Source organism: Veillonella parvula (assembly GCF_048309325.1).
GTDB lineage: Bacteria > Bacillota > Negativicutes > Veillonellales > Veillonellaceae > Veillonella > Veillonella parvula_T.
The window spans coordinates 1-57671 of the sequence record NZ_DBFBTX010000007.1 but is presented as its reverse complement, the minus strand read 5'-3'; the positions used below and the strand labels follow the sequence as shown (position 1 = coordinate 57671).

The following is a 57671-nucleotide window of genomic DNA, read 5'->3' as shown; positions in this document are numbered from 1 at the left end:
AAGGCTGATGAAATGATTCCTGCCGTTGGACAAGGGGCGCTCGCTATTGAGTGTCGCGCCGACGATGCGGAGATGCTTGATATGTTGGCTCCTATCAACGATGAAGCAACGCGCTATGCCGTTGAAGGGGAACGCAGTTTCTTGCGTCAACTAAACGGTGGTTGCCAAGTGCCAATGGGCGTGCATGGTACTATCAATAAAGGGCAATTAACCTTGAAAGCCATGATTGCATCCCTCGATGGAAAAACTGTGTACGAAGGGGAAATCTCTGGCCCTGCTAAAAAGGGAGAAATCCTTGGAAAAAACCTTGCAAAAGCTTTATACGAAGAAGGGGGCAAACGCATTGTGGATGCTCTCATAGAGGAAGGAATTATAAAATGACAGGTATGGTATATCTAATTGGTGCGGGCCCTGGCGATGTTAAACTTATCACTGTAAAAGGTCGTGAATGCATCGAAAAGGCAGATGTAATTGTATATGATTATTTAGCAGATGCTCATCTGTTAGAATGGGCACGTCCAGATGCTGAATTGATTTATGCTGGTAAGCAATGTAAAGATCACACAATGCATCAATGGGAAATCAATGAGCTTTTAGTACAAAAGGGTAAAGAAGGCAAAATTGTAGCGCGTTTAAAAGGCGGGGATCCGCTCGTATTTGGTCGTGGCGGTGAAGAAGCGATGGCTCTTGGTGAAGCCGGTGTACCATTTGAATTCGTGCCAGGCGTAACATCTCCTATCGCAGCGCCTGCTTATGCGGGTATTCCTGTAACACAACGCGCTATGGCTACATCCTTTGCGGTTGTAACAGGTCATGAGGATCCTACAAAAGCAGTATCTGGCATTCATTGGGAAGGCCTTGCTACGGCGGTAGATACACTTTGCTTTGTAATGGGCGTTGGCAACTTGCCTGTCATTGCAGAAAAGTTGATGGCTCATGGGCGAGCAGCCTCTACACCTGTAGCACTTGTTCGGTGGGGAACAAAAACAGTACAAGAGGTATTGGTTTCCACCCTTGAACATGTCGTTGAAGATGTAGCAAAGGCTAAATTGAAAGCACCAGCTATCATCGTAGTAGGTGATGTAGTCAACCTTCGTGAAAAATTACAATGGTTCGATAATAAACCTTTATTTGGCAAAACTGTTGTGGTCACACGCGCTCGCTCCCAAGCAAGTGCATTCCGCGAAAAATTAGCGGCTCAAGGCGCTAATGTAGTGGAAGCAGCAGCAATTAAAACATCTCCATTGGAATTGTTTGAGGAAGATAAACGTATCATCAATAATACAAAACAATACCAATGCATCGTATTCACATCTGGTGAAGGGGTTCGCTACTTCTTCGATGCTCTATATAAAGAAGGCAAAGATACACGTGCTTTAGGCAATTCTAAAGTAGCGGCTATCGGCTGTGCTACGGCTCGTGAACTCCATAAATATGGCATCGTACCAGATATCATTCCTGTAGATTACAAGGCAGAATCTGCTGTAGAGGCTCTTGAAGAAGAACTCAATGCAGGGGATTCCGTATTATTGATTCAACCAAAGGTAGCACGCGATGTGATTCCACGCTGCTTGCGTCATCGCAATATGGATGTAGATATTTTGCGTTTATACGAAACAACACAAGATACATCTCAACAAGAAGCATTAGTAACAGCGTTAACAGAAGGCACAGTAGATTATATTACCTTTACAAGTTCTTCCACTGTAACAAATACAATCCAATTATTGGGCGACAATGCACTAGAGCTATTAGGCAATACTAAAGTGGCTTGCATCGGTCCAATTACGGCTGCTACGGCTATGAGTGCAGGTCTTAAACCGGCTATCATTAGTGATGTATATACAACTGATGGCTTAGTAAACGCTATTGTAAAAGACATTTAGGAGGATTACATGTACGATTTAACATACCGTCCTCGCCGCTTGCGTATCAATCCAGAAATGCGAGATTTGGTACGCGAAACGACACTCGACGTAACTGATTTGATTTATCCATTATTTATCGTGCCTGGTGAAGGTATCAAAAAGGAAATCGACACATTGCCAGGTCAATATCACTTGTCTGTTGATGAGGCTGTGAAAGTAGCCCAAGAGGTATATAATCTTGGTATTCTTGGCGTAGAAATCTTCGGTATTCCTACATACAAGGATGAGCAAGGTTCCTCTGCGTGGGATATGTCCCAACCAGTACAACAAGCCATCAAAGCCATCCGTACAGCTGTACCAAACCTATTGGTTGTAGCTGATGTATGCTTGTGTCAATATACTACAACAGGGCATTGTGGCATGATTGATGACCATGAAATCTTGAACGACGAAACATTACCATTACTTTGTAAAGTTGCGGTAAGCCAAGCGGAAGCAGGTGCACATATGGTGGCTCCATCCGACATGATGGACGGCCGTGTAGGTGCTATTCGTGAAGCCCTTGATGCGGCAGGCTATACCAATGTATCCATTATGAGCTATGCGGCAAAATACGCATCTGCTTACTATGGTCCGTTCCGCGGTGCTGTTAATTCTGCGCCAAAATTTGGTGACCGTAAATCTTATCAAATGGATCCAGCCAATCGATTGGAAGCTTTCAGAGAAATCGAACTTGATATCGCTGAAGGTGCGGATATTATCATGATTAAACCGGCCTTGTCCTACTTGGACATCGTTCGTGAAACGCGTGACCGCTATGAATTGCCGGTTGCGGTATACAATGTATCTGGCGAATATGCGATGGTTAAATCCGCTGCAGCGGCTGGTCTTATCGACGAAGAACGCCTCGTTATGGAAACAATGCTTTCCATGAAGCGCGCTGGTGCTAAAATCATCATTACGTACCATGCCTTAGATATTGCTAAATGGTTACAACAATAAGGAGGAACTATGTTCCAACTCGGTAAATCTGAAAAGGCCTTTAACGAGGCTAAACGTTATATGCCTGGCGGCGTAAATAGTCCTGTTCGTTCCTATCGCAGCGTAGGATCCAACCCTCCGTTTATTAGCAGTGCCAGTGGTAGCCGTATTTATGACATCGATAATAACGAATACATCGACTATGTATTGAGCTGGGGCCCTATGATCTTGGGCCATGCGAACCCAGAGGTTATCGCGAGCCTACAAGAGGCTATTCCTCGCGGTACTAGCTATGGTGCGCCTACATTACTAGAAACAGAATTGGCTAAAAAGATACAAGCCTTCATGCCATCCATGGAGGTTATCCGCCTCGTAAACTCTGGTACAGAGGCTACCATGAGTGCCTTGCGCGTTGCTCGTGGCTATACTGGTCGTGATCGCATCGTGAAATTTGTAGGCTGTTACCATGGTCATAGCGATGCTCTCTTGGTAAAAGCTGGCTCTGGCCTTGCTACCTTTGGTGTACCAGATAGCCCTGGGGTTCCACAAGGCGTAGCAGAAAATACCATAACATTGCCATACAATGACTCTGATGCGGTTCGTAAATTATTCGACGATATGGGCGATACTATTGCGGCAATCATCGTTGAACCTGTAGCTGGTAACATGGGTTGTGTGCCTCCAGAACCAGGTTTCCTCGAAACCTTGCGTGAAGTAACTAAGGCTCACGGTGCTATACTGATTTTTGACGAAGTCATGTGTGGCTTCCGTGCTAGCAGCGGTGGGGCTCAAAAACGTTACAATATCAAACCGGACCTTACATGCCTTGGTAAAATCGTTGGTGGCGGCATGCCACTTGCTGTATTCGGTGGCTCTCGTGAGATTATGAACCAAATTGCTCCAGCTGGTCCTATTTACCAAGCTGGTACATTGAGTGGTAATCCTATTGCTGTTACTTCTGGTTTGGCAACACTTTCCATTCTGCAACGGGATCCAACGGTGTTTAAACAAGTAGAAGATACGACGATTGCCCTTTGCGAAGGCTTTGAAAGATTGGCGGCACAATACAATGTGCCTGTTGTTGTGCAACGAGTAGGCTCTATGTTCACCATCTTCTTTACTGACAAACCAGTTAAGAACTTTGATGATGCAGCATCTTGCAACGAAGAACAATTTAAAATGTTCTTCCACCATAACTTGAGTCATGGTATCTACTATGCGCCAAGTCCTTATGAAAGTAATTTCGTATCTATCTGCCATAAGAGCAGTGAAGTGGAACGCACATTAGCCGTTGCTGATGAAGCTTTCAAAAAAATCAGTGATACATTATTATAAGAAGTTATAGTTTGTAGTTGTTTATGTATCGATACAGGTGATGAACATGCAGTTTTACAAGAACTTAAAGCGTGCTCGCGTGCGCATGGGTAAAAGCCAAATCGAAGTAGCAAAGGCCGTAGGTATCAGTAATGCGGCGCTTTCAAATTACGAAACAGGGTATCGCGAACCAGATTTAGATACACTCTGTGCTCTGTCTCGATATTATGGATTGACCTTGGATGAGCTGTTGGATGTAAATGGAGAACAACACGAGCCCATCTATGATCTCAGTCCTGTATTAAAAAATAAATACATCGCCTATAAAGGTGAAGTATTCGAGTTGAAAGACTCACAAAAACGTGCGCTCTTGCGTGAGCTAGACAATCTATTTACTAAATTTGAGAAATCAAAAGTAGAAGATAAAGACAGCAAGCCAAAGACGTACAAACATGGGAACCCACATATCAATCGGGCTGGACTAGCTAGCAGTGCTGGTAGTCTGGCGGCACGACGGAATCTAAAATAAAAAGCACCATCTATTTAGGGACTAAACGAAACATAAGTCGTCCCTCGATAGATGGTGCTTTTTTTGCCGTATATAATAAAATATTCGTTGGTGGTATACATTAGTTTAACATATAATTGAATTATAGACGTGGAATAAATATTTACTAGTCTTACAGGAGAAAGCTATGATAGTAGTATTTGCAGGATTTTTAGCATTTTTATTTTGTCTGTATTTCATTAAAAATCCATACTTCACATTACAGCATATTAAAATTAAACGCTCAAAATCTTTGTTAATTTCAGAGCTGCTTTTAGGTGTGATAATTTTCTTATATATTATTTTTGCAGGATATTCTAGACTAGTGCGGTTTTTAATAGAATTGACATCTGTAATTCTGTTTTTATTAGAAATGTGGTTAAGAGTTCCTGCTATTGAATTGGATTGTAGTTTATCACCTGACGTGAAAGTAATGCTCATTAAAAAAGCTAAAAAAGATTTTTATTCTATATTGCCAATATTTTTTATAGCAACATGTATGTTTGTATTTAATTTCATCAAGATTTAAATAGATTTAATTTAATTGGAAAAGTGAAAATTAATAGGAGTACATATGAATATATACATTAATAAAATAAGAGATATATTAGTTGATTTAATGCCCAAGCATTGGTATAAAATTTATTTGTATTTTGAATGTTCTGAGTTAGGATCAACATCAGGTTGTTATTATATAAAAACGCCAGGTGGATCTATTATTCAATATGGTGAATTTATATATAATTTTTCTGATGAAAATAGCGAACGAATGAAACAGGGGATGTATGATATTTTAACGAATGTTAGATTATTACACGAAGCATCGATTGAGAAGTGGACTTGGGGAACAATGTATATTTCACGCGATGATTATGAGCCCCATTGTGAATTTCATAATGATCCTGTAACTGACGATTGCTGGCTCCAAAATAGATATAAGTGGGTATATAAAAACTTTGGTATTTTGGAAAATGAAGATGAATTTGATCCGAATGTATATAAAGAAATGCTAAAAGGTCCACGAGGTGTTTTATTATTGGAAGATATGGAGTCTCGTGTATTAGCAAAAAATTATACTGCCATTGATAAGGCGTTTAAGTTAAAGCATAAAAGCTTAGAATCAGAACTTGAAAAACATTATAATAAAGTGGCCAAAAGTATATACAAGTTAACGCCTCTAAATTGGCATCGTGCTAAATTACACTTTGATATGAATGTTAATAATCCCTTTGTAGAGCTTTGGGTTTATAAAACTGAGGATGACTCATGTATTACAAAGTATGTGGAAAATAATGATGAAGAGCCTGCTATTATTTCGGAAATTATGTATGATTTAAAAAATGAAGTTGTAGCGATGATTGAGACTTTTAAATTCTATAATCAAAACCCATTCTCTGGTTTAGTATATACATTAACCTCTAATGGTGAGGTATCTTTAGAGCTAACTTATGGAGATAAATAATTTTAAGTTCGTTGATGAAATTGATTGGATAAGCTTTCATGCAGATAGGAAAAAACTCAAAAAAATGGCTTGAGAGAATACTTCTTTCTTGTTTAATAGTAGTAGGTATTATTTTTGGCGGTTGGCTTTTCTTTGCTACAAACTTTATGCATCCATTTATCCACTATTTGGATCTGAGGGGAGGTATAATATATTACAAAGAGCCAACTAATATAATTGCTTCTAATGTTCTTGGTTTTGATGAAGTACGAGGGAAAATATATTATATAACTACAAATGGTATTGGTGTATATAATGAATTAAATAACGAACATGTATTTATATTACATAAAGAGCCATCTAATGAAATCAGAATAAATGACATTACTAATGTATATCCAGAATTTAGTCGTTTTTCTGATTCGGAACAGGAAGTTTGGAAAAGCAAATTTTATGCTGATTTTAGGCAAAGAATTCCTATAGAGGAGGGAAGTATCATTAGATTTCCATTCTTTTTTTCTTACGAAACCCGTGGAATTTATAATTTAGCTACAGGATCTAAATTATCGAAAATTGATACGTATAAAATTTCTAATAATATATTCTATAATGTTGATTTTGGAAGCATTACTAAGATAGATTTAGAAACTGGTATAGTATGGAAGTACTATTCTAATAACTTATTAAATTATAATTTTATTAATGAAACGGTTTCTAGTAAATCAAAAGAGTTTAGTATTAATGAATTAATCAAAGAACGAAATCATGATAAACAATTGAAAGATAAAATTATAGCTATAGATCATTATAGTCAATTTAGTAAAGAGGATAAGGAGGTTATAGAAGAATTATTTGTTAAGTTAGTCACTGCACGAGATAATATGAGCTTAAAACCAGAACATAAAATGAGGTTAGAAAACTATTTAGAGTGATTAACTTTTCAATGTATTCATACTTAGTTGGGGAGGCTGGCTAAAGAATATATATTATTTATTACTATAAATAAAAAGGGTTAATGATAAACCAGTAAATCGAAAGCTAAAATAAATTAGTGGACAGAGGTATAAATATGATCTATTTTAAAAATAAAAAAAGTTTAGATACATTTTTAATGGTCTTTATATTGGGCGCTGTTAAGGCATATAGACGAAATTATATTGATTTGACCATTCTAGAATATTACATATTTAGTATGTTAATTCGATTAATGTGTAGAAAAGCACATCTGTCCGATAAATTGTTAAATATTATTGGAGATGGGATGAGTTTAGAGGATGTTGATGAGTGGATGGCTCGTAGGATTCCTATACCACCATTAAATGATATGTTAGATGATATTGAATGCAGTAGTTGGATTGCTTTAATAGAACGGGAGTTAGAGGGTAATACTTTATCTGAAGCGTTAAAGATTTCTACACATGATGAAAAGAAGTTCGGTATCTATTTCTTTACCGATTATGTAGAGGAGATATTTTGGGCGTTGTTTTTGTTAGGATTGTATGAAGTCTTACAAAAACCTGAATTCATTTCTGAATCAATCTTAAGTTGTATTAAACAGACCTATTTGTCTGAAATATATACGTGTGAACGTATTCAGAATGAAGATTTTCAAGCATGTATTTCCAATTTACAGGAGATAGTTGATACTAATATATCCGGGCAATTAAGTAAAGAATTAATTACTATGAAAGCAAAATTAGCATCATTACAGGTATTATTACCATTTTATGATGTGAGTTTTGATAAGTTAAAAACAGACATTGATTTAAAAGCTACTAGAGGGATGTTCTGGCAAATTAAAGTTTTAGGGAAGTTTATAGACTTGGGATTATAGATTCTAAAAGATTATTAAGTTGGTTCTATACTTATGATTACTTTTAATTTTGGGATTAACCTTTATTAACTTCTATCCTTAAATAATATTTAGTGTTAAATGTTATAAGCTTATTTTAATGACATCTATACCTTTCATAAGGGACTGGTATAGGTGTCATTTTTATATTGAAAACTAATAAAAATCAGTATTGATTAAAATCTAAGTAGTTCTATTAAAATTACCAGAATTCTACGTTTTCATGAGTGTTTTATGATAAAATAAAAGGTATGAATACTTCAACAACTAGGTCTATTACCTATAATGGCGACAGAATTGAATATGAGTTAACCATCAAGCGTGTGAAGAACATGAATATGCGCATCACGAGGGATGGTGTGATCCATGTGTCGGCGAATGGGTATGTGCCGGATTATAGGGTGGACAAGTTTGTCATCGAGAATATGCCCTTCATTGAGCGGGCTCGTTACAAGATTGATGCATTGAATGCTAAGCGTGTCGATGCATTGCAGTATGTGAATGGTGAAAGCTTATCAATTCTCGGTATTCCCGTTACATTACGCCTAGTTGAGCAGGACGGAAAGCCTCATATCGGCTTTGACGGAAAAGCCATTCTTACCATGGTTGTACCTCGTGGTACGACCTTTGAAGCTAAACATAAATTAATGCAAAGTTATTGGCGTAATTTAGGGGAGAAGGTCTTTGTCCATTGGGCAAAGGTCGTGTATCAGCGCTTTCACAAGCAAGGTATTGATGTGCCTATGCCAATCATAAAACAGCAGCGAATGAAGAGTCGTTGGGGTTCTTGTACGCCTGCAAAGCAGCTCGTCAAGATGAACACCCGTTTGTTAGAGGGACCACAGGCGTATATTGAGTACGTCATGGTTCATGAGTTTGCTCATTTTAAATATTTAGACCATTCCAAGAACTTTCACAATCTCGTGGCACAGTTTTTGCCAGATTGGAAGGCTCGTAAGAAGTCATTGAACGTGTATTTTGCTCATCGCCCTTAAAGGAGGTGTACCATGCAGCCATTTGTACATTTACATAGTCATACAGAGTTTAGTTTGCTAGACGGCATCAGTCGTTTGCCTGACATGGTACGTCGTGCGAAGGAGTTAAATCAGCCGGCCCTTGCCATTACAGACCACGGCAATATGTACGCCGCCATTTATTTCTATAAAGAGTGTATGGCCCAAGGCATTAAGCCTATCATTGGTTGTGAAGTATATGTAACGGAAAATAGCCGATTCGATCGTCCAGAAGGTCGCAGCCGTGAAAGACTAAAACATCTTATCTTGTTGGCTGAGACCATGGAAGGGTATCGTAATCTCGTTAAAATCGTATCTAAAGCATCTACAGAAGGTATGTTGTATCGTCCTCGTGCAGATCGTGATTTATTGCGCCAATACAGCAAGGGTATAATTGCCCTTAGTGCTTGTATTCAAGGAGAAATCCCTCAGTATATCTTGCAAGATAATATGGAGGGCGCGAAGCGTTCCATCGAATGGTATATTGAGACGTACGGGAAAGACAATTTCTTCTTGGAAATCCAAAATCACGGGTTACCAGAAGAAGCAAAGGCACAAGAGGAGCTCATTAAGCTCAGCAAGGAATACGGTCTCGGCATCGTAGCGTCTAATGACTTCCACTATGTCTTAAAAGAGGATGCAGACGCTCAGGATATTAAGGTTTGTATTTCTACAGGCCGCCGCCGTGCCGAAGTGGACCGCTTAAAGTTCCCTAATGATGAGTTCTATCTAAAGTCTGGGGATGAGATGGCGCAGTTGTTCTCTCATATTCCTGGGGCCATTGAAAACACATTAAAAATTGCAGAGCGCTGTAACGTAGAATTCAACTTCGACGAACATCACTTGCCTCACTTTGATGTGCCAGAAGGGGAAACGTCTAAAACGTATTTACGTAAGGTTTGTGAACGAGAAATTCCACGCCTTTATGGTGAAACGTCTGAAGCGTTACAAAAACGTCTCGACTACGAGTTAGATGTTATTGGAACCATGGGCTTTGAAGATTACTTCCTCATCGTGTGGGATTATGTGCGGTATGCCCGTGAGCACGATATCTTAGTAGGACCAGGCCGTGGTTCTGCGGCAGGTTCTGTAGTAGCGTACCTTTTAGGTATTACAGGTCTTGATCCATTAAAATACGATTTGCTCTTTGAACGGTTCTTGAATCCTGAGCGGGTAAGCATGCCTGATATCGATATTGACTTCTGCTATGAAAAACGTGGTCAAGCCATTGAATATGTAACGCGAAAATACGGACAGGAGCGTGTATCCCAGATTATTACGTTCGGTACAGAGGCGGCTCGTGCCGTAATTCGTGACGTAGGTCGCGTGCTCGACTTACCTCTGGCTGAAGTGAACCGCATCGCTAAGATGATTCCCAACGAACTGGGGATTACCTTAGATAAGGCTCTACAAGGAAAAGAGTTAAAAGCTTTATACGAAGCCGATCCAAATGTAAAAGAGTTATTCGACTTTGGTAAAAAGCTAGAAGGGATAGCGCGAAATTCGTCCACGCATGCGGCGGGCGTCGTAATTTCTGCAGATCCTCTCGATGACCATGTACCTGTACAAAATGCCAACGATGAAGGCTTTGTAACGCAGTATGATAAGGATAATATCGAGGAATTGGGCCTCCTAAAAATGGACTTCTTGGGCCTCCGTACTTTGACGGTTATGGGGGATGCTTTAAAACTCATCAACGCGAACCGTGGTATTGACCTAGACTTAGACGCCATTCCGCTCGATGATGCGGCGGCTTGCGACCTCCTCACAAAGGGCGACACATCTGGTGTATTCCAGCTTGAGTCGGAAGGTATTACTAAGCTTGTAATGGATCTTAAGCCTGAGCATTTTGAGGACTTGATTCCGTTGGTAGCCTTGTATCGTCCAGGTCCATTAGGCTCTGGCATGGTGGCGGATTTTATCGATCGCCGTCATGGTAAAAAAGAGGTTACCTACTTACATCCCATATTGGAACCTATATTGAAAGATACCTTCGGGGTAATCTTATACCAAGAACAGGTTATGCAGATTGCCTCTGCCATGGGGGGATTCTCCCTTGGTCAAGCGGATTTGATGCGCCGCGCCATGGGCAAGAAAAAGGAATCTGTCTTAAAAGCACAGCGAGAGTCCTTTATTCAAGGCTCCATTAATAATGGTATAGAAGAATCCGTGGCGAACGAAGTATTCGACTTGCTCGTATACTTCGCAGGTTATGGCTTTAATAAATCACATAGTGCGGCGTATGCGTATATTGCGTACCAAACGGCGTATTTGAAAGCCCACTACTTCCCAGAATTTATGGCTGCAACCATGACTAGCTTCATGCAGAACATGCAGAAATTGACTTACTACATTAATGCCTGCAAGAAGCACAATGTTAAGGTGCTAGGCCCAGATATTAACTATTCTGAGCGTAGCTTTGCCGTACAAGATGACTCTATTCGTTTCGGCCTTGGCGGTATCAAGAATGTAGGGGATAATGCTATCGATCGCTTGATTCGGGAGCGCAATGAGCACGGTCTATATACGGATATCGTGGACTTCTGCAAACGGGTGGACAATAAGGTTGTTAATAAACGACTTCTTGAAAGTCTCATTCGCTGCGGCGCTATGGATGGCTTCAAGGAAAATCGTAACCAATTGTTGCATATGTATGAAAGCGCACAAGCCGTTGGTGCTAAAGAGCAAAAAGATGCCGCTATGGGTACCATGAATCTCTTTGGCGATATGGAAGAAACTGTCGATTTCATTCCTGTTCCTAATGTGGAGGATTTATCGGAAGACGATAAATTAAAGGATGAAAAGGAATATACTGGCTTTTACATTACGGGGCATCCATTGCAAGGATATGCGAAGGAGTTGGAAGGGCTCTTTGAATTAGGGGCTCTTGTAGAAAATCCAGAGCAATATGATGGTCAAACCATTACCTTTGGCGGTCTCATCGAAAATAAATCGGACCGCATGACAAAGCGCAATGAGGTTATGTCCATTCTTCGCATCGAAGATTATTCTGGTGCGGCTAACGTAGTAGCATTCCCTAAGGTCTTTAGTCAAAGTCAACAATTCCTTGCGGTCGATATGATCGTTAAGGTAAAAGGTCGGGTTGATGCGGATGAAAAGGGTGTGCAAATCATTGCAGATCGTATTACGCCATTAAAGGTAAACTATAGTCAGGCAAAACAGGTGGCAATCCATATTTATAGTCAATATGATACGCCAGAAAATAGTGAAGCCTTAAAACGCGTGTTGACTAGCACTGCTGGCTCCGTGCCAACGTCATTATATTTACACCGTCAACGAAAACGGATTAATCTGCCACCAAATATGTGCTTTGACCCTAGTGATGAATCCATTAGGGCTATTGAATCTATTCTAGGCGAGGGCTCCGTAGAGGTGCAATAACATATGTTGCGTGGAGCACAGATAGCTTTCACCAACATTGATATAATAAGAAATGAAAGATCCAATCTTGGAGGTGCTTTCATAGGAGGGATTATGAAACGTACAAAAATTGTATGTACTGTAGGTCCGGGAACGGATAAATTTGGTATCTTAGAAGATATGATGCGGGCGGGCATGAACGTAGCTCGTTTTAACTTCTCTCACGGATCCCATGAAGAGCAGGCAGAACGCATGCAAATGGTGCGCGATGCAGCGATGATTGTGAATAAATCAATCGCATTATTGCTCGACACAAAAGGCCCTGAGGTGCGTCTCGGTCTATTTAAAGAGGGCAAGGTATTCCTCGAAGCGGGTCAACAATTTACGTTGACTACAGATGATGTGGAAGGCACAAAAGAGCTTAGCTCCGTGAATCACAAAGGTCTTACAGGCGATGTGTCCGTAGGGGATAAAATCCTTTTGGCTGATGGGCTTGTAACACTTACCATCGATGCTATCGAAGGCAATAATATTGTTACAACTGTTCAAAACAGCGGAGAAATCGGCAACCGCAAGCGCGTAGCCGTACCAGGTGTAGCACTAAGCTTGCCACCCGTATCTGAACAGGATGAAGCGGACTTGCGCTTTGGCTGTCAACAAGGGGTAGACTTTGTGGCCGCATCCTTTATGCAACGTGGCAAAGACATTGTGGCTATTCGCCGCATTCTTGAGTCTGAGAAAAAAGACATCAAGATTATCGCGAAAATTGAAAATGCAGAAGGCGTTAAAAATATCGATGAAATCTTGGAAGTAGCTGACGGACTCATGGTTGCTCGTGGCGATCTCGGCGTAGAAATTCCTGCAGAAGAGGTGCCAGTACTTCAAAAGATGATGATTGAAAAATGTAATGACTTGGGGAAACCCGTTATTACGGCGACACAAATGCTCGAGTCTATGATTCAAAACCCACGTCCTACACGTGCGGAAGCAAGTGACGTAGCTAACGCCATTTTGGATGGTACTGATGCGATTATGTTGTCTGGTGAAACAGCCAATGGTTCCTATCCTGTAGAAGCTGTTGCGACCATGACTCGTATTGCAGAGGTAACGGAGAAGGCTGCTATTTACGATAGTTATAGTCGCGCTCGTGAGGATGAAGAAATGACTACCACAAGCGCTGTATGCTTGGCTAGCGTGCGCGTAGCTCAAAACCTCGGGGCCGCAGCTATTTTGACATGTACTGAATCTGGACACACCGCACTTAGTGTGGCTCGTCATCGCCCAGATTGTAAAATCATCGCTGTTACACCTCATGAGGAAACTATCCGTCGTATGCAATTATGTTGGGGTGTAGAGGCTATCAAGGGTCATGAAATCATTAACTCCGATGAAATGGTTAAGCAAGCCATTACTGGTGCTCTCGGCACTGGCGCCATCGAGTCTGGTGACCTCGTAGTTGTTACCGCTGGGGTACCATCTGGTGCAACAGGTACGACTAATATGATTCGCGTTCATATTGCAGGTCGAGTGCTCCTGTCTGGTAATGGTATTCTACGCAAATCCGTTACAGGTAATGTGTACATTGCTGCTAATCATAAGGGCAATTATGAAAGTTTCAAAGATGGTGATATCCTTGTGGTAGGCACAATGGAGCCTGAATTGATGGCTATTGCAAAACGAGCAGGTGGCATTATTGCCGTAGAAGATGGTTATACATCGGACAGCGCTATTGCGGGCATTACCTATGGTATTCCTGTTATCTTAGGCGCTAAAAATGCTCATGAAGTGCTTCTTGAAGGTCAAGAAGTGACTATCGATGGCGAACGTGGTAAGGTGTTTGCGGGCATTGCCAATGCTCGATAATCTCTATAAGTGATAATTAAATAAGGAGGGATAGTATGAATCCATATAATGTAACAGGACCTACTGCAGCTGAGGTTGCACAGGTTGAAAGTATCGTATCCCAACGATTAAAAGGCTCTTTTTTATGGATGGTTGTAGGCTTACTTACAACTATTGGTGTTGGCTTTGCTGCATTAGTGAATCCAAATTGGTTACGCTTTGCGTACCAAAATTTTAATATTATCTTATTAGTAGAGCTAGGTGTGGTATTCCTTTTTAGTGCTCGTGCATATTCTGCTAATGTAATGACGTTACGAGGTATGTTCTTCCTCTATAGTGCTTTGAATGGTCTCACATTGACCTTGGTATCATTGCGATACAATGTGTTTGATGTTGTTATTCCGGCGTTAATAGGTACGCTTGCTTTCTTCATTGGCTTTGCAGTGGTAGGGGCTACAACTAAACGTAATTTATCATCCCTTACACCATATGTGATGGCGGCATTGTTCGGCATGATCATCGTATCCTTGGTGATGATGGGGGCCCGCTTCTTTAACTGGACTGTACTCAGTGGCTTTAGTGATACTGTTAGTTTAGTTCTAGGTTATGTAGGTGTTGTAGTATTCTCTATCTTTACAGCTATCGATGTGAACCGCATTAAGAATAATGTGACACAAGTGGCGCTCATGGAGGATGAAACAATTTTAGACCGCATTGAAATCACAGGCGCTTTGAGCCTATACCTAGATTTCATTAACTTATTCTTATCCTTATTACGCATCTTTGGTAATAAGCGATAATAAAGGAGTTTGTATGGACGATAGAGAATGGCAAACCTTTGTTACTGTTGTCGATGAAGGCAATATTACAAGGGCTGCAGAAAAATTATTTTTATCGCAACCAGCGTTGAGTTATCGGTTGCGCCATATGGAAAAAGCCTTGGGCCATTCTCTGTTGTTGCGGACTGCTGAGGGGATTGCCCTCACGGCACAAGGCGAAATTTTCTATGATTACTGTAAGCGAATGATGCAAGAAGAAGAGGCTTTGGAGCACGCTATGAACTCCGCTTCTGGCAAGATTCAAGGGACCTTGAAAATCGCATCATCTATCAACTTTGCAGATTATGAACTACCGGCTTTATTGAGAGCTTTCCGCGAACAATATCCTGATGTTCATATCCAAGTGAAGACTGCTTTCAGCCATCAAGTGGTAAAAATGTTTAATACTGGTGACTGTATGGTCGCCTTTGCTCGTGGTGGCTATGACGTGTCTGGTAAGTCTGAACTGTTACTAGCAGAGCCATATTGTCTTGTATATAAAGAATTAGTGCCGCCTGAATCCTTAGTAAAGGTACCGTTCATTAAATACCAAACAGATGCATCGGTGGCAAATATTATTGAAACTTGGTGTGCAGAACATTTTGACGAGCCTCCAAGTGTGGCGATGGACGTAAATTCTATGAGTACGTGTCGTCACTTTGTGCGCGCAGGTCTAGGATGGTCTATCTTGACGTATATGGGACTTGGATCCTGTAAGGACAAAGATATCTATGTGAGTCCATTACGCAGTAAAAATGGTGAATATATCACCCGTGATACCAATATGGTGTACACAAAAGATTCGGAAAATTTAATCGTTGTTAAAACCTTTATTGAATATGTCCGTAATTATTACAAGGAACACACCGTTGTAGATAATAGTATACTTAGAGAATATAAGTCCTAGGAATTATCAATAGAGCATATCTATGAGGTTTTCTAACTGTTTATCCATGCTATTTCAGTATTGGACTTTTTCGATATAATAGATAATAATAAAGGTGTCTCGAAAGAGAAAGGCAGTACCATGTAAGTGCATGTATACACCCCTTTGGGGACGTATACATGCATTTTTTTCATTTGGAACTGTAAAACTATGCTCAAAATGCATAAAAAGTATGAATAGTAGATATAAAAGTTTTTATAACCCCTATAAAGGTAATCTATTATTCATATTTCTTTTAAACATTTATAATGAATATAGACTTAATCAATGTAATCGACGTCGCGAGCGATTATGTTGTTGAAGACTAGATGATTTTATGTATGCCTAAGTTAATTAAGAAAGGGAAAGACACACATGAAAGACAAATTATGGCGCATTGCCGTTATGGCTGCCATCGTCGCAATCGCTTGGTTTGGTGGCACACCAGAAGGCCTCAAACCACAAGTATGGCAATTATTTGGTATTTATTTAGCAACTATCGTGGGCTTGGTATTAAAACCATTCCCAGTTCCTATTACAGTATTATTAGGTGTTGCTACATCCTCTATTTTATTGAATAACACAAAAGATGTATTAACTGGCTACAGTAACACAGCATTATGGTTAATCTTCGCAGCTTTCGCATTATCCGTTGCGTTTGGTAAAACTGGTCTTGGTCACCGCATTGCATATCACTTGGTTCGCGCCTTTGGTAGCACTACACTTCGTCTTGGCTATGTAACTGCATTCCTTGATATGATCCTATCTCCAGCAACACCATCCAACACAGCTCGCGCGGCAGGTATCGTATATCCTATCAATTTGTCCATCGCTGAAGCTGTTGGTTCCTATCCTGGTGAAACTGCTAAAAAAGCTGGTGCTTACCTCTTGCAAAATGGTTACTTCGCAACAAAGGTCACATCCTTCTTCTTTGCTACTGCAATGGCGCCAAACTTATTAGCATTAGACTTTATCACTAAATTGACAGGTGTATCCTTGAACTGGGCGCAATGGGCGTTGGCTATGTTTGTACCTGGTTTCATCATGCTAATGTGTATCCCATTCATCGGTTATATGTATGAACGTCCTTCTGTAAAAGAAATCGACAACAAAAAAATTGCTGAGGATGGTTTGGCAGAATTAGGACCTATGAAAGCGTCAGAAAAAGGCCTTATTGCCATCGCACTTCTTGCAATCGTAGGTTGGGTTCTTCCTACTTTTGATATTAATATTAATGCTACTGCAGTGGCTATCGTAGCTATGCTTGCTACATTTGTATGTGGCATTATTAATTGGGATGACTTGCTCAAAACTAAAGCGGCTTGGAACACATTGATTTGGTTCGGTGGTATCTTGGGCTTATCCTCTGCATTAACTAAAGGTAAATTCTTCGAATGGTTGGCTAAATACTTAGAAGCTCATATGAACTTTGGCCTAGATCCATTCATGATGCTTATCCTTATTTCTGTGATCTCCGTTGCTGTTCGTTACTTCTTTGCATCTGGTACTGCATATATTTCTGCAATGTTACCAGTATTCTTGATTGTAGGTATCAATGCAGGTATCGATCCTACATTATTAGCTTTCATCTTAATTGGTACAAACTCCTATGGCGGTTCCGTAACTCACTATGGTGCGGCTCCTGGTCCAATCATTTTCTCTGCTGGTTACAATAATGTAAAAGACTGGTGGACAGTTGGTCTTATCTCCGCCGTTGTATGTTTAGTTTTGAACTACGTAATCGGTATCCCTTGGTGGAAAATCATTGGTTTCATGTAATCAGAAATCTTCACTATGGAGTGTTAGAATTTAATTATTAGTATTCAATATCTGTATAGACTCTCGCGACGAGTCTGTACAGATTTGGGTTTTATAAATGTTTCACAAGGAAAGGATGCAACATGGCACAATTAGTAAAAGCTGCACAAGCTGGCTTCGACGAAAAAAATGATGCATTAGTAACGGTTGAACCGATTGCTAGCGGTATCGAAATTGAATTAACATCCAAAGTTATCCGCCAATACGGCGACCAAATTAAATCCGTTATCTTGAATACAGTGAAAGAAGCTGGTTATGATGGCGTAAAAGTAATCGTACAAGATAAAAATGCTTGGGATTACACAATTAAAGCTCGCGTATTAGGTGCATTGGAAAGGGGGAGCAAAGCATAATGGCTAACGATAAAACATTCCCAGAAGTTAAAACAAACCCATTAACAGAGGCTGCTAAAAAACGTTTGTCTCGTTCCATGATGTTCGTACCAGGTAATACACCTAAAATGATTAACAGTGCAGATATTCACGGTGCTGACTCCATCATGATCGATATCGAAGATTCCGTGCCAATTACAGAAAAAGACACAGCTCGTCTTTTAACTGCAGAAGCATTGAAATCCCGTAAATTCCGTGCAGAAACAGTTGTTCGTATCAACCATCCTACACAAACTCCTTATGGCTATGACGATCTTGATGTCATCGTTCCAGCTAAACCTGATATGATTCGTTTACCTAAAACTGAAGATGTTTCTGAAGTTGAAATCGTAGCGAAGAAAATCGAAGAAGTAGAAAAAGCTAATGGCTGGCCAGAAGGTACAATCAACATTATCGTAGCTATCGAATCCGTTCGTGGCTTGTACAATGTTCGCGAAATCTGTCACGGTCCTCGCGTAGTTGCAATCGCTCTTGGCGCTGAAGACTACCGTGCTGACCTTCGTACAGGTAAACATAAACCAGCTGTTGAATTGTTGTTTGCTCGCCAAACAATTCTTCATGCAGCCCGCGAAGCAGGTATCCGCGTAATTGATACTGTATTCTCCGACGTGAAAGATCCACAAGGTTTCCGTGAAGAAGTAGAATTCATTAAAGCTTTGGGCTTTGATGGTAAATCTTGTATCCACCCAAGCCAAATTAAAATTGTTCATGAAGTATTCACTCCTGACGAAAAAGAAATCGCTCATTCCGTTAAAGTATTGAACAGCTATGCTGATGCATTGCGCAATAATAAAGGCGTAATCTCTGTAGATGGCAAAATGATCGATGGTCCTATCGTGGTACGTGCACAACGCGTTGTTGATAAAGCACGTGCAGCAGGCATTAAAGTTGAATTAGAGGAAGGAGCAGAATACGATGTTAAATAAAGTAGGTCGCGATATCCCAACAAATATCCCAGCACTAGAAGGTCGCGAAGTATATCAAGGTGAATTCGCAATCGAACCTAAAGTGAAACGTGCAGGTAAACCTGTACACATGAGCCGTGTTGGCACAAACAAAGTTCTTGCTTCTATCGACGAAGCAATCGAAAAAGCTGGCGTAAAAGATGGTATGACATTGTCCTTCCATCATCACTTGCGCAATGGCGACTATGTAATGAAAATGGTTATGGAACGCGTACAAGCTAAAGGCATTAAAGATATTACAATCGCATCTTCTTCCTTGTCTCCATGCCATGAGTTCTTAGTAGAAATGATTCAAGATGGTACTGTAACAGCTATCGAAACATCTGGCTTGCGCGATCGTCTTGGTAAATTCTTAACTCAAAACCCTGGCGTATTGAAACGTCCTGTAATCATTCGCTCCCACGGTGGCCGTGCTCGTGCTATCGAATCTGGTGAAGTTCATATCGACGTAGCTTTCATGGGCGCTCCTACAGCTGACCCACGTGGTAATGCTACTGGTCGTATGGGCAAATCCGCATGTGGTGCACTTGGCTATGCTAAAGTTGACTCCCACTATGCAGACACAACTGTTATCATCACTGATAACTTGGTTGACTATGTACACAACTATGCAATCCCTCAAACTGATGTAGATTATGTTGTTGAGGTTGAAAGCATTGGTGATCCAGAAGGTATCGCTTCTGGTGCGGTAGGTTTCACTAAAAACCCTATCCAAATTAAAATTGCTGAATTAGCTGGTGAATTCCTTGACCAAGCTGGCATCATTAAAGATGGCTTCGTATTCCAATTGGGCGCTGGTGGTGCTCCATTGACTGTAGCGAAATTCATTGCTGAAAAACTTCGCAAACGCGGTGAAGTAGGTGGCTTCGCTATCGGTGGTGCTACTGGTATCTTGACTGGTATGCTTGAAGAAGGCTTAATCCGTGCCATTTACGATACTCAAACATTCGATACTACTGCAGCAGCATCTTTGGATAAAAACCCTGCACACATCGAAATGTCTGCTTCCATGTACGCTAACCCATGGACTGACTGCACTACAAACTACCTAGACGTAGTATTCCTTGGTGCTACTGAAATCGACCTTGATTTCAACGTAAACGTAATGACTGACTCCAACGGTGTATTGATGGGCGCTTCCGGCGGTCACTCCGATACAGCAGCAGGTGCTAAATGCACAGTTATTACTTGTCCATTGATCCGCGGCCGCTTACCAATGATCCGTGATAAAGTAGCTACTGTAATTACACCAGGCTCCTCCGTTGACGTACTTGTTACTGAATACGGTATCGCAATCAACCCAGCTCGTACTGATTTGATTGAACGTTTCAAAGATAGCAACTTGCCTATCTTCACAATTGAAGAATTACAACAATTAGCATTTGACTTAGTTGGTAAACCACAAGATATCCCTGTATCTGACAAAGATGAAGACATCGTGGCAATCGTTGAATACCGCGATGGCTCCATTCTTGACGTGGTTCGTAAACCTCTATAATTAAGTAGTGCTGAGAGTTCGAGGGAAACCGTAACAGGTAGGCCATCGGCTCATCATCCTATGCTGATTAGATAATATAAAGACCCTCTCCATAGTTCTCGGACTTATGGAGAGGGTCTTTTTGTAGTTATAAATGATTTAGTGTTAATTTTAGATACAGGGTCAAAACTTAATGAGATAAAAATGGTACATAGATATAGTTATACTTTTACTATAAGAAGATTGGAGATCTTTAGGAGGTAGTTTCTATGTATCGTTGTATTGCCAATTTAGAGATTGACCTAGAGGGGCTAAGTGAGTTTTATAGTGATGTAAGCGAATATGAAACACTAAATATGTACCAAATAATATCTGCTTGGTTACAGGATGATTTAGATGGACCTAATCCTGAAAAAACGGTGTTCGGTGTATCAGAATATGCTTTAGATTGGATGTCTGTGCTACCAGGGGACACTTCCTATCGTAACCTATTTGATATGGGAAATTGCAAACTTGGTAATCATTCTGAAAGTATTGATTATTTATATGCGCGATTTCTACAAACCTTGGAGAATAATAAGACGTTTGAACTTGAGTATGAGTCATTATCTTTAGATTATATAATCGTGATGCCACAGTATATCGATATTACGCTAACATGTAGTAGAAATATAGATTATTTATTATTTATGAAACAGTGGTTACGTAATTGTAATACTTATAAACATCTGATATACTATAAAGTGAAAGATATATTTTACATTATGTTTTAATTTAGGAGAGCGTGTATGACTCAAGTATTTAAACAAGATTTAACAGATGATTCTGTTCGCCCTGGCGGTTTGTTTTTCGTTGAGTTATTAATGCCAAAGCAGTGTGATATGCCTAATCGAGATACAATGGTAGAGGTATTCACAAAGCATTTAGGTCCTGTTGATTGCTTTAGTTATGGCGTTGAATCTGCTGGTTTTGCACCTCAGAATTATAAGGTTCATTACGAGGATAACGATGCAGATATTTCACCAACCTTGATGGTGACGAATTGTGAAAAAATCGACAAACCTGTACTAGATGATTTTACACGTAGTCAGGTTTGGGATTGTCCAAATGTAGATGACTTGCTAGATGAGTGCCAATATAGAGTATTTGCTACAGACATGTTAGCTTCGGGTTTAGAACCTAAAGAACGAGCTGATATGCTCGTGAAATATGTAGATGCGTTGTTAGAGTTATATCCATCCTGTAAGGCCGTTGTCTTTGGTCCATCTCGTAAGTTCTTAAGTCGAGAAACCATTGAAAATCATCCTGATAAAGCTGTAACACGTTTTATTTATTATGCCGTAAATGTGCGATATTTTAGCATTCAAGGCACAGATGACATGATGGTTGATACGATAGGTATGAACACCTTATTCTACCCTGATTTGCAGTATCACTTTCACGGTATGAACCCCGATGAAATTGTAAATCATGCGTATAGTGTATTGTATTATATCTTTGAGCACGATAATCCTATTGATGACGGGCAAACGATTGCAGGCTTAGAAAATGGAGATATGAATCCAGATATTAAATGGGCGGTTCAGTATGAGGACTCCTTAATTCAACCTGTTCGAACTGTTATAGATATTAATATGGGAGAATATGCATCGGGTACTCGTTAGTTGTTAATCGATGAAAGGTGTGAGCATTATGAGTAATCAACGTATTTTTGACATGGAACTTGTGAAAGTTGAAAGTTTGGAGAAAGCTGTTAGGACTCCATTTTATCAAACTGATTCCACAGGTGGCTCAGTATGGGTTATTAAACCTGGGCAAACCTTACCAAAGCATTACCATCATAACTCTGATGATATATGGGTTATATTGCAAGGTAAGGGGGTATTTTATCCAACGCCTGATACAGAGGTGCCTTTTACAAAGGGACAAGTTATAGTATCTAAAAAGGGTGAATGTCATGGCGCAAAAAATACTGGGACAGAAGATGTTATCTTTGTAAGTATCGTTGCTCCTGTGCCTGCTGATTATGATCCTGTTAGTACAAATTAATATGAAAGCACTTTATAGTATTTTCTTATCTTGTGATAGAGATATATTTATACTATAAAGTGCTTTTTGTTTTATACAGTCATTCCTAGCGAATATACCTTTTCTATTTTATATGTCATTATTTTGGTTTTACTATTCCTATTTGTTATTTCTATACTCTATAAAATTCCATTGACAGAGGACGTTTGTTCTTTTAAGATGGTAAAGTATGTAATATTTTAATAAGCAGAAAGGAATTATATGAACTCATCTACACCAGAGCCTCAAAGTGGGGACATCAATTTCAAAGATTTTACGAAACGTCGTATGCTTCACGTAGTCTTACCATTGTTTATTGTTTCTATTATTGCCTTCCTGGATCGCGTTAACATTGCCTATGCAGGCTTGACTATGAAGGAGAATTTACCATGGTTGACGCCAGAAGTATTTGGTATGGGGGCAGGCATTTTCTTTATTGGTTATGTTTTGTTTGAAGTGCCTGCATCTTTAATTGCAGCTCGTTGTAATGCTATGCATTGGGTGGCGCGTATCATGTTTAGCTGGGGTCTCGTATGTATTCTTATGACGACGATGACCACTGAGTTGGAATTTTATGTTTATCGATTTTTACTTGGCCTATGTGAGGCTTCTTTATATCCTGTAGTTTATTCATTACTCATTCCAAATTGGTTCTTGCCAAAGGAGCGCGCGAAGGCAATCTCCTTGATGTTGACGTCTTTATTGTTCTCTAACATCATTGGTGGGCCATTGGCAGGTATTTTGTTGGATACAACTTTCTTTGGTCTACATGGTTGGCGTACACTCTTTATCGTTGAAGCCATTCCTGCCGTGATCTTTGCGTTTATTTTCGCATTCTGGATGAAAGAGCGTCCTGAACATGCATCTTGGGTAACTGATGCAGAAAAGGTATATATTAAAGCTGAACTTGAAAAGGAAGAGCAACAAAAGCAAGCCATAAAGAAATATACTACTTGGCAAGCGTTAAAAGACCCAAAAGTATTGCGTTTAGCGTTAATCTATTTCTTGTGGGTTATTGGTTTCTGGGGCTTTAGTTTCTGGATGCCTCAAGTTCTTAAAAGCTTATCTGGATGGCCACCAAGTGTGGTAGCGTGGTCTATTGCTATTCCAATGACAGCAGCCTTACTTGTACAAATATACTGTGGTTACTCTTCTGAAAAGCGCAATGAAAAACGTTGGCATGTTGCTACTACATTGTTCATTGGTACTATTGGTTTCTTAGCAACACCACACAGTCCATCTCCAGAAGTTAGCTTATTCTTTATATGCTTAACTGCAGTAGGTGTTTACGGTGGTATGGGTGTATGGTGGACCATGCCAACAACCTTCTTATCTGGCGCTGCTGCAGCGGGGGCGATGGGACTCATTAACTCTTCAGGTAACATGGGGGGCTGGGTAGGTCCTTATATGCTTGGATTCATCAATGGTCACACAGGTAGCTTTGCTTATGGTTACTATGTAATGGGGGCTTGTATGTTCCTTGCTGGTTTATTAATTTTGACACTTCCAAAATCTATGGAGCATAAAGAGGATTAAGTAGAGCTATATTATAGATAACTAGATTATAGACAACTTAATAGGAAAATATTTAACGAATGCTTCAATGGTGTGATTTTGGGTACTATTCAATTTTATGTTACAATTTACAAAATAGTATTATTTAAACTTGAGGAGGCAGAATATTGAAAGAGTGTAGACCTAAGTTTGATGAAATTACATCGTTTGATGAATTTAAAAAATATTATTGGTATCGTGATGAACTTTCACAAATATGTAAATCATTAGGATTAGAATATAGGGGAATAAAACAAGAACTCAATCATATTATTGAGCAGTACTTTAAAGGCAATTTAATTAAAAAATCATCAATAAAAAATAGAAAAAAACAAGTGGAAAATATTACTCTAGATACACCATTACTTGAATGTAATTTTTCTTTTAATACGAAGTTTAGAGAATATTTTTCTGATTTAACAGGTGTTTCACGATTTAAATTTAATGCTGATATGGCTACTGCTTGGAGAAAAGTAAAAAGTGAAAAAAATATTAGCTTTACCATTGGAGATTTGCTGAAAGTATATTATGGTGAATCAGATTATGCAAAGTATGACAATTCGGCTTGTCAATGGAATCAATTTTTTAAGGATTTTTGTGCAGACGAATGTAGTGGCAACTATTCGAATAAATTAAAAGTAGCATCTATTATTTGGAAAGAAGTTAGAGATTCAAAACATGAAAAAATTTATTCAAATGATCTTTTAACTGAATATGCATATAAATTAGAAGCGTATCGCAAGTAGAAGTAACTTGTCATTGCAGAGACGTATGGGAAAACTAGTAATTAAATCTATAATAGAATAATGATAAAAGCACCTTATATCCTATGAAAAGAGTCATTTGTGATGACTTTTGTAGGTATATAAGGTGCTTTTATTTATTCTTGATTTCTTTATTGAGTTTATTTTGTTACATCAGGCACTTTCCCAGGATTCATATCGAGATTTAGATCTGTGGATTTGAATGGGTGTGGGTTTGCCTCTGGTGGTTGTACTTTGAGTTCTGGATGTAACCATTGTAATTGTTTTAGTTCCCAGTCGTACTTGGCACCGTCATTTTGTAGTTGACGAATATCTTTTAGGATTTCGTCTAGTTGGTCGCTATGCTTATTAGCCATCCCTTCAAGAATGTAAAGACGACCTGCTACACTGTCGATGGTAGAGCCATCGTGGTCTTCATCGACACGCCATTGTAATTCAGAGATTTGTATTTGCTGGAATATGATAACGATAACCAGCACAATGATAACGCCCCACATGGGAGCTTCTTTAGCTTTCAAAAGGGCTCGCAATTTAGATGCGAGCCCAGATGGTTTGTTCATTATTGACGATCCTCGAGTTGTAATCCAGGTAATGGTAATTTGGAGTTTACGAAGTCTAACCACAAGCGAGAAGCGTGGGAGAGGTAATGACCCTTTTTCCAAATTACATAAAGGGTATGAATAATTTCAGGTACGAGAGGTCTTACGACAACCTTAGAACCAACCTCCGTATTTTCACCTACCTCAGGGCAGAGGCGAGATGGTAATAATGCGATAGCAAGGTTTGCACTAACCGTTTGTAACATGAGATCACGTTGGCTCGTTTCAAACACGATATGCGGTTGGAAGCCGGTGTGTTTACAAGCTTTGATGATTTCATCATGTAAGTTGAAATCGTCTTTATGCAATACAAAAGATTCATCGGCTAGCATTTCTAAGCGAATTTCTTTTTCTTTTGCCAAAGGGCTAGATTTTGGAATGATAACGGATAGTGGGTCACTTGTAAGGTAGAAAGATTCAAATTCTTTAGGGTTTGGTTTAGTACAGATGATGCCAATATCAATTAAACCTTCCTGAACGCTGATCTCAACCTTTTTAGAACCTTGTTCGTAGAGTTCCAATTCGATTTGTGGATATACTTTTTTAAATTCACCTAATAACTGGGCAAAAATGGGAGCATCAGTAATTGGTGGAATACCAATTCTGATGGAACCTTGTTCCAAACGAAATTCGTTTTCAAAATCAGTTTTTAGATGTTCAAACATAAACACAACGCGTTTAGCGTGGGTTAAGAAGATGGTACCCCCATCAGTAAGTTCTACAGATTTAGCATTACGCATGAAGAGAACAACACCAAGTTCGTCTTCTAAAGCTTTAATTGTACGGCTGATTGCAGATTGGGAGATGTGTAAATTCCTTGCAGCCTTACTAAAGCTTTTTTGATCAGCTACTTCAACGAAGTATTTCAAATGATGAAAATCCATAATTAACCCCCTAAAAATAAAACTTGGTTATAGGACGTGACCTAACTAAATGAGAATAGTTATTACTGTAATGCAATTAGCTATTACTTTATGTAAAGCATGGATAGCAATATTGGCAAAGCGACAGTCACTGTATGTGTTGCGTTGATAGGGCCCAGCACGTTATAATTAGCATATAGGGCTATATCAAGTTATGATATTAGGAATTATGGTTGTGCCCATCACAAAAAAGTATGCTCACACATAATGCCATATTATATATAACATATATATTATTGCATTATTTTTTCATGTGCGCAAGTTTGTAATGGTTGTTATTCCTAAACATAATGATAGATTAAGCAAGTGTTCTATTTTTGCTAAATGCTTAAGGAGGCAATAATCACATGAGTCGTAAATTTAAAACTATGGACGGCAACCAAGCGGCTGCTCACGTTTCTTATGGTTTTACAGAAGTTGCTGCGATTTATCCAATCACTCCATCTTCTCCAATGCCAGAACACATTGATGAATGGGCTGCATCTGGTCGAAAAAACATCTTCGGCAACACTGTTCAAGTTGTAGAAATGCAATCTGAAGCAGGTGCTGCTGCTGCAACCCATGGTTCTTTACAAGCTGGTGCATTAACAACAACTTTCACATCTTCCCAAGGTTTGTTATTGATGCTTCCTAACTTATATAAAGTAGCAGGTGAATTACTTCCAGGTGTATTCCAAGTAGCTGCTCGTGCATTGGCTGCACATGCTTTGGCTATCTTTGGTGACCACCAAGACGTAATGGCTGCTCGTGCAGCTGGCTGTGCTATGTTAGCTGAATCCTCTGTACAAGAAGTAATGGACTTGTCCGCTGTAGCTCACTTGACAGCTATTAAAACTCGCGTGCCTTTCATCAACTTCTTTGATGGTTTCCGTACATCCCACGAAATTCAAAAAATTCAAATCTGGGACTATGAAGATTTAAAACCATTGGTTGACATGGATGCTGTTAAAGCTTTCCGTAAAAATGCTTTAAATCCAGATGCTCCTGTAACTCGTGGTACTGCAGAAAACCCTGACGTTTACTTCCAACATCGTGAAGCATCCAACAAATTCTACTTGAACGTTCCTGACGTTGTAGAACACTACATGAACGAAGTTAACAAATTGGCAGGTACTAACTACCAATTGTTCAACTACCATGGTGCTCCTGATGCTACTGACGTTGTTGTAACTATGGGTTCTTCCGCTCAAGTTGTAGAATCCACTGTGGATTACCTCAACAAATTGGGTCGCAAAGTTGGTTTTATCAACGTTCATTTGTTCCGCCCATTCGCAACAGATCGTTTGTTGAAAGCTCTTCCTAAAACTGTAGAACGCATTGCAGTTCTTGACCGTACTAAAGAACCAGGTGCTTTGGCTGAACCATTGTTCTTAGACGTACAAGCAGCTGTAGTTGACGGTGGCCGTAATGTAAAAGTTATCGCTGGTCGTTATGGTTTGAGCTCCAAAGACGTTATCCCTGCAGACATCGTTGCTGTATTCGATAATTTAGCTGCTGAAAATGGTAAGAAATTCTTCACATTGGGTATCAATGATGATGTTACATTCTTGTCCTTAGATCGTGCTGAAGGCGTAGAAGTTGAAACTCCTGGTTTGACTGAATGTAAATTCTGGGGCTTTGGTTCTGACGGTACAGTAGGTGCGAATAAATCCGCTATCAAAATCATTGGTGACCACACTGATATGTATGCTCAAGCATACTTTGACTACGACTCCAAAAAATCTGGTGGCGTAACAATGTCTCACCTTCGTTTTGGTAAAAACCCAATCAACTTGCCTTACTTGATTACTGAACCTCAATTCGTAGCATGTCACCGTCAATCTTATGTACATGAATACGACTTGATTCGCGGCATCAAAAAAGGCGGTACATTCTTATTGAACTGTACTTGGTCTCCTGAAGAATTGGATGAACATTTACCTGCTAAATTACGTCGTCAAATCGCAGAAAAAGAATTGAACTTCTACATCATCAATGCTGCGAAAATCGCTTCCGAAATCGGTTTGGGCGGTCGTATCAACATGGTAACGCAAGCTGCATTCTTCAAATTGACTGAAATCATCCCTGTAGATGATGCTGTTAAATACCTTAAAGAATCCGTAGTAACTTCTTACGGTAAAAAAGGTCAAAATATCGTTGACATGAACAATGCTGCTATCGATCAAGGTGTTAACGCTTTGGTAAAAGTAGATGTTCCTGCTAGCTGGAAAGACGCAGTAGATGATGGCAATCATGCAGTTAAACCTGGTTGCGAATCTTGCCCATCCTTCGTTCAAAATATTGCACAACCAATCAATGCACAAGCTGGTTATGATCTTCCTGTATCCAAATTCTCTGGCTATGAAGATGGTACATTACCTGCTGGTACTGCTAAATTCGAAAAACGCGGTCCTGCATTGTTCGTTCCAAAATGGTTGCCTGAAAACTGTATTCAATGTAACCAATGTTCCTTCGTATGTCCTCATGCTACAATTCGCCCAATTTTGGCAACTGAAGCAGAAGTGGCTGCGGCTCCAGAACATTTCGATACAATCCCTGCATTGGGCGCTAAAGACCTTCAATTCCGTATCGCTGTATCCCCATTAGATTGCTTGGGTTGCGGTAACTGTGTTGATATCTGTCCAGCTCCTAAAGGCAAAGCTATCGTGATGACATCCATCGATACTGAAATCGAACAAGCTGAAGCTTGGAACTATGGTGTTAACCTTCCTGTAAAAGAAAACCCTATGAAGAAGGAAACTGTTAAAGGTTCCCAATTTGAACAACCATTGTTCGAATTCTCCGGTGCTTGCGCAGGTTGTGGTGAAACTCCTTACGCTAAATTGTTAACTCAATTGTTCGGTGACCGTATGATGATTGCCAATGCAACTGGTTGTTCCTCCATCTGGGGTGCTTCCATGCCTGCATCTCCATACACAACTAACCAACAAGGTCATGGTCCTTCTTGGGCAAACTCCTTGTTCGAAGATAATGCTGAGTATGGTTATGGTATGTACATCGGTGTTAAGAAAATCCGCCAACAATTAGTAGAATTGGCTGCTAAAGCAGTTGAAACTGCTACTGGCGAATTGAAAGACGCTTTAGAACAATGGATTGAATTTGCTAACCTTGGTGCAGCTACTCGTCAACGTTCCGAACGTTTAGTAGCAGCTATCGAAGCTGAAGGCGCTACAACTCCTGAATTGAAAGAAATTCTTGAGAAAAAACAATTCTTGATCAAACGTTCTCACTGGATCTTCGGTGGTGACGGCTGGGCATACGACATCGGCTTCGGCGGTGTTGACCATGTATTAGCTTCTGGCGAAGACGTAAACATCTTCGTATTCGATACTGAAGTATACTCCAACACTGGTGGTCAAGCATCTAAATCCACTAACGTAGCAGCAGTTGCTCAATTCGCAGCTTCTGGTAAACGTACTAAGAAGAAAGACCTTGGCATGATGGCTATGTCTTATGGTTATGTATACGTAGCACAAGTAGCTATGGGTGCAGACAAAAACCAATTGATGAAAGCTGTTACAGAAGCTGAAGCATATCCAGGTCCATCCTTGATCATCGCTTACAGCCCATGTATCAACCATGGTATCAAAGCTGGTATGGGTAAAGCTCAAGAAGAACAACGTAAAGCAGTTGCAGCTGGTTACTGGGATCTTTACAGATACAACCCTCAACTTAAAGAAGAAGGTAAAAATCCATTCTCCTTGGATTCCAAAGAACCAACTGAAAGCTTCCAAGACTTCCTTAAAGGTGAAGTACGTTACGCTTCCTTGGCTAAAGCAGCTCCAGACGTTGCAGAAGAATTATTCGCTAAAACTGAAAAAGACGCTAAAGAACGTCGCTTAAGCTATGTTCGCTTGCAAAAAGGTTTTGAAGACGTAAAATAATTCGTTATTTAACGACTGAGAACTATATGAGGCACCCTTTCGAGGGTGCCTCTTTTGTATGTAAATTTAGTTTTCTAAATATCATATTAAGTATCTTCCATAAATCAGTTATAGTGCTGGTTACTATTGTATTACTTACGTATTAACTGCTAAAAAAATAGGTAATATACTAGGAATTTGGTATAATGATAAGGAGTCATGCATAATTTTAGCAATACATATTTGGGATAATTCTAATATTAAATATAGAGGTACATATGGCTAAGGATAATACACAAATGACAACGGAAGACATGCAACAAACGATATATAAAGAGTTAGGCTATAAATCCTATCCATTTCCTTTTACGACGCCGGCCTATTTAGAAGCGTATGGCGCTCTTGTAGGGCTAAATACTCCACCTGCGAAGACCGCTCGCGTTCTTGAACTAGGTGCTACTTATGGCGGTAATATTATTTCTCAAGCCGTATTTAATCCAGAGGCGACCTTTGTAGGTATTGAGCTTTCACAAGACCAAGTAGAGAAGGGCAATCAAATCATCAGTGATGCCAAACTAGACAATGTATCCTTGATACAAGGGAACATCTTGAATTTTGAGGAATCTATGGGGACCTTCGATTACATTATTGCCCATGGATTCTACTCTTGGATTAGTGATGAAATGAAGGATAAATTGCTCAATATTATTTCTAATCATTTGGCGGATAATGGTATTGCCTATGTGTCGTACAATACGTATCCAGGCTGGCATACTATGGAAGAGGTTCGTCAGCTTATGCTATTTGCTAATCGTGATCAAGATAATTTGACTCATAAGGAAAAGGTATTGCGCGGGAAGACCGTAGGCAGTCTTGTAGGTGCTCAGATTCTTAACTATGATAATCTTAAAGAACGAAATAGTAAATTCCTTGGTGCATTGCGCTCTGTTATGCAAAAGGATGACTATTATGTAGGTCATGACCATTTAGAACCTCATAATGATCCATGCTATTTCTATCAATTCAATGATCATTTGAAAGCGCATGATCTTGCGTATGTATGCGATGCAGACCTTACACTATCTATGGTTCGTACCTATGATGAAAGTATTGCAGCTAAACTTGAGCAATTGGCACCTAATAGTCAAGTGGATCAAGAACAATATTTAGATTTTATACTAGATACGACATTCCGCAAGTCGATTATTTGTAAAGCTAGCGTTGCCAAAGATATCAACTTTGCTGTTGCAAATCCGGCTGAAGTGAATACAATTCCTGTACGTACTATTGTAAATAGCTTTGTTTTCCAAATTCTCTTTGATGAGGAAGCACTAGAAATGTTTGAAAATGTACTCGTAAGAGATACCTTCCAAGCGCTTATTAAAGATGGTGGTACGTTCAATATGATCGAGGCTCTAGCTATTTTAAAAGCAGCTCATGAGGCAGCTCATGCATCTGATGATGAATTAGAACCTGCTGTATGTAGCTTGTATCGTGCTGTAGTAGAGCATATGGTACGTGGTGGTATTCGCTTTTATAAAACATTCCCTGTAAAAGAAGAGTATATGGAGGGCTTATCTTATATACCTGCCCGTTTTACAAACTTTGTAAAAGCTATTGTTCATGGTGGCAGTGAATATATGTATGGAGCAGATATGTTCAATGATGCTATTGGTGATATTTCTGAAGAGGATTTATTATTTATGGAGTTGTTGAACAAACCAAAAGCGAAATCTACGGTAATTAAAAAGATTAAAGAGGCTCTCTTTAGTGCAGATCAGTCTCAAACTACAAAGCATCAAAATGCCATGGCTGAAGCTTTTTATAATGAATTAACAACGCGTATGGAACAATTAGGCTTTATTAGAAGTAAGAAAACAGGTAGTATTTCCTAAGTGATAGCTCCCTTTATTTGATTCTGTTGCTATGGGGCTGTATTATATTCTGCTGATTTTATAGCTAAAATAGAAACCCGTTACACTTATAACATATATATGTATTAAGTGTTAACGGGTTTTGTTTTATATAATTAAATTTACTTTTATTTTATATTTATTACTTTTAGTTATTTTATATTGCTGAAAAAGTATAGTAAATCGATAATTTTAATGAGGAAAAAATGAACCGTTCATGAAAGTATGGTATAATGTGTTTGGGTATTTTGTAAATATCATCCGATGTGTTGTGGATGATTCTATAAATTGTATTAGTTGATAAAGTTGTATTAATTGTATTATTTGTAAAAGGAGTCTTTTATGGCATCTAAAAAGGCAGTTCTAGTATACATACTAGAAATCCTGAAAGACGAAACAGATGCTAATCATACGTTATCTCAAGAGGAGATTCGCAGTATATTAGCCGAACGGTACGAGGTATCCGTCGATCGGAAAACCTTAGGCCGTCATTTAAATGATTTATATGAATCTGGAGATTTTGGTATTCAATGTGAAGAGTCTGCTGTGGGAGCAGATGGCACCATTCGACGTACTGATTTCTATATGATTCATACCTTTGAAGATTCTGAATTGCGGTTATTGATTGATGGTATATTGGCATCTCGCCATATTACTGCATCTCAACGTAAAGATTTAATCGGGCGTGTTGCAAAATTGGGGAGCTCCTATTTTAAGCCTCATGGTATTGATATTGAAAGTAATACGGAGTACCTTCATAGAAGCCAAGATTTATTTCTTAATATTGATCTCATAGAAGAAGCAATACAAAAGGGTAGAAAAATTTCGTTGGCCTATTGCCAACCAGATGTGGATAAGCGATTACACATTAATCTTGGGCCAGATCATAAGGAACGGAAGTATGTATTTAACCCATTCCAACTAGTAATGAATCGGGGACATTATTACTTGGTGGGGAATCACGAAAATTATGATGACATGTCTACATTACGTGTCGATCGAATTGCACATATTACGGTGCTAAATGAACGTAGAAAACCTTTACGGGAGATAAAGGGATACCAACAACAACATACCTTTAACGTGTCACAATACGTAAAGGAACATATTTATATGTTCGGCGGTGAATCTATTACTGTTACGTTTAAAGCTAAACGGTCCATCGTAAATCAAATTTTAGATTGGTTTGATGGCAATGTAGAGTTTACGAATATAACAGCCGATAATGTTGTATGTCGTGTACGTGTTAATCATGACGCCTTTAAATATTGGGCGCTCCAATATATGCAAAGTGTAAAAGTGCTTACTCCAGCCTCTTTAGTGACAGAGGTAAAAGCCGCAATTGAGGAAGGTTTACACCAATACTCATAAATAAAAAGCTAGTTGATCGATGAATCAACTAGCTTTTTTATATTTCCTTATAGAACATGCATTTTTTCTGCTTCTCTATAGTCTTTTAGAACCGGACGTGGAGGCAATTTACCCATGAGGCTCACAATATAGATTGCGATAGAAGAGAAGATGAAGCCTGGCACAATTTCGTATAGGCCAAAGAATCCAAATTGTTTCCAAATGAGTACTGTTAAACCACCTACAACAATACCAGCGATACAGCCGTGACGCGTCATGCGCTTCCAGAACAAAGAGAACAAGATGGCCGGACCGAAGGCTGCGCCGAAGCCTGCCCAAGCATAGGCTACCATTGTCAAAATATAGCTGTCTGGGTCCATTGCCATATAGATGGCAATCAATGCCACTAGAAGTACTACGATACGGCTTACTAATACAAGCTCTTTATCGCTTGCTTTTGGATGGATGATATTAGCATAGAAGTCATTAGAAATAGCAGAGGCTGTTACTAATAATTGAGCAGATGCGGTACTCATAATAGCGGCCAATACAGCAGACCAGATAAGGCCTGCTACAAATGGAGTAAAGAGCCGTTCAGTCATGATGAGAAATATTGTTTCCGCATCAGTGCCTACTAACTTATCTGGCAGCATGTAAACATGACCGATGAGACCTACTGCAATAGCTGCCATAAGGGATAAGATAACCCATACCATGGCGATGTTCGTAGATTTTTTAAGTTCTTTCGCATCAGAGATAGCCATGAAGCGCACTAAAATGTGTGGTTGACCGAAGTAGCCAAGACCCCAACCAAGAGAAGAAATTAGGCCGATAGCCCAAGTAAACCAATCAGACGGATTACCAAACAAGCTAAGTCCTTGTGGGAACTCATGTTGGATGAGCTGGAATGTTTCTATAAGGCCACCCATGTACATGGCTGCTGTAATTGGTACTGCCAAGATGGCAAAGAACATTAATGCGCCTTGAATACAGTCTGTCCAAGATACGGCGAGGAATCCGCCAAGGAAGGTATAGAATACGACGATACCAGCTGTGATAAAGAGGGATACGGTGTAATCAAGACCGAAGATAGTATTGAACAATTTGCCCCCTGCCACGAAGCCTGATGATGTATAAATCAAGAAGAAAATCAAGATAAATAAGGCGGAAATGACAGCTACCGAATGAGACTGATCGTGGAAACGATTCTTTAAATAATCCGGTAAGGTCAAACTGTCACTGGCTACCTCCGTATGGTTGCGCAGGCGTCTAGAAACGAATTTCCAGTTCGCCCATGTGCCTAATGTGAGGCCTACGGCAATCCACACACCAGAAATCCCCGTTGTATACGCTAGGCCCGGTACCCCCATAAGCATCCAACCACTCATATCTGATGCTTCCGCACTAAGTGCTGTAATCCATGGTCCTAATTGTCGGCCACCGAGGATGTAATCACCAATGCTGTTCGATTTACGATAATAGTAGACCCCGATATACATCATGAGCCCTAGATATAAGGCAAAGGCGATAATAATCATTAAGTTGTCTTGTGTCATGCCTATATAAGACCTCCTTAGGTTCTAGTTATATTCTATAGTATAGTAAATAATTTTTATTGTACCACATATTAGTACTTTAGAGGGTAAAAAATTAGTGATATCAATAAGATTCCTATATTAATTTAGGCTATATATTTTAGAGATACGCATTAGCTGATTACTTATGAAATCATATATTAATAAGCCCCATACCGAATGAAATATGATAAAATAAAAGAATGAAAAAACAATATTTCGTATTGAGTGTACGAAATATTTGTCAGTAGTAATCGAAATTAATACTTATATTTCTGGAACGTGAAAGGAGGACCCTATGGAACAACAGGTAGGCGGAAAACAAGATGTATCTAGACAACATCAAGTTGTGACGAAACAACAAGCATTGCGCATGTTGGAGACCTACTTTGGGTATACCTCCTTTAGACCAGCTCAAGAGGCTCCTATTGCATCCTTGTTGCGGAATGAAGATGTAATTGGAATCATGCCGACAGGGGCTGGGAAGTCTATCTGTTTCCAGATACCTGCGCTCTGTAAGGCGGGCTTGACTATTGTGTTTTCTCCTCTCATTTCTCTTATGAAAGACCAAGTGGATGGTCTTTTGGTGCAGAATATACCAGCAGCGCTCATCAATAGTACACTTACACAATCTGAGTTTAATAAGACCATGTACGAAGTACGCAGTGGTAAGATTAAACTCTTATATATTGCACCAGAGCGATTGAGTTCTAATTTTTTCTGTAATGTACTGCGAGCGTTACCGATTGCACAAGTCATTGTGGATGAGGCTCACTGTATCTCTGAGTGGGGTCATGACTTTAGACCATCTTATCGCCTTATCGGTGAGTGGCTCAATTCATTGCCAAAGAGACCTATCGTGGGGGCTTTCACAGCGACGGCGACGAAATATGTAGAAAACGATATAAAAAAATTATTAGGCCTAGATAAGGCTAATGTATACGTGACGGGTTTTGATCGGCCTAATTTATCCTTCTCTGTTATCCGCACACCAAAGCGGATGGATTACGTTGTCCACTATGTGCGTCAGCACGCTAATGAAAATGGTATTATCTACTGTGCAACGCGCAAGGATGTAGATCGTGTGTATGAAAATTTAACCCGTGCGGGAATCAAAGCTGGCCATTACCACGGGGGACTCAACGACGAGGTGCGCCGCGAAATGCAGAATGCCTACGCAGACGATAAATTGCAGGTTATGGTAGCGACGAATGCCTTTGGTATGGGCATTGATAAAAGTAATGTACGCTATGTGCTACATTATCAAATGCCGCGTAATATGGAATCCTACTATCAGGAGGCAGGACGAGCTGGCCGTGATGGGGCACCTGCTGAATGTATCTTGCTTTATAGTGGGCAGGATGTACAGGTTCATAAGTATTTGATTGAACAGTCTATCGAAACGCCGGAACGACAAAATGTGGAGCTACGTAAATTACAGTCTATGATTGATTACTGTTTCTGTAGTAATTGCTTGCGTAAATATATGCTTAATTACTTTGGTGAAAGTACCGTTTGGACAACTTGTGATAATTGTAGCTCTTGTAAGGGCTCTGCTGATAAGGTTAATGTTACGAAAGAAGCAAAGGCTATTTTCCGTGCCATCATGGGCACCGATGAGCGATATGGGGCATCAATGATAACCTCTATCGTCCGCGGAGAGCGAACGGATCGGATTATGCGTGCTGGTCATGATGCATTGCCAGTCTTTGGCTTATTGAGCAATGTAGATGAAAAATCTATTAAAGGGCTTATTCAACAGTTTGTGGCATCTGGTTACTTGCGCAGTTCGACTGGAAAATACCCTATATTATCCTTAACGGCTGGTGCAGAGGAAGTGCTAGCAGGTCATAAAGAGGTAGAGGAAATTAGACAATATGTGTCTGTGCCTTCTCGTACTAGTAAGTCTGCTGCCTCAGTGGTGCGAGGAAAATCCAGCTCTACATCGGGTGGCTTATTTGAACATTTACGTCAACATCGCAAACACTTGGCAGAAAAAGCGGGTCTTAGACCGTATCTTATCTTCCCTGACACAGTACTCATAGATTTGGCAAATTTACGACCTACAACATTAGGTGAGTTTGGCAATGTTAAAGGCGTAGGGGAAGCAAAATTAAAAAAATATGGACTTACCTTTTTACAGGCCATTGCAGAATATAAGGGATAATAAATTTTACTGTATATATGGTAGTACTGTATATTTTTTAGTATGATAGTACTATATATTTTAGTAAGATTATCAAGATATACATTAGTATTTTTGCTTATTATAAATAGATTTAGGGGGATAAATGAGCTTAGCAGATACACAATACCTCGGTATTATTGAAAATATTTTAGATCATGGCATTTATGGTCAAAATCGCACAGGCATTGCAACGTACAAATTGCCTCAACAAATCATGCAATTTGACTTGCAAGAGGAATTTCCAATTTTAACCACTAAATTTGTAGCTTTCAAAACAGCTGTAAAAGAATTATTGTGGATTTGGCAAATGCAGTCCAATGACGTGCGCAAATTGCAAGAAATGAATGTGCACGTATGGGATGAATGGATGCGTGAAGATGGTACTATTGGTAAAGCATACGGCTATCAAATTGCGAAGTACAAACAACTAGATAAGCTCATCAAAACGATTAAAGAAGATCCTGATAGCCGCCGAATGATTGTAACCCTTTGGAATATTGAAGATTTAGAGGATATGGCGTTGCAACCATGTGCGTATGAAACCTTATGGGATGTAGGGGATGGTTACTTGAACTGTATGCTCATCCAACGCAGTGGCGACATGGGGCTTGGCGTCCCATTTAACACGGCTCAATATGCGGCATTACAATGTATGATTGCTCAAGTAACCGGTCTAAAACCAGGTAAATTTACACATGTTATCAACAATGCTCACATCTATGAAAATCACGTAGATGCATTGCGTGAGCAATTAGCACGTCGTGAACAAGCGTTGCCTGCTCCAAAAATTATTGTGAATCCTGAGGTAAAAGACTTCTATGACTTCACACCAGAGGACATTACCTTAGATGGATATGAGCACCTTGGTAAATTATCCATGACTGTTGCTGTATAGCATTGTATTTATGACAATTGTTAAATAGCATAATATGTATGGCTATTGCTATATAGTATTGTGTTCATAGCCATTGCTAAATAGTATAATTTATGACTGTTGCCATATAGTATTAACTGAAAGAGGGCAGTATGTTAGCATTAATTGTAGCCGTAGCACATAATCGTGTAATCGGTAAAGATAATACTTTGATTTGGCATTTGCCAAATGATTTGAAATTCTTTAAGGAAAAAACAACAGGACATGTTATTATCATGGGCCGTAAGACCTTTGAAAGCTTACCGTTCTTGTTGCCCAATCGTGAGCATTGGGTAATTACTCGTGATAAAGGTTTTGATGCACCAGAAGGGGTTAAGATTTTCCATAACCCTGAGGCGGCTGCTGAAGCCGCACGTGCGCTTGATGCGGCCTACGTTATTGGTGGTGCTCAAGTATACGAGGCCTTTCTACCTTATGTAGATACTATGTATATTACTGAAGTAGACCACGAATTTGATGGGGATGCATTTTTCCCTGAATTCTCAGAGAATGCTTTCACCATCGAATCCGTTGTAGACGGCATTGTGAATGAAAAGAATCAATATCCTCATCGTTTTGTAACCTATCGCAGAAAGGCAGCTAAATGAGTGAAAGAATGTTTGCCCTTATTGGGAGTGAATTAAATGTTAAGCCAAAGCAGGTGCAAGCTGCCGTAGAATTGTTGGACGAAGGCAATACGGTGCCATTTATTGCGCGGTATCGTAAAGAGGTAACGGGCGAATTGCAAGATGAGCAATTGCGCACCATTGAAGAACGCATTAAATACTTGCGCAACTTAGAAACACGTCGCCAAGAAATCATTGCTTCTATTACAGAGCAAGAAAAGATGACAGACGAGTTGATGAAGTCTTTGGAAGCTGCTACAAAACTACAAGAGTTAGAAGACCTGTACTTGCCATATCGTCCAAAGAAACGTACGCGTGCTATGATTGCCCGTGAACGTGGTTTGGAACCATTGGCTGATATGATTATCAACGATACGGTTACCTCTGGAGATCCGTTAGAGATTGCAAAAGAATACATAACAGAAGAGGTTCCTACGCCAGAGGATGCCATACAAGGTGCTTCTGATATTGTGGCGGAAATCGTCAGTGATAGTGCAGACTTCCGGGCGTACTTGCGTAAGAAGATGTGGAATGAAGGCTTTATTCAAGCTGAATTGAGCGGTGAAGAGGAAGAACAACAACAATTCTTGCAATACGCTGAATATGCTGAGCCCGTACGTCAAATGCCGTCCCATCGTATTTTGGCGGTTAATCGCGGCGAAAAATTAGGTGCTTTAAAATTAGCTCTAACTGTACCAGGTGACACCTATGTTGCTTATATGTTACAAAAGTTAGAGAAAAATCCGAAGTCGATCTTCGCAGAGTATAAAGCGGCTGCTGTAGCTGATGCGTACAAACGTCTTATTTTCCCAGCTTTAGAGCGTGAAATTCGCAATGAATTGACGGAAAAAGCCGATGAGCAAGCTATCAAGGTATTTGGTGTAAATCTCAAAAATCTATTGTTACAACCACCATTGGCTGGACATGTTATCATGGGCCTTGACCCTGGTTACCGTACTGGCTGTAAAATGGCGATTATCGATCAACAAGGTAATGTGCTCGATTATGGTGCGTATTATTTAACAAATAGTGAAAAGCTTCGCAAGGAAGCTCAAAAGGTATTGGCTGATAAAATCCGTAAGTTTAAGGTTACTCTTTTATCTATCGGCAATGGTACTGCATCCTACGAAACAGAGCAATTTGCGTCTACTATGATTGAAGAGGAAAAATTAGATTGCCACTATATCATCACTAATGAAGCAGGCGCATCTGTATACTCTGCATCTAAATTAGCTATTGATGAGTTACCAGATTTAGATGTAACCATTCGAGGTGCTGTATCTATTGCACGCCGTGTGCAAGATCCATTGGCTGAATCTGTTAAAATCGATCCTAAATCTATTGGCGTAGGTCAATATCAACATGACGTAAACCAAAAACAATTGACTCATACTTTGGATCAAGTGGTTGAAACTGTAGTAAATCACGTTGGGGTAGAGCTAAATACTGCATCTTCAGCTATCTTGCAACATGTTGCAGGCATTTCTAGTGCGGTGGCTAAAAATATTGTTGCATACCGTCAAGAGAATGGTGTATTTAAAAGCCGTAAGGAATTGCTAAAAGTGCCTCGTTTAGGCCCTGCCGCCTTTACACAATGTGCTGGTTTCTTGCGCTTACAACATGGTAAAAACCCACTAGATAATACATCTGTTCACCCAGAGTCCTATGAATTGGCAGAGCGCATCATTGGTGAGTTAGGCTTTACCTTAAAAGACTTACAAGATAAAGCTCAATTAGAAGCGTTGCAAGTAAAATTACCTCTTGTAGATGCTGAGAAAATGGCTACTAAACTTGATGCGGGCGTGCCGACTGTTAGGGATATCTTAGCGGCTCTTGCAAAACCAGGTCGTGATCCTCGGGAAGATTTACCGGCTCCGCTTACTAGAAAGCACGTAGTGAGTCTAGAAGATATTAAAGTAGGCACCGTTGTAAAAGGCACCGTTCATAACGTAGTTGATTTCGGAGCTTTCGTAGACTTTGGGCTTAAAACGAATGGTTTATTACATCGCAGCGAGCTTTGCAACAGCCGTCAGCATCCATCTGATGTGCTTGCTGTAGGTGATATTATCGAAGCACAAATTATTTCTGTTGACGTAAAACGCAATCGCATCGGTTTGTCCGTAAAAGCATTGCAACCAGAAAAGCCGAAGAATAACGATAATAACCGTAATAGAAATAATAACGGTCAGCGTCGAAATAATGATAACCGAAATAATAACCGTAATAATGGTGGACGTCAAAATGAGAATCACAATAATGGCTCTCGTAATAATGGGAGTTGTCGTAATTCATAATTTAATAAAAGTCTAGTTAATCTACATTAATAGATTTTAAGTGATAGTCATTCTTGACTAAAAGTCATTATACTAAAAACCACACCCTCTATGGTCTTAGAGGGTGTGGTTTTTCTATATAGCTAAAATCTATGCATATTAATGCAGAATAGATATATCGAAAATAATATATCTGATTGAAAATTTTAGATATGAGGAGTATGATGAAATCAAAGAGGGGGAATTCCTAAATCATATTCCTAAAGAGGAGGTAATGCAATGAGCTTGAACCTTAAAGAAAGATATGGACTTTTAATTAATAATGAATGGGTAAAGGCATCTGACGGTGCTGAATTTAATGTATATAACCCTGCTAATGGCGAACAACTCGCTATCTGTGCAGAGGCGACGAATGATGATGTTGATAAAGCTGTAGAGTCTGCAACAGAAGCTTTCAAAACATGGAAAAAAGTATCTCAAGTAGAACGTGCCGATTATTTGTTAAAAATTGCGGATGCTATCGATGCGCATAAAGAACATTTGGCGCAAGTTGAAACATACGACAATGGTAAACCTATCCGCGAAACATTGAATGTGGATATTCCACTTGGGGCTGACCATTTCCGTTATTTTGCAGGCGTGCTTCGTTCCGAAGAAGGTTCTGCACAAGTATTTGATGAAAATACATTGAGCCTTATTGTGCGCGAACCAATTGGCGTTGTAGGCCAAGTTGTACCTTGGAACTTCCCATTCCTAATGGCCGCTTGGAAATTGGCTCCAGCTCTTGCAGCAGGATGTACAGTTGTTATCAAACCTTCTAGCCACACATCTCTTAGCTTATTAGAACTTGGCGATATTTTGAAAGAAATCTTGCCGCCAGGTGTTGTAAACATCGTAACTGGTAAAGGTTCTAAATCCGGTCAATATATCCTCGATCATCCAGGTTTCAGTAAACTTGCTTTCACAGGCTCTACAGAGGTAGGTCTTGATGTATATAAAGCAGCATCTGAACGCTTGATCCCTGCCACATTGGAATTAGGTGGTAAATCTGCGAATATCTTCTTTGAAGATGCGAACTGGAAACAAGCTCTTGATGGAGCAATGCTCGGAATCCTTTTCAACCAAGGTCAAGTATGCTGCGCTGGTTCCCGTATTTTCGTACAAGATACAATTTACGATAAATTCGTAGCTGAACTTGCCGCACTATTTGATAAGGTGAAAGTCGGGTTGCCTTGGGAAGAATCTACACAACTTGGCTCCTTGATTTACGAAGACCAAGTTAATAAAGTATTGAGTTATGTAGACCTTGCAAAAGAAGAAGGAGCTCGCATTGTAGCCGGTGGTGTACGTGTTACTGATGGTGAACTTGGTAAAGGTTGCTTTGTAAGACCTACACTTATTGTAGATGCTACAAATGATATGCGTGTAGCTCGCGAAGAAATCTTCGGCCCTGTAGCAGTTGTCATCAAATTCCACAGCGAAGAAGAAGTGATTGAACAAGCAAATGACAGCTTATACGGTCTTGGTGGTGGTGTATTCACTCAAAACATCAACCGTGCTATCCGCGTAGCTCGCGGTATCGAAACAGGACGTATGTGGGTAAATACATACAACTCTATCCCTGCAGGCGCTCCGTTCGGCGGCTATAAACAATCCGGTATCGGTCGTGAAACTCATAAGGTTATCCTTGAGCACTACACTCAAATGAAAAACATCATCGTAAACTTGAGTGATAAACCATCTGGATTCTACGATTTAGACTAATAAAATAGCAATCTCTCCAATAAACTATAACAAAGAGGCACCTCGAAAGAGGTGCCTCTTTTACTAATATTGAGATAGACGGAATATTTTTCTATACTCTTTTGGTGCATCAGAACCATCAGAAGGTTTTATAATAACTCTAATATATATATCTTCTTTGAAGTCTGGATATGTTGCTGCATATTCTTTGCAGAATTGATCCATTCGATTGTAAAAATTTGTTACATCTTGGTTTTGTATGGCCGAATAGGGAATAGGCATTTCAATATACAAAGAAGATGTATCGTATGTAGCATAGGATAACTCCTCTTCTGTTATATAGTTTTTCATTAATGGGAATGCAGTTATTAACGGGATGTTGGTTATCAGTATTCGCTCCACTTGTGGTACAACAGGTGCAGAGGTATGCAAGGCCTCAGATATTTCAATGGGCATTTGTGGATATTTGTCAAAGGTGACTTGCCATCTATTGTTCCTATGAGACTCTAAGTGATATGTTAGATTAGGATAATCCTCATTTATATATTGTTGTACCTCATCTTCACTATAATGTGAGAGAAGATGACAACCCGTTGTTAGTATGAGGGATAGTATAATCAGTGGCAATAATATAAATCGTTTTAGGGTAAAAGGTTTCATTGTATATTCCTTTTATACTACTTTAGGAAGTTTAGTAAATCGTAATTGCTTAACAGGTATTGTTTAATTTATTGGTGGAATTTTGGAGTACATTTTGGAGTACATTATTTTAATTATATTATATCTAAATTAAATGTTTACTCATATAGCTGATTTAATACCACACACCTCTCAATAAATCATAATAAAGAAGTAGCCCGAAAGAGGTGTCTTTTTTGTACTTAACAATAGTCTATTATATGTAAAAGCATAGTGTATGTTATAATTGTAGCCATATAAAATCGTGTTATTTATAGAGGGCTATTATGAATTTAAAGAGAGTAATTAAATGGATTGGATATATTGTTGGCATAATAGTAGTGCTTTATATACTCATATTGGGAGTATTGATATATTTCTTGGCAAGTGGTGACTTTAAAAATAGTTTGATTTATTTAAGTGATCTTAAAGAGAGTGGATTATATTATGGCAATGAAAACCGTAAGATTGCTGATAATGTAGTTGCTGTTCATGAGGTGGATAATAAACTTTATTACATAACGTTAGACGGTATTGGTATTTTTGATGAAAATGTAAGTTTACTAGATGCTTGGAATAAAAATCTTAATAAATATAATACTTTCATTCCTCGGATAGATTCTAAAGAAACACAATTTAATGTAAGTCTTGATCAGTTATACCCTAATATTTCTAGTCTTGATGAAAGTGATAGAGATATATGGCATGAGATCTTTTATGATAGTGAGAAACGATATACAGGTCCAAACGCTGGATATACTATAAAGTTACCTTTCTATGTATCGTATAGAAAGGAAGACTCGATTAAGCATAATGATATAGTAGATCTTTCTACAGGGACTATTATTGGTGAGTATGGAAGTGAGCATATTTTAAGAAATAATGCTTATTATAACTTTGAATTTGGAAAATTGACTAAGCTTGATTTCTCTCAGAAAGCTATATATAGCTATTATTCTAATAATCTTGATATAGGTCGGTTTAGCAAGAATAATGCAGGTGATGAGAGATATGAATCTTATGCACGAAATGAGCTAAATAAAGTAAGAACGAAAGACATAGAGGTATTAACTAATTTACTAAATCAACGATTCATCGTGTTTAATTCCTTTAACGAGTTTTCTGATTTTGATAAAATTACCTTTGAAGCATTAACCATTGATGCAATTAAAAATCGGAAGGCATTGCAGTTAGGGCCGTTAGAAAACCAGACACTTCGTCAGTATTTGAGTCGGTAACCATATAGTGGAAGGTGGAAGATGAATAAACTTGAAATATTAGGATATATTTGGATTTTTATATCTATGTCGTTATCTATGGGATTATATAAACTTGAGATTCGTAATCATCCAATTGATAAAAAACATGAATATATAAAAGAACATAGGATTTTTGGTAGCTTAACAAAGTATTTATCAATAATTTCTATTATAAGTTTGGTGATATTAAATCTTAAATTTTTAATTGATAAAGATTATAAATTTATAGTGAATTATGGCAGTATTTGGTTGTTTTTCTTTTTTTTAACAATGCTTACAGGGTTTTGTCAGAAGAGAGACAGCGTATATTTTAAACGGAGTCTTATTGCTATAGTTTCTGTGTTGTTTGGTATGATCGTGTTTGCTTATGCATTTAGGAAAGTACTATTTTAATAGACCATATATCAACTCAGATATTATTAAAATAATGTTGTTTTGTGTGGGCACTTATGGAATGATTTTTAGAAATTAAAAATCATTAAAAGGCAGTATAAATCATGATTCAGTTAGATTATCTATTAATTATAGGAATATTACTTAGTGTTTTACTTTTTCTTTTGGTTGGCGTATTTCACTATAGTAAATCTAAACTTTTAAAGGGACTCAATATTTGGTTTTTAATAATACTTAGCGTTTTATTAAGTTATTTATTATATCCCTTATATGAATTGACTGATTATAGAGAAGAATTTACGTCAGTAGTTATTATCTCTGCGATAATCATTAAAATAATTATCAATTTATCTATATTTATGATCGCTGATAAAATAAGAACGAAATGGATTTCTAAATTAATTTTGATTCTATGGGTTGTTCTTGTTGAATGCTTGTATATGCCTATTCATTTGTCATATCTTGTTTTGTTATGCGTATCAGGTGGAATTGTGTTGATTGAACATTTTAAGGGGAAAAGAAATCCTATTTAGCTTAGATTCAGAATTACTTTTATAGCGCTCGCCCTCGAAATATGATATACTACTTAAATGCGCATAGTTCGTGCGCGATAGGAGGAAACACATTTAGATGTTAGAAAAATTTGAACAATTAATGATTAGCGAACCTGTTCTAAGAGCGTTAAACGATATGGGCTTTGAAGAGCCTACGCCAATTCAACAGGAAGCTATCCCAGTTGCCATGAGCGGTAAGGACATGATCGGTCAAGCTCAAACAGGTACTGGTAAGACAGCAGCATTTGGCTTGCCTGTATTGGAACGCGTAGACGGGAATGAGCGTCACGTTCAAGTAGTTATTTTATCCCCTACACGAGAATTAGCTATTCAAGTAGCTGAAGAGCTTAACAAAATGGCTCAGTACACGAATATCACAGCACTACCAATCTACGGTGGTCAAGATATTAATCGTCAGTTCCGTGCCTTGAAAAAGAACCCTCAAATCATCGTTGCCACTCCTGGCCGATTGATGGATCATATGGATCGTGGTTCTATTAAATTTGACCATGTGAAAGTTGTGGTATTGGACGAAGCCGACGAAATGTTAAATATGGGCTTTGTTGATGATATCAATAAAATCTTGGGTGCTATCCCAGAAGACCATCAAACATTGTTGTTCTCTGCTACGATGCCTAAAGCTATCCAACAATTAGCTGAAACATATTTGACAGAGCCAACATTGATTCGCATGAAACCGACTCAAGTTACGATGGACTTGATCGAACAATACTATATCGAAGTGCAAGACCGTCAAAAATTCGATGTTCTTTGTCGTTTGTTTGATATCCAAACACCTGAACTTGCTATTATTTTCACGCGTACGAAACGTCGTGTTGATGAAGTGACAGAAGGTCTTAAGAAACGTGGTTACATGGCGGAAGGCATCCATGGCGACTTGTCTCAACAAAAACGGGACAGCGTAATTCGCCAATTCCGCGAAGGTACCATTGATATTCTCGTGGCTACAGATGTGGCAGCTCGTGGTCTTGATATTTCTGGCGTATCTCACGTATATAATTATGATATGCCTCAAGATCCTGAAAGCTACACACACCGCGTAGGTCGTACAGGTCGTGCCGGTAAAGCAGGTCAAGCTTTCACGTTCGTTATCCCTCGTGAAATGGAGCATTTACATGCTATCGAGCGTTTAACAAAACGTAAAATTGCACGTCGTCGTGCACCTTCATTAGGTGAAGTTCTTGAAGGTCAACAACGTTTGGCAATTGAAAGCCTCGTTGAAATGACAGATAATTTAGAAGCATTGGCGCCTTTCAAATCTAGTGCTGAGGAATTGTTGAATGATACAGATTCCGTAACACTTTTGGCGGCAGCTCTTAAATTGTTAACAAAAGAACCAGATACTACTCCTGTAAATATTACAGAAGAAAAACCATTGCGTGTACGCCGTCGTCGTGAAAGTGGTCGTAGTGATCGTCGCCGTCGTGATGGTGATCGTCGTCGAGATGACCGCCCACGTCGCAGTCGCGATGATCGTAGAAGTGATCGTCGCAATGACCGTAAAGGTGACCGTCGCAGAGATGATCGTAAATCTGATCGTCCGCGTGGAGAGAAAAAAACTCGCCATCAAAGTGAAGGTTTTAAGCCTTACTTTAAAGACTAATAGGATGTGGATTGCTTCTGGGCAATCCACATTTTTTATTACTTAATAGTTAATACTATTTATCTTGATAAGTGTTGAGAATTTTGATATAATAAATAATAATTATTTCTTGTAAACGGTCGATAATGGCCTATGCCTTATAGATTTCCAAGTGGAGAAAGGTAGATTATTATGGATATCGCACAAATTTTGCGTAGTCAGGGGTTTAAAGTAACCCCACAACGTATTGCGATTTATGATGCTTTGCGTGGTCATCATGATCATCCAACAGCAGAGATGTTGTATCATACGTTGCGCCCAGAACATCCAAGCATGAGCTTGGCTACAGTGTATAAGACGATGGAGATTTTTGAAAAAATCGGTCTTGTTAAAATTCTAGAAGTTGGTGATGAGCGCGCTCATTACGACTGGGACACACAAGCTCATTCCCATATCCGTTGCATTCGTTGTAATAAGGTAGAGGACATGATGGGCATTGATTTGAAAGCTATCAAAACGATTGCTGATCAAGGTAGTGAATATCAAATTACAGGTCAACATATTACCTTCGAAGGTGTTTGTCCTGAGTGTGCAAAAAAAGAAAGTCATTAATAGATAACCCCTGTTGTTGAAGGGCTCCTTCACGGCAGGGGTTATATTAGTTATCGTATATCGTATACCTTATATCTATTAGTGTTATAGAATAGCTATAATTAGATATAAGCACAATACAATAGATATTAGAGTTAGGCGTTTTATAATTATAAAATTGTAGAAATCGTATAGTCATATATAGAGGAGTATTATGTTTGTAATAGGCAGTCACTTATCAATTAGCAAAGGTTATTTACATATGGGCAAGGAAGCGACTAAAATTGGGGGCAATACGTTCCAATACTTTACGCGCAACCCTCGCGGTGGTAGCATGCGAGCTCTCGATGTAGAGGATATGAATAACCTTAGTTCATATATGAAAGAGCACAACTTTGGTACTTTGTTGGCCCATGCACCGTATACCTATAACCCATGTGCCGCCAAAGAGGATTTACGCGCTTTTGCGAAGCAATCTATGATGGAAGATTTAGAGCGTATGGAATATTTGCCAGGTCAAATGTATAACTTTCACCCTGGTAGCCATGTGAAGCAAGGCGTAGATCAAGGTATTGAGTACATTGTAGCGTGTTTGAATGAAATCTTATTCCCAGGTATGAAGACAACAGTCCTCTTGGAAGTAATGGCTGGTAAGGGTACAGAAATTGGCTCTCGTTTTGAAGAAATTGCACGCATCATCGATCGCGTAAAGCTAAAAGAGTACATGGGTGTGTGTGTTGATACTTGCCATATTCACGAAGGGGGTTATGATATCGTGCATAATCTCGATGGCGTTATTGACGAGTTCGATCGAATTGTAGGTCTTGATCGTTTGAAAGCCATTCATTTGAATGACTCTAAAAATCCTATGGGTGCCCATAAAGATCGTCATGAAAAAATTGGGGAAGGACATATTGGTATTGATGCTATTGCTCGCGTTGTAACACATCCTAAATTGACGAACTTGCCATTCTACTTGGAAACACCAAATGAATTGGACGGTTACGCAAAGGAAATTGCTATGCTACGCTCTATCGTAGAAAATAAATAATTAAAATACAGATGTTAATTTAGTTATATAATAAATATGTAGAATACCTGATGCTATACTAGTTATTGCAAACTCATAAAGTTATTAAAACTATTAAAGCTGTTAAAGCTATTAAAGCTGTTAAAGCTATATAAAGCTATATAAAGTTATTGAATTTCCATAAACTTATGGGACTAAGAGCTCGTTTTGGCATTTGAATACATACATTGTGTAAGGTATAGGGAGAACTGGAAAGGGGGACAAAATGCGTTTTTTACATACTGCCGATTGGCATTTAGGGCGTATTTTTTATGGCCAGTACTTAACAGAGGACCAAGCTCATGTGTTGGAACATCAGTTTTTTAATATTTTGAAAGATGAAAACATCGATGGCATATTGCTCGCAGGGGATATTTTTGATAGAGCGGTGCCACCCATTGAAGCTATCGAATTGTGGGACTCCATCATCACTCGTCTCGCTATGGACTACAAGGTGCCTTTCTTTGTGGTGAGCGGTAATCACGATGGGGCGGAACGTCTTGAAGTGGGACGCTCTATGTTGAGTCAATCGGGTATCCATATTTGGGGTTCTCCTCATCACGCGTTGATGCCTTTTGAATTTGAAGGGACAGATGGCAAGGTGGCAATTTGTCCTATGCCTTTTAGTGAACCCCGGCGCATAGGAGAGGCTTTATTTGCTGATGTAGAGGCTACTAATGCAGAATCTACCGATACTGAAATTGCTGACATAGTAACACAGTGTTATGAGCAAAATTGCGAAAGCGCTTTGAATCTTCACAATTATGACCAAATGTATCAGGCTTGGAGCGACCACTTGTATAAACAAGTACCTAAGGGGATGCGCAGTATCGCTATTAGCCATGCCTTTGTTATGGGCGGTGAAGTAGGGGGTTCAGAGCGTACCTTGTCTGTAGGTGGCAGCGAACAGGTAAATCCTCAAGTCTTTAAAGACTTTCACTATACTGCCTTGGGACATTTGCATGGGCCTCAGCGAATGGGAGCTGATCATATTCGCTATAGTGGATCCCCATTAAAATATTCCTTTGATGAACATATGCAGAAGAAGTCTTTTACCATCATTGATATGGATACAAAGGGGAACGTAGATATTAACACGATTCCTGTAGAGGCGAAGCGAGACGTAGTCATTTTGGAAGGATATTTTGAAGACCTGTTAAATGATAAAGCATTGCAGGCTAAACATAGGGATGATTATGTACAAGCCCGTTTACTTGATACGATGCCGATTATGGATGGAATGGCTAAACTGCGCCAGGTATATCATCGTTGTATGACCATTGATCTAGTTGGTCGCGTGGCAGGGCCTATAGCAGATATGGGTGAGGCAATTTTCAAAGAATTAAATGAACGGGATCTATTTAATCAGTTTGCAGAAACTGTGTGGAAGGAACCTTTAACAGAGAAAGAACAGCAATATATCAACTCTGTATGGGACCGAATTCTTAAGGAGGACTAAATGAAGCCTATATCATTAACTATAGAAGCCTTTGGTCCGTATCGTGATTCGGTCACTTTAGATTTTAATGAGCTTCAAGACCATTCCATGTTTCTCATTGCTGGTCCTACGGGGGCAGGGAAAACATCAATCTTAGATGCCATAGTGTATGCCTTGTATGGTGAGCCGAGTGGAGAAGTACGCAAAACAGATGCTATTCGTAGTGACTTTGCAGAACCTCATCGTATGACTCGTGTCGATTTCTCCTTTGCTATTGGCAATGCACAATATCGTGTTGAACGATTACCGAAACAGATGGTAGCAAAGAAACGTGGTACAGGGATGCGTGAGCAGAATGCTAGCGCTACTGTATATGAGAAGAAAGATGGTGAGTGGAAGGTCATTGCTACCTCGGCTGTCGCCATTCGCGATACTATTCAGCAAATTATAGGATTTCGTAAGGATCAGTTCTTACAAGTTGTGCTATTACCTCAAGGGGAATTCCGAAAGTTGCTAGTGTCCTCTACGAGTGAACGTGAGGAATTACTACATATACTTTTTAGAACGGAGCTATATCGAAAATTACAAGAAGCACTGAAGGCTGCTTATGATGAAGCAAAGGCAGGTATTGAAGAAAATCTAACTAAGCAAACTGCATTTATGCAGTCTATCCCTCATGATGGAGCGACTCCAATGGTAACCATTGAGCATGTGCGTGAGTTACTAGCAAATCGGGGCCCACATCGAGATGCTCTCGCGGTAGAACGAGATGAGGCAGTAACCGTGGTAGAACAGTTTAATGTGCTCCGAAATCAATGGTCTTTATATAATCAGGCTCAACAATCTCTTGCTGAGGCTACTTCGAAACTTGACATGGTGAAAGTAAGGGAAACTGAGCGTGTAAATCTAAGCGAAAAGGTTCAGTTCCTTAACTCTTTGGCACCAACTCATGAATTATATAAACAATATATTGAGAAACAAGCTATATTAAAAACTTTAGAACAGGCCCTTTCAGATGCGAAAGAACATGTAGAACTAGCAACTCAACATGAGGCTAAATGTTTAGACTTATACAGTGACTTAGAAGGTCGAGCTGAAAGTATACAAGATAAAAGAACTACTTTGGCTCAATTTCAACAACAAGCAGAGAAGTTTAATGAGTTAGATGTATTGAAAAAGGAATTGTCCTCATTACAGAGTAATTTAGAAGAATTAGATAGTAAAAAAAGCGAAGATGCCTTAACTAAACAACGGAAGCTTGTAAAGACTTTAGAAAACGACTTAGAAGCTTTGCGTAAACAGTTACGAGATAATAATAAATTTTTAGAGGGTGCTAATGTTATTCAAGGACAACTAAATGAGTTACATAGATATTCTGAATTGCTAGAAGAAATTAATAAGGTACAAAAAGAAATCGACGATAAAGGTCAAACGTTAGCGTCTTTAGATGAAACCTTGCAGGTTGCAAAGGTACATCTTGAACGATTAGAGCATCTAATGCAAGAAGGGCGTGCCTTTGAGCTAGTACATTTAGTTGTAGATAATGAGCCTTGTCCGGTCTGTGGTTCTACAGATCATCCACAGTTAGCGGCGAAGCCAGAGATTTATCCGACTAAGGCTGAAATTGAAGAGGCTCGTACAGCTCGTGACGTAGCATTACAAAAGCAAGCTAGCGAAGTGGGACAACAGAAAACCTTAGTTACTCGTCTTGGTGAGTTAACTAAGCAAGTAGACGCGCAAGTTTCTACGCTAAAGTTATCTATGGACGGTTTTTCTGAGGAGAGCGCTATATCTGTTCAACAAAATTTGTTGGCTAAAATGGAGCAACTCACAGTTTTACGTGATAAGTCTGAATTGTTAAGTAAAACTGTAGCTGACAATGAGCAGAAGTTAAAAGTAGCTAGAGATAAGTTAGCAACTTTAGAACTTGCCCATAATGAATTACTTAAAAATCTACACGACCTAGAAATTCGTATTAGCTCAGTACAAGCTAATATTGATGCTCTATCTAAAACTTTACCAATCACGGATATAGATGCATGGCAAAAACAGTTAGAGTCATTGGATAGTGATATTACACTCTACAATGAGCAGGTGAAAGTTAGCAAAACTAATTTAGATACTGCTCGAGAACAGTTGAATGCCAAACGTGGACGCTTAGAAACTTTGTCCTTTCAAGTAAAAGAAGAAACAAAAAATCTTAATTTGCGGTATAAGAACTATACAAAGTCATTACAAGCCATTTCTTTAGGAGAGGATGATTTTGTAGAGTCTTTACGTGATATTAAAGAGATAGAGACCTATAGAATACAGCTGCATGCTTTGGATGAAGCCTTTAATAAAGCACAAGCTGTATATGATGCGGCGTTAAAGGTAGCAGAAACTGTGGTTAAACCAAGTGATACTGTTTCTGATGAAATCTATGCTACAGCAGTAGAGCATCGAGATATATTAGTAGGTAATCTTGCGGCATGGGATAAAGAAACAAAGCATATCGAAACTACGCTCACCTCATTAGAAGCACTCGAAGCTGCTATGGGCGAGGCTCGTGAAAAGGTGAAGTTCTTAAGCCGATTAAATGATCTCGCTAATGGTGGGGAGCAAGGCTTTAAAAATGTTACCTTTGAACGCTATGTACTGGGGGCGATTTTAGATGAGGTTGTATATGCTGCTAATTTACGACTTCAGAAGATGAGTCGCAACAGATATTCCTTGGAAAGATCCGATTATACAGGTGGTGGTCGTGGCAAGCAAGGCCTCGATTTGGCGGTTATGGATGCTTTTACAGGCCAATCTAGACCAGCAAATACCTTATCTGGTGGTGAAACATTCTTGGCTTCTATGGCGCTTGCCTTGGGATTAGCGGATGTTATCCAAAGTTATGCTGGTGGCATCCATATGGATACGATGTTTATTGATGAAGGTTTTGGTACACTCGATCCAGATACATTGGAACTCGCCATGGAAACATTGTTACAGTTGCAATCGTCAGGACGTCTCATCGGCATCATTTCTCATGTACCTGAGTTAAAGTCTCGTATACCTGCTCATTTAGACGTGACTCGAGGTGACGACGGTAGTACGGCAAAATTTGTTATTAACTAGATATCATAAACTAGATATAGATTTGCCAAATGTGTTACTATAAAAAGAGGAGAATTCCTACAAAAACATCCTGTATTTACGAAGGGGGTTCTATGAAGTTTTCGTTTGCTCATAATAATATAAATGTTAAAGACCTTGATAAAAGTCTAGCATTCTATAAAGAGGCATTATTGCTCGAGGAGTCTCGTCGTTTGGAAGATCCAAGCGGTGCTTTTACCCTCGTGTATTTAAAAAGTCCTTATACAGCACATGAATTAGAACTTACATGGTTGCGTGACTGGGATCGTCCTTATAATTTGGGGGATAATGAATTCCACTTAGCATTCTATGTAGATGACTATGAAGCGGCTCTTAAAAAGCATAAAGAAATGGGCGTTGTTGCTTATGAGAATGCTGATATGGGTATTTATTTCATAGCAGATCCAGATGGATATTGGACAGAAATCATTCCGGCGGGTAAATATTAATGGAATATATGTTAACCCGTTTAGAGTGGTTGGTTGGTCCCAATAAAATCCAAACATTAAGAGACACGTCTATCGCGCTCTTTGGTGTAGGTGGCGTAGGTGGTGGTGCCCTTGAGGCATTGGTGCGAGCTGGTGTAGGTCGCATCGTCATTATCGATGGAGATTCCATAGCGCCTAGCAATTTGAACCGTCAAATGATTACGACTCATAATACGATTGGGGAACGTAAGGTAGAGGTAGCAAAGGCGCGAGCTCTTTCTATTAATCCTGATGTGGTGATAGAAACTCATGATATTATGTATACTGAGGAAAACTATCCTGGATTTATTCAAAGCTTGAACGTTGATTATGTTATTGACGCCATCGATATGGTAACGGCGAAACTTAATATCATTGAGGTTTGTCAACGTGAAAGCATCCCTGTTATTTCTTGTATGGGCGGAGGTAATCGCTTTTACCCAGAAAAACTTATGATTGCAGATATCAATAAGTCTCATACATGTCCTTTGGCACGCGTTATGCGTCGGGAACTCAAAAAACGGGGTATAAAAAAACAATTAGTTTTATTTTCTACTGAAAAACCGACAAAACCACAGTTCCGTGGTGATGCCACAAGTCCTGGGACATGTAGTTTTGTGCCACCCGTGGCAGGTTTTATATTAGCAGCACATGTGTTGCGTACAATTTTGGAGGTACCTGAACAATGAAAAAAGCGAAAATCCATATGGCTGACGGCGGCGATATCGTAATTGAATTATTTGAAAAAGAAGCGCCTGGCACAGTACAAAACTTTATCGACTTGATTAACAAAGGCTTCTACAATGGCCTTCGTTTTCACCGTGTAATTCCTGGTTTCGTAGCACAAGGTGGTTGTCCTAATGGCAACGGTACAGGTGGTCCTGGCTATACAATTAAAGATGAATTAGTTGGCAATCCGCATAAACATGAGCGCGGTGCTTTATCTATGGCTCACCGTGGCCCTAATACTGGTGGTAGTCAGTTCTTTATTGTATATGAGCCACAACCTCATTTAGATGGTGTACATACTGTATTTGGTAAAGTCATTGAAGGTATGGATGTAGTTGATGGTATCCAACAAGGTGCTATCATGGAAACTGTAGAAGTAATCGAAGGTTAATCTCATGAATGAAGTATCTATTAAACATCCAGAATGGCTATATATCGATGTAAATGGTAAAACATCATATGGGTATGACCAAGAGTGGTTCACTGATGAGTGGCAACGCTTGTCTGGTTGTGGGCCTACATCGGCATCACAAGTATTGGGCTATTCGCTATTTAGGGATGGCTTATTAGATCTAGAAACCACATCCGACCAAACGCTTGCTTTAGAACGGATGAACTTAGTTTGGAAATATGTAAAGCCACGTTTTGGTGGTGGTGTTTATAAAACTCAATGGATGGAACGTGGTCTTACTCGCTTACTCGAGGATAAAAGCCTATCTTATGATGTACATATGTTGAATGTATCTCCGTTCTGTGCATCACGCGTAGAGGTGGAGGCTGCAGCTCAGTTTATACATGATGCATTGGCACAGGATGTGCCTGTAGCATTTTTAAATCGTCATAAAGGAAAAGAGAAGGCTCTCTATACCTGGCATTGGGTTCCGATTCACAAGATTTTTATGGACGGCGATGATATCCGCTGTGGCATCTTTGATGAAGGTGAAATTCGTGATTTCTCTTTGGCGAATTGGATGAAAGACACTATTTTAGGTGGTGGATTCTGTTACATTAGTCGCAAAGAGTAAGTAACAGGGTAATTAAAGTAATATATATACGCATCGCAGTGATTTGCGATGCGTATTGTAGTATAAATAGTAGGAGGTACTACATGAGTCAATGGATTACTGAGGAACAAACACCTCACTTACGTCTAAGCGCTGAAGCGGAAGAAGTGCTTTACTCTGGGGAATCTGAGTTTCAAAAAATTGAAGTTTTTAAATCAAAAGAGTATGGTATGATGCTCGCTTTAGATGGCGTTTTTCAAACATCTGAGCGTGAAGAGTTTATCTATCATGAAATGATGAGCCATATCCCTTTGTTCTTACATCCTAATCCTGAACGTGTCTTGATTATCGGTGGTGGTGATGGTGGCGTAGCTAGAGAATGTGTACGTCATGATTGTGTAAAAGAAGTAACAATGGTTGAAATCGATGGTAAGGTTGTAGAGTTGGCAAAACAATATCTACCAACTATTGCTAAAGCTATGATTGAAAACCACCCTAAATTGACTGTAAAAATTGGTGATGGTATTGGTTTCATGGCAGAAGCAGAAGATTACTATGATGTAATTATCGTGGATTGTTCCGATCCAATCGGTCCTGGTGAAGGCTTATTTACAGAAGAATTCTATAAGAATACATTAAAAGCTTTAAAAGCTGATGGCTTGTTTGTACAACAAACAGAATCTCCGATGTTACATCAACCATTAGTGGAAAAAGTTTTTGGTTACGTTAATAGCCATTTCCCAATTGCTCGCTTATATACAGCTTTTATTCCAATCTATCCTGCAGGAATGCATTGTTTTACATTGGGTTCCAAAACATTTGATCCTCTAACATGGACTCCAAACCGTGAACAAAACTTTGAAACTAAGTATTATAATGCGGATATTCAAAAAGCTGCATTTGCATTGCCAAATTTTGTAAAAAATTATTTGCCAACTAAGTAAATAATATGTATAATGGGGGAGCACCATTTGTGAAATGAAAGTTTCCGATAGTGCTTCCTTATTTATATGAGGATTAAAGGGCTTATATTAGAGATAACACAATCAAAAGTTTCGGTTGTAAAAATTAATGAAATTGAGAAAAAGGTGTTGACACAAATCTCTAGAAAAGATATAATTCTCTTTGTTACGAAGACAATGTCTTCGATACCTACAAGGTGGTGGGTATGGTGAAGCGGTTAACACGGCGGATTGTGGCTCCGTTACGCGTGGGTTCGATCCCCACTACTCACCCCATAACCTACACATCGTAATCACTGTAGGGGTGTCGCCAAGTGGTAAGGCAACGGACTTTGACTCCGTTATGCGCTGGTTCGATCCCAGCCACCCCTGCCAACATGACTCACTAGCTCAGTTGGCAGAGCACCTGACTTTTAATCAGGGTGTCCCGCGTTCGAGTCGCGGGTGAGTCACCAAATTAAAACTCACAAACTTCGGTTTGTGAGTTTTCTATCTCTATTTTTAGAGATTTTGGTTATGATTGTGAGTATAAATTTAATCAAAAATCGGTTGAAAAAATCTTTGGAAAAGAGGTTGACGATTTAAGGTTAGATTGATATACTATACAAGTCGTTAGGGCGCAGAACTAACGTAACAGATCTTTGAAAACTGAACAATGATAGGTAATCAATCATATGATTGAACATATGCCAGAGTGCGGGTTTTGACATAGTCAAAACCAACCATAATTCAAAGTTACTTCAATGTAACGACAACAAATAATGAGCTATTCAAATAGCTTCAAGATATCTTGGAGAGTTTGATCCTGGCTCAGGAC

Annotated in this window: 47 protein-coding genes and 3 tRNA genes (1 of these 50 running past the window's edge); 46 read left to right on the top strand and 4 right to left on the bottom strand. The window is 39.3% G+C overall.

From position 1 onward, the window contains the following. The 23 genes from hemC to ACMKPP_RS09310 all read left to right on the top strand — a co-directional run. Window positions 1-381 carry the 3' portion of a hydroxymethylbilane synthase gene (gene hemC / locus ACMKPP_RS09420; RefSeq protein ID WP_287501711.1) on the top strand. It extends 558 nt beyond the left edge of the window, so only the last 381 of its 939 coding nucleotides appear in the window; its start codon lies beyond the left edge, outside the window; its stop codon occupies window positions 379-381. Next, the gene (gene cobA, locus ACMKPP_RS09415; RefSeq protein ID WP_278451812.1) at window positions 378-1886 is read left to right on the top strand and encodes a uroporphyrinogen-III C-methyltransferase; all 1509 of its coding nucleotides are present in this window, start codon (window positions 378-380) and stop codon (window positions 1884-1886) included. The genes hemC and cobA overlap by 4 nt, the downstream gene beginning before the upstream one ends. Before the next feature lie 9 nt (window positions 1887-1895). Continuing rightward, window positions 1896-2870, top strand: coding sequence for a porphobilinogen synthase (hemB, locus tag ACMKPP_RS09410; RefSeq protein ID WP_118091568.1), 975 nt, complete (start codon window positions 1896-1898; stop codon window positions 2868-2870). 9 nt (window positions 2871-2879) lie between these two features. Further along, on the top strand, window positions 2880-4184 hold the full coding sequence (gene hemL, locus ACMKPP_RS09405) for a glutamate-1-semialdehyde 2,1-aminomutase (RefSeq protein WP_008602585.1): 1305 nt from the start codon (window positions 2880-2882) through the stop codon (window positions 4182-4184). A 46-nt stretch (window positions 4185-4230) separates the two neighbouring features. After that, entirely contained in the window at window positions 4231-4692 is a 462-nt protein-coding gene (locus tag ACMKPP_RS09400) for a helix-turn-helix domain-containing protein (RefSeq protein ID WP_008602586.1), read from the top strand. Window positions 4693-4858: 166 nt separating this feature from the next. After that, on the top strand, window positions 4859-5239 hold the full coding sequence (locus ACMKPP_RS09395) for a hypothetical protein (RefSeq protein ID WP_008602588.1): 381 nt from the start codon (window positions 4859-4861) through the stop codon (window positions 5237-5239). A gap of 45 nt (window positions 5240-5284) precedes the next feature. Further along, a complete protein-coding gene (locus ACMKPP_RS09390; protein ID WP_021148475.1) occupies window positions 5285-6172 on the top strand; it encodes an immunity protein YezG family protein in 888 nt (295 codons plus the stop codon). Between the two features lie 38 nt (window positions 6173-6210). Further along, window positions 6211-7083, top strand: a complete 873-nt coding sequence (locus ACMKPP_RS09385; protein ID WP_008602594.1) for a hypothetical protein — start codon at window positions 6211-6213, stop codon at window positions 7081-7083. A 137-nt stretch (window positions 7084-7220) separates the two neighbouring features. Beyond that, window positions 7221-7985 (top strand): DUF3969 family protein, encoded by a 765-nt coding sequence (locus tag ACMKPP_RS09380; protein ID WP_039965274.1) that lies wholly within the window; start codon window positions 7221-7223, stop codon window positions 7983-7985. Window positions 7986-8230: 245 nt separating this feature from the next. Further along, the gene (locus ACMKPP_RS09375) at window positions 8231-8998 is read left to right on the top strand and encodes a M48 family metallopeptidase (RefSeq protein WP_418369645.1); all 768 of its coding nucleotides are present in this window, start codon (window positions 8231-8233) and stop codon (window positions 8996-8998) included. 12 nt (window positions 8999-9010) lie between these two features. Further along, window positions 9011-12418, top strand: a complete 3408-nt coding sequence (locus ACMKPP_RS09370; protein ID WP_418369644.1) for a DNA polymerase III subunit alpha — start codon at window positions 9011-9013, stop codon at window positions 12416-12418. A gap of 93 nt (window positions 12419-12511) precedes the next feature. After that, window positions 12512-14260 carry a pyruvate kinase gene (gene pyk / locus ACMKPP_RS09365; protein ID WP_287529516.1) on the top strand — a complete coding sequence of 583 codons (1749 nt, stop codon included), beginning with the start codon at window positions 12512-12514 and terminating at the stop codon, window positions 14258-14260. Between the two features lie 35 nt (window positions 14261-14295). Next, window positions 14296-15039, top strand: a complete 744-nt coding sequence (locus ACMKPP_RS09360; RefSeq protein ID WP_004695271.1) for a Bax inhibitor-1/YccA family protein — start codon at window positions 14296-14298, stop codon at window positions 15037-15039. A gap of 13 nt (window positions 15040-15052) precedes the next feature. Continuing rightward, window positions 15053-15964: a LysR family transcriptional regulator gene (locus ACMKPP_RS09355; protein ID WP_060919687.1), complete on the top strand. Its 912-nt coding sequence runs from the start codon at window positions 15053-15055 to the stop codon at window positions 15962-15964. A gap of 393 nt (window positions 15965-16357) precedes the next feature. After that, window positions 16358-17761 carry an anion permease gene (locus ACMKPP_RS09350; RefSeq protein WP_187002563.1) on the top strand — a complete coding sequence of 468 codons (1404 nt, stop codon included), beginning with the start codon at window positions 16358-16360 and terminating at the stop codon, window positions 17759-17761. Window positions 17762-17883: 122 nt separating this feature from the next. Then, window positions 17884-18153: a citrate lyase acyl carrier protein gene (gene citD, locus ACMKPP_RS09345; protein ID WP_004696923.1), complete on the top strand. Its 270-nt coding sequence runs from the start codon at window positions 17884-17886 to the stop codon at window positions 18151-18153. Continuing rightward, on the top strand, window positions 18153-19118 hold the full coding sequence (locus ACMKPP_RS09340; protein WP_287529324.1) for an HpcH/HpaI aldolase/citrate lyase family protein: 966 nt from the start codon (window positions 18153-18155) through the stop codon (window positions 19116-19118). The genes citD and ACMKPP_RS09340 overlap by 1 nt, the downstream gene beginning before the upstream one ends. Next, complete coding sequence (citF, locus tag ACMKPP_RS09335; RefSeq protein ID WP_287529325.1) at window positions 19108-20655, top strand: citrate lyase subunit alpha; 1548 nt, start codon at window positions 19108-19110, stop codon at window positions 20653-20655. Before ACMKPP_RS09340 ends, citF begins: the two co-directional genes overlap by 11 nt. Window positions 20656-20903: 248 nt before the next feature. Beyond that, the gene (locus ACMKPP_RS09330; protein ID WP_058948048.1) at window positions 20904-21407 is read left to right on the top strand and encodes a hypothetical protein; all 504 of its coding nucleotides are present in this window, start codon (window positions 20904-20906) and stop codon (window positions 21405-21407) included. 15 nt (window positions 21408-21422) lie between these two features. Continuing rightward, window positions 21423-22298, top strand: coding sequence for a DUF4261 domain-containing protein (locus ACMKPP_RS09325; RefSeq protein WP_024062095.1), 876 nt, complete (start codon window positions 21423-21425; stop codon window positions 22296-22298). Window positions 22299-22326: 28 nt separating this feature from the next. Beyond that, entirely contained in the window at window positions 22327-22683 is a 357-nt protein-coding gene (locus tag ACMKPP_RS09320; protein WP_058948382.1) for a cupin domain-containing protein, read from the top strand. 240 nt (window positions 22684-22923) lie between these two features. Continuing rightward, window positions 22924-24237 (top strand): MFS transporter, encoded by a 1314-nt coding sequence (locus ACMKPP_RS09315; protein WP_287529327.1) that lies wholly within the window; start codon window positions 22924-22926, stop codon window positions 24235-24237. Window positions 24238-24383: 146 nt separating this feature from the next. Continuing rightward, complete coding sequence (locus tag ACMKPP_RS09310) at window positions 24384-25001, top strand: SAP domain-containing protein (RefSeq protein ID WP_287529329.1); 618 nt, start codon at window positions 24384-24386, stop codon at window positions 24999-25001. 158 nt (window positions 25002-25159) lie between these two features. Here the strand turns inward: ACMKPP_RS09310 and ACMKPP_RS09305 are convergent, their stop codons facing one another. Both ACMKPP_RS09305 and ACMKPP_RS09300 read right to left on the bottom strand, forming a co-directional pair. Beyond that, a complete protein-coding gene (locus ACMKPP_RS09305) occupies window positions 25160-25579 on the bottom strand; it encodes a hypothetical protein (protein WP_004695292.1) in 420 nt (139 codons plus the stop codon). Then, window positions 25579-26502 (bottom strand): LysR family transcriptional regulator, encoded by a 924-nt coding sequence (locus tag ACMKPP_RS09300; protein WP_008602616.1) that lies wholly within the window; start codon window positions 26500-26502, stop codon window positions 25579-25581. The genes ACMKPP_RS09305 and ACMKPP_RS09300 overlap by 1 nt, the downstream gene beginning before the upstream one ends. Before the next feature lie 386 nt (window positions 26503-26888). On the opposite strand from ACMKPP_RS09300, the gene nifJ reads away from it, so the two are divergent. The 3 genes from nifJ to ACMKPP_RS09285 all read left to right on the top strand — a co-directional run bounded on the left by nifJ (window position 26889) and on the right by ACMKPP_RS09285 (window position 33688). Further along, on the top strand, window positions 26889-30425 hold the full coding sequence (gene nifJ / locus ACMKPP_RS09295) for a pyruvate:ferredoxin (flavodoxin) oxidoreductase (RefSeq protein WP_004696929.1): 3537 nt from the start codon (window positions 26889-26891) through the stop codon (window positions 30423-30425). 257 nt (window positions 30426-30682) lie between these two features. Beyond that, window positions 30683-32299: a methyltransferase regulatory domain-containing protein gene (locus tag ACMKPP_RS09290; RefSeq protein WP_418369643.1), complete on the top strand. Its 1617-nt coding sequence runs from the start codon at window positions 30683-30685 to the stop codon at window positions 32297-32299. Between the two features lie 360 nt (window positions 32300-32659). Beyond that, a complete protein-coding gene (locus ACMKPP_RS09285) occupies window positions 32660-33688 on the top strand; it encodes a helix-turn-helix transcriptional regulator (protein ID WP_418369642.1) in 1029 nt (342 codons plus the stop codon). 47 nt (window positions 33689-33735) lie between these two features. On the opposite strand, the gene putP is transcribed toward ACMKPP_RS09285, so the two are convergent. Continuing rightward, window positions 33736-35223, bottom strand: coding sequence for a sodium/proline symporter PutP (putP, locus tag ACMKPP_RS09280; RefSeq protein ID WP_105086975.1), 1488 nt, complete (start codon window positions 35221-35223; stop codon window positions 33736-33738). A 316-nt stretch (window positions 35224-35539) separates the two neighbouring features. Here putP and recQ point away from each other — a divergent pair, with 316 nt between their 5' ends. From recQ to ACMKPP_RS09255, 5 genes are all read left to right on the top strand, one after another. Continuing rightward, window positions 35540-37408, top strand: coding sequence for a DNA helicase RecQ (gene recQ / locus ACMKPP_RS09275; RefSeq protein ID WP_418369641.1), 1869 nt, complete (start codon window positions 35540-35542; stop codon window positions 37406-37408). A gap of 124 nt (window positions 37409-37532) precedes the next feature. After that, window positions 37533-38324, top strand: coding sequence for a thymidylate synthase (locus ACMKPP_RS09270; protein ID WP_024061610.1), 792 nt, complete (start codon window positions 37533-37535; stop codon window positions 38322-38324). Between the two features lie 131 nt (window positions 38325-38455). Then, complete coding sequence (locus ACMKPP_RS09265; protein ID WP_418369640.1) at window positions 38456-38950, top strand: dihydrofolate reductase; 495 nt, start codon at window positions 38456-38458, stop codon at window positions 38948-38950. Then, window positions 38947-41262, top strand: coding sequence for a Tex family protein (locus tag ACMKPP_RS09260; RefSeq protein WP_418369639.1), 2316 nt, complete (start codon window positions 38947-38949; stop codon window positions 41260-41262). Before ACMKPP_RS09265 ends, ACMKPP_RS09260 begins: the two co-directional genes overlap by 4 nt. 258 nt (window positions 41263-41520) lie before the next feature. Next, window positions 41521-43005, top strand: a complete 1485-nt coding sequence (locus ACMKPP_RS09255; RefSeq protein WP_418369638.1) for an aldehyde dehydrogenase family protein — start codon at window positions 41521-41523, stop codon at window positions 43003-43005. A 63-nt stretch (window positions 43006-43068) separates the two neighbouring features. Here the strand turns inward: ACMKPP_RS09255 and ACMKPP_RS09250 are convergent, their stop codons facing one another. Next, a complete protein-coding gene (locus ACMKPP_RS09250) occupies window positions 43069-43644 on the bottom strand; it encodes a hypothetical protein (protein ID WP_418369637.1) in 576 nt (191 codons plus the stop codon). Between the two features lie 305 nt (window positions 43645-43949). Between ACMKPP_RS09250 and ACMKPP_RS09245 the strand changes: the two genes are divergently transcribed. From ACMKPP_RS09245 to ACMKPP_RS09175, 15 genes are all read left to right on the top strand, one after another. Further along, complete coding sequence (locus tag ACMKPP_RS09245) at window positions 43950-44900, top strand: hypothetical protein (RefSeq protein ID WP_024061605.1); 951 nt, start codon at window positions 43950-43952, stop codon at window positions 44898-44900. Between the two features lie 21 nt (window positions 44901-44921). After that, the gene (locus ACMKPP_RS09240; RefSeq protein ID WP_024061604.1) at window positions 44922-45314 is read left to right on the top strand and encodes a hypothetical protein; all 393 of its coding nucleotides are present in this window, start codon (window positions 44922-44924) and stop codon (window positions 45312-45314) included. Window positions 45315-45944: 630 nt separating this feature from the next. Continuing rightward, window positions 45945-47492 carry a degradosome RNA helicase CshA gene (locus ACMKPP_RS09235; RefSeq protein ID WP_024061602.1) on the top strand — a complete coding sequence of 516 codons (1548 nt, stop codon included), beginning with the start codon at window positions 45945-45947 and terminating at the stop codon, window positions 47490-47492. Between the two features lie 171 nt (window positions 47493-47663). Then, window positions 47664-48083: a Fur family transcriptional regulator gene (locus ACMKPP_RS09230; RefSeq protein WP_004695325.1), complete on the top strand. Its 420-nt coding sequence runs from the start codon at window positions 47664-47666 to the stop codon at window positions 48081-48083. A 193-nt stretch (window positions 48084-48276) separates the two neighbouring features. Then, entirely contained in the window at window positions 48277-49113 is an 837-nt protein-coding gene (locus ACMKPP_RS09225) for a deoxyribonuclease IV (protein WP_302942933.1), read from the top strand. A 244-nt stretch (window positions 49114-49357) separates the two neighbouring features. Next, window positions 49358-50590, top strand: a complete 1233-nt coding sequence (locus tag ACMKPP_RS09220; protein ID WP_418369636.1) for an exonuclease SbcCD subunit D — start codon at window positions 49358-49360, stop codon at window positions 50588-50590. Continuing rightward, entirely contained in the window at window positions 50591-53674 is a 3084-nt protein-coding gene (locus ACMKPP_RS09215; protein ID WP_418369635.1) for an AAA family ATPase, read from the top strand. It abuts the gene before it with no gap. Between the two features lie 92 nt (window positions 53675-53766). After that, window positions 53767-54141 (top strand): VOC family protein, encoded by a 375-nt coding sequence (locus ACMKPP_RS09210; RefSeq protein ID WP_004695332.1) that lies wholly within the window; start codon window positions 53767-53769, stop codon window positions 54139-54141. Next, on the top strand, window positions 54141-54848 hold the full coding sequence (locus ACMKPP_RS09205) for a tRNA threonylcarbamoyladenosine dehydratase (RefSeq protein ID WP_004695334.1): 708 nt from the start codon (window positions 54141-54143) through the stop codon (window positions 54846-54848). The genes ACMKPP_RS09210 and ACMKPP_RS09205 overlap by 1 nt, the downstream gene beginning before the upstream one ends. Then, window positions 54845-55279 carry a peptidylprolyl isomerase gene (locus ACMKPP_RS09200; protein WP_004695336.1) on the top strand — a complete coding sequence of 145 codons (435 nt, stop codon included), beginning with the start codon at window positions 54845-54847 and terminating at the stop codon, window positions 55277-55279. Before ACMKPP_RS09205 ends, ACMKPP_RS09200 begins: the two co-directional genes overlap by 4 nt. A 4-nt stretch (window positions 55280-55283) precedes the next feature. After that, complete coding sequence (locus ACMKPP_RS09195) at window positions 55284-55913, top strand: hypothetical protein (protein WP_418369634.1); 630 nt, start codon at window positions 55284-55286, stop codon at window positions 55911-55913. 83 nt (window positions 55914-55996) lie between these two features. Next, window positions 55997-56836 (top strand): polyamine aminopropyltransferase, encoded by an 840-nt coding sequence (gene speE / locus ACMKPP_RS09190; RefSeq protein WP_004695340.1) that lies wholly within the window; start codon window positions 55997-55999, stop codon window positions 56834-56836. A gap of 218 nt (window positions 56837-57054) precedes the next feature. Continuing rightward, window positions 57055-57130, top strand: a tRNA-His gene (locus ACMKPP_RS09185). A gap of 24 nt (window positions 57131-57154) precedes the next feature. Next, window positions 57155-57229 (top strand) — tRNA-Gln (locus ACMKPP_RS09180). A 4-nt stretch (window positions 57230-57233) separates the two neighbouring features. Next, a tRNA-Lys gene (locus ACMKPP_RS09175) sits at window positions 57234-57309 on the top strand. Window positions 57310-57671 lie beyond the last annotated feature (362 nt).

Bases quoted from the DNA above. Each gene is read 5' to 3' on its own strand.
- cobA (WP_278451812.1), top strand. From the start codon at position 378: ATGACAGGTATGGTATATCTAATTGGTGCGGGCCCTGGCGATGTTAAA.
- hemB (WP_118091568.1), top strand. From the start codon at position 1,896: ATGTACGATTTAACATACCGTCCTCGCCGCTTGCGTATCAATCCAGAA.
- hemL (WP_008602585.1), top strand. From the start codon at position 2,880: ATGTTCCAACTCGGTAAATCTGAAAAGGCCTTTAACGAGGCTAAACGT.
- ACMKPP_RS09400 (WP_008602586.1), top strand. From the start codon at position 4,231: ATGCAGTTTTACAAGAACTTAAAGCGTGCTCGCGTGCGCATGGGTAAA.
- ACMKPP_RS09395 (WP_008602588.1), top strand. From the start codon at position 4,859: ATGATAGTAGTATTTGCAGGATTTTTAGCATTTTTATTTTGTCTGTAT.
- ACMKPP_RS09390 (WP_021148475.1), top strand. From the start codon at position 5,285: ATGAATATATACATTAATAAAATAAGAGATATATTAGTTGATTTAATG.
- ACMKPP_RS09385 (WP_008602594.1), top strand. From the start codon at position 6,211: ATGCAGATAGGAAAAAACTCAAAAAAATGGCTTGAGAGAATACTTCTT.
- ACMKPP_RS09380 (WP_039965274.1), top strand. From the start codon at position 7,221: ATGATCTATTTTAAAAATAAAAAAAGTTTAGATACATTTTTAATGGTC.
- ACMKPP_RS09370 (WP_418369644.1), top strand. From the start codon at position 9,011: ATGCAGCCATTTGTACATTTACATAGTCATACAGAGTTTAGTTTGCTA.
- pyk (WP_287529516.1), top strand. From the start codon at position 12,512: ATGAAACGTACAAAAATTGTATGTACTGTAGGTCCGGGAACGGATAAA.
- ACMKPP_RS09360 (WP_004695271.1), top strand. From the start codon at position 14,296: ATGAATCCATATAATGTAACAGGACCTACTGCAGCTGAGGTTGCACAG.
- ACMKPP_RS09355 (WP_060919687.1), top strand. From the start codon at position 15,053: ATGGACGATAGAGAATGGCAAACCTTTGTTACTGTTGTCGATGAAGGC.
- ACMKPP_RS09350 (WP_187002563.1), top strand. From the start codon at position 16,358: ATGAAAGACAAATTATGGCGCATTGCCGTTATGGCTGCCATCGTCGCA.
- citD (WP_004696923.1), top strand. From the start codon at position 17,884: ATGGCACAATTAGTAAAAGCTGCACAAGCTGGCTTCGACGAAAAAAAT.
- ACMKPP_RS09340 (WP_287529324.1), top strand. From the start codon at position 18,153: ATGGCTAACGATAAAACATTCCCAGAAGTTAAAACAAACCCATTAACA.
- citF (WP_287529325.1), top strand. From the start codon at position 19,108: ATGTTAAATAAAGTAGGTCGCGATATCCCAACAAATATCCCAGCACTA.
- ACMKPP_RS09330 (WP_058948048.1), top strand. From the start codon at position 20,904: ATGTATCGTTGTATTGCCAATTTAGAGATTGACCTAGAGGGGCTAAGT.
- ACMKPP_RS09325 (WP_024062095.1), top strand. From the start codon at position 21,423: ATGACTCAAGTATTTAAACAAGATTTAACAGATGATTCTGTTCGCCCT.
- ACMKPP_RS09320 (WP_058948382.1), top strand. From the start codon at position 22,327: ATGAGTAATCAACGTATTTTTGACATGGAACTTGTGAAAGTTGAAAGT.
- ACMKPP_RS09315 (WP_287529327.1), top strand. From the start codon at position 22,924: ATGAACTCATCTACACCAGAGCCTCAAAGTGGGGACATCAATTTCAAA.
- ACMKPP_RS09305 (WP_004695292.1), bottom strand. From the start codon at position 25,579: ATGAACAAACCATCTGGGCTCGCATCTAAATTGCGAGCCCTTTTGAAA.
- ACMKPP_RS09300 (WP_008602616.1), bottom strand. From the start codon at position 26,502: ATGGATTTTCATCATTTGAAATACTTCGTTGAAGTAGCTGATCAAAAA.
- nifJ (WP_004696929.1), top strand. From the start codon at position 26,889: ATGAGTCGTAAATTTAAAACTATGGACGGCAACCAAGCGGCTGCTCAC.
- ACMKPP_RS09290 (WP_418369643.1), top strand. From the start codon at position 30,683: ATGGCTAAGGATAATACACAAATGACAACGGAAGACATGCAACAAACG.
- ACMKPP_RS09285 (WP_418369642.1), top strand. From the start codon at position 32,660: ATGGCATCTAAAAAGGCAGTTCTAGTATACATACTAGAAATCCTGAAA.
- putP (WP_105086975.1), bottom strand. From the start codon at position 35,223: ATGACACAAGACAACTTAATGATTATTATCGCCTTTGCCTTATATCTA.
- recQ (WP_418369641.1), top strand. From the start codon at position 35,540: ATGGAACAACAGGTAGGCGGAAAACAAGATGTATCTAGACAACATCAA.
- ACMKPP_RS09270 (WP_024061610.1), top strand. From the start codon at position 37,533: ATGAGCTTAGCAGATACACAATACCTCGGTATTATTGAAAATATTTTA.
- ACMKPP_RS09265 (WP_418369640.1), top strand. From the start codon at position 38,456: ATGTTAGCATTAATTGTAGCCGTAGCACATAATCGTGTAATCGGTAAA.
- ACMKPP_RS09260 (WP_418369639.1), top strand. From the start codon at position 38,947: ATGAGTGAAAGAATGTTTGCCCTTATTGGGAGTGAATTAAATGTTAAG.
- ACMKPP_RS09255 (WP_418369638.1), top strand. From the start codon at position 41,521: ATGAGCTTGAACCTTAAAGAAAGATATGGACTTTTAATTAATAATGAA.
- ACMKPP_RS09250 (WP_418369637.1), bottom strand. From the start codon at position 43,644: ATGAAACCTTTTACCCTAAAACGATTTATATTATTGCCACTGATTATA.
- ACMKPP_RS09245 (WP_024061605.1), top strand. From the start codon at position 43,950: ATGAATTTAAAGAGAGTAATTAAATGGATTGGATATATTGTTGGCATA.
- ACMKPP_RS09240 (WP_024061604.1), top strand. From the start codon at position 44,922: ATGAATAAACTTGAAATATTAGGATATATTTGGATTTTTATATCTATG.
- ACMKPP_RS09235 (WP_024061602.1), top strand. From the start codon at position 45,945: ATGTTAGAAAAATTTGAACAATTAATGATTAGCGAACCTGTTCTAAGA.
- ACMKPP_RS09230 (WP_004695325.1), top strand. From the start codon at position 47,664: ATGGATATCGCACAAATTTTGCGTAGTCAGGGGTTTAAAGTAACCCCA.
- ACMKPP_RS09225 (WP_302942933.1), top strand. From the start codon at position 48,277: ATGTTTGTAATAGGCAGTCACTTATCAATTAGCAAAGGTTATTTACAT.
- ACMKPP_RS09220 (WP_418369636.1), top strand. From the start codon at position 49,358: ATGCGTTTTTTACATACTGCCGATTGGCATTTAGGGCGTATTTTTTAT.
- ACMKPP_RS09215 (WP_418369635.1), top strand. From the start codon at position 50,591: ATGAAGCCTATATCATTAACTATAGAAGCCTTTGGTCCGTATCGTGAT.
- ACMKPP_RS09210 (WP_004695332.1), top strand. From the start codon at position 53,767: ATGAAGTTTTCGTTTGCTCATAATAATATAAATGTTAAAGACCTTGAT.
- ACMKPP_RS09205 (WP_004695334.1), top strand. From the start codon at position 54,141: ATGGAATATATGTTAACCCGTTTAGAGTGGTTGGTTGGTCCCAATAAA.
- ACMKPP_RS09200 (WP_004695336.1), top strand. From the start codon at position 54,845: ATGAAAAAAGCGAAAATCCATATGGCTGACGGCGGCGATATCGTAATT.
- ACMKPP_RS09195 (WP_418369634.1), top strand. From the start codon at position 55,284: ATGAATGAAGTATCTATTAAACATCCAGAATGGCTATATATCGATGTA.
- speE (WP_004695340.1), top strand. From the start codon at position 55,997: ATGAGTCAATGGATTACTGAGGAACAAACACCTCACTTACGTCTAAGC.